The organism is Pseudomonas sp. CNPSo 3701, assembly GCF_028674975.1.
In the GTDB taxonomy this organism is placed as follows: Bacteria; Pseudomonadota; Gammaproteobacteria; order Pseudomonadales; family Pseudomonadaceae; genus Aquipseudomonas; species Aquipseudomonas straminea.
Genome location: NZ_JAQZSI010000001.1, coordinates 397,297 through 454,967, shown reverse-complemented (window position 1 = coordinate 454,967; position 57,671 = coordinate 397,297). Strand labels below are relative to the sequence as shown.

The window sequence follows — 57,671 nt, the reverse complement described above, 5'->3', positions numbered from 1 at the left end:
GGGCCGAGCTGCACAGGCTCGGCCAGCTCGCCCTGCCAGTCCTGTAGCGCGCCATAAGGGCCGTCGACCCACAGGTTCCATAGCCGCACCTTGAGCCCCTGGAACTGCACCGGCGTATCGGTGGTTTCCAGCTGCCAGCGGCTCTCGCCGACCGCATGCACGATCATCGGCTCCGGCCAGGTAATGCCGGCCACCTGGCTGCCGGCCGCCAGCGTGCAGCTTTCCAGTTGCCATTGACGGACCTCGAAGCGCGCACCGGACGGATAGCCGAAGGTTACCGGCGCCTGCGCCGAGCACTGCCAGCCGCCGAGTTTGGCATCATCGACCAGCCGGGCCTCGGCCAGCTGGTCGCCGAGATCCAGACGGCGCACCGCGGCGCCCTGCAGCATAAGCGGCTGACTGTCGAATTCGGCGCGTTGCAGGCTCTGCAAACCGTAGGGCAGGTTATCGCCACTGAGGTTCTTGCCCGCCTCCAGACGCTCCAGCCACACCCGCGTGCCGGCGGGCAGCATCAGCTCACCGAGCACCTGCTCGCTGTCCAGACGCGGACTTAGCGCGCGCTGCTCGGCCAACTGTTTAGCCTCCCAGCGCAGAAACTCGACGGTAGGCAGGCTGCCAGCGATCAGGAATACGGCCAGCAGTCCGAACCACCAGGGGTGCAAGCGGATAAAGCGCCGGGAACGGCGATTAAGCAAGGCGACCAGCAGTGCCGCCAGGGCCGCGACGCACACCAGAGACACCAGCAGGAACAACGATCCGAGCATCATGGCCAGTGGGTTGATGGGGATCATGGGCGTCCTTGTGAGCTCGATGGGGCGTTTTCGTGGCAGAGCTTAAGAGTCGCCTTCGGGCGAATCAACACTTGGTTACACTTCAATAAAAAAGCCAGCATTGCGCTGGCTTTTTCTGCGATTAGGCGAGGATTACTTGATCAATCTCAGGCAGAACGGGTAGCGGTAATGCTTACCCTCACCGGCCTTGATGCCGCCGATAATGGTCAGTACCACGGTGCCGATGCACAGCAGCCCCATCAGCAGAAAACCGATGAGTACCAGCATCAGCAGCAGGCAGACGATGCCGGCAATGGCTACCGTCAGCTGGAAGTTGAGCGCTTCCTTGCCCTGTTCATCGATAAAGCCGTGCTGATCCTTTTTCACCTGCCAGACCACCAGCGGGCCGATCAGGTTGCCGAAGGGAAACACGAAGCCGAGGGCGGCCGCGAAGTGGCAGATCATCGCCCACTGGCGCGCATCCCGATCGGGCTCGTCAGCAGGCGTTACGGCGCTATGCTCATCCATCACGACTCTCCTCGGTCAGCGAAACATCACTCGGCCAGCGCAGCCTGCTGCAGGGCGAACAACTCGCCCATGCCCTGCTGCGCCAGGGCCAGCATGGCATTCAGCTCGGCAGGCTGGAACGGCGCGCCTTCGGCGGTACCCTGCACCTCGATGAAGCCACCGGTGCTGGTCATCACCACGTTCAGATCGGTTTCGGCGGCGGAATCTTCCAGGTAATCCAGATCCAGCACCGGCTCGCCCTGGTAGATCCCGACGGACACCGCCGCGATCATCTGCTTGAGCGGGTCGCCGCCTTTCAGGCCGCCACGCTTCTTCATCACCTTCAGGGCATCCACCAGTGCAACCATGGCGCCGGTAATAGACGCGGTGCGGGTGCCGCCGTCGGCCTGGATCACGTCGCAGTCGACGTACAGGGTGTTCTCGCCCAGTTTGCTCATGTCCAGTGCGGCGCGCAGCGAGCGGCCGATCAGGCGCTGGATCTCAAGGGTACGGCCGCCCTGCTTGCCCTTGCTGGCTTCACGCTGGTTACGGTCGCCAGTAGCGCGCGGCAGCATGCCGTACTCGGCTGTCACCCAGCCCTGGCCCTGGCCTTTCAGAAAGCGCGGTACGCCCTGCTCGACGCTGACGGTGCAGATCACCTTGGTGTCGCCGAACTCGACCAGCACCGAACCTTCGGCGTGCTTGGTGTAGTTGCGGGTGATGCGAATAGGGCGCAACTGATCGGCGGCGCGGCCACTGGGACGTTTCATCAACAAATACCTGCTCTCAAGTAGAATCTGCCGCGCATTATAGGGGCTGTTGCCACCGGGCCGCGACCGCGCCTGCCCGATGGCACCGCACCGGGTTTGGGAGCCACCGGCGCTGTGCGCTACAATCGCCGCCTTTGCCCTACAGCAAGCCGAGGTAAGCAGCATGATCCACAGCATGACGGCCTTCGCCCGCACCGAGCAGGCAGGTGCCAACGGCACCCTGAGCTGGGAGCTGCGCTCGGTCAACCACCGCTACCTCGAACCCCACCTGCGCCTGCCGGAAGCCTTCCGCGATCTAGAAGGCGCGGTGCGCGAAGCGCTGCGTCAGGGTTTGTCGCGCGGCAAGGTGGAATGCACCCTGCGCTACACCGAAGAAAACACCGGCAAGCCGCTGCAGGTCGACCGCGAGCGGGCTACCCAACTGATCGCTGCCGCCGAAAGCGTCGCCGCACTGATCAAGCAACCCGCGCCGCTGAACCCTCTGGAAGTGCTCGGCTGGCCCGGCGTGTTGGTTGCCGATAGCAGCGACCCACAAGCGCTGAATAAAGCCGCCTTGGAGCTGTTCGGCAATGCTCTCGACGAGCTGAAGAGTGGCCGCGGCCGCGAAGGCGCCGAGCTGGCCAAGCTGCTCAACGAACGCCTCGACAGCATGCTCAAGGAAGTCGCCGCCCTGCGCGAGCTGGTACCGCAGATGCTCGAGGCCCAGCGCCAGAAGATCATCGAGCGCTGCCGCGAAATGCAGGCCGAGCTCGACCCACAGCGCCTGGAGCAGGAGCTGGTGATGCTCGCCCAGAAGAGCGATGTCGCCGAAGAACTGGATCGCCTGAGCACCCACGTCATCGAAGTGCGCCGCGTACTCAAGGCCGGCGGCGCGGCCGGCCGCCGCCTGGACTTCCTGATGCAGGAACTCAACCGCGAAGCCAACACCCTCGGCTCCAAGGCATTCGACCCGCGCAGCACCCAGGCGGCGGTCAACCTCAAGGTATTGATCGAGCAAATGCGCGAGCAGGTGCAGAACATCGAATAACGGCGCCCAGGCGCCTTCCGACCCCAACCGTTTCAGGACTGATCCATGAGCACCACCAGCGGCACGCTGTACATCATTTCCGCCCCCTCGGGCGCTGGCAAGAGCAGCCTGGTGAACGCGCTGATCGACAGCGAGCCGCACATTCGCGTGTCTGTGTCGCACACCACTCGTGCCATGCGCCCAGGTGAAGTCGACGGCGTGCACTACCACTTCGTGGATCACGCACAGTTCACCGCCATGCTCGAGCAGGGCGAATTCCTCGAGCACGCTCAGGTATTCGACAATTTCTACGGCACCTCACAGCGCGCACTGGAAAAGACCCTGGCCGAGGGCATCGACCTGATCTTGGAGATCGACTGGCAAGGCGCCCAGCAGGTGCGCAAGCTGATGCCCCTGGCCAAGTCGATCTTCATCCTGCCGCCGACCCGCGAAGCGCTCCGCCACCGCCTGACCAATCGCGGCCAGGACAGCGGCGAGATCATCGAACGCCGCATGCGCGACGCCGTCAGTGAGATGAGCCACTACGTCGAATACGACTACCTGGTGATCAACGATGATTTCAGCCATGCGCTCAGCGACCTGAAGGCGGTGTTTCGCGCCAACCAGCTGCTGCAGACCGCCCAACATCAGCGCCATGCCGGCCTGCTGAGCGAGTTGCTGGCCTGAGCCGAAGCCGAAGGGCGGTGCAAAACCGCCCATTCAGGTCGCCAAAATCTCGCCCGGCGTTGCGAACGCGTGCATCTCAGCGAGTTTCGCTTCCCTTAATGCTGGCGTTTTTCTAGACTATTCAGTCCGCTCGCCCATTCGGGCCCAGCCAATTTTGCATTCGCTACGAGGAACACCATGGCTCGCGTTACCGTTGAAGACTGCCTGGACAACGTCGATAACCGCTTCGAGCTGGTCATGCTTGCCACCAAGCGCGCTCGTCAAATCGCCACTGGCGGCAAAGAGCCGAAAGTAGCCTGGGAAAACGACAAGCCGACCGTAGTCGCCCTGCGCGAAATCGCCAGCGGCCTGGTTGACGCCGAAATCGTCGCCCAGGAAGACATCATCGAAGAAGAACCGCTGTTCGCAGCCTTCGAGGAAGAGGCGAACGAGCCTCTGTAAGCCTATGCCGGGTCGAAAGCGTACGTCGCAGGTGCACAATGCACGGCAGGGGAGCCTCCCATGCCGAGCATAGACGCCCTCGCGGACAGGCTTTCGGGCTACCTGGGCGACGAACAGGTCAACCTCGTTCGTCGCGCCTACTTCTACGCCGAACAAGCGCACGACGGGCAACGCCGCCGCAGCGGTGAAGCCTACGTGACCCATCCGCTGGCCGTGGCCAGCATCCTCGCCGACATGCACATGGACCATCAGAGCCTGATGGCCGCCATGCTGCACGACGTGATCGAAGACACCGGCATCGCCAAGGAAGCCCTGCACGCGCAGTTCGGCGAATCCGTGGCGGAGCTGGTGGATGGGGTCAGCAAGCTGACCCAGATGAACTTCGAAACCAAGGCTGAGGCGCAGGCCGAGAACTTCCAGAAGATGGCCATGGCCATGGCGCGCGACATCCGCGTGATCCTGGTCAAGCTGGCCGACCGCCTGCACAACATGCGCACCCTGGAAGTGCTGTCCGGCGAGAAGCGCCGGCGCATCGCCAAGGAAACCCTGGAAATCTACGCACCCATCGCCAACCGGCTGGGCATGCACAGCATGCGCGTGGAGTTCGAGGACCTGGGCTTCAAGGCCATGCACCCGATGCGTTCCGAGCGCATCCGTGCCGCGGTACGCCGCGCCCGGGGCAACCGCAAGGAAATCGTCACCCGCATCGAGGAGTCGCTGCTGCACTGCCTCGAGCGCGAAGGCCTGAGCGGCGAAGTGGTGGGCCGCGAGAAGCACCTGTACAGCATCTACCAGAAGATGCGCGGCAAGCGTAAGTCGTTCAACGAGATCATGGACGTCTACGCCTTCCGTATCGTGGTCGACAAGGTCGACACCTGCTACCGCGTGCTCGGCGCCGTGCACAACCTCTACAAGCCGCTGCCAGGGCGCTTCAAGGATTACATCGCGATCCCCAAGGCCAACGGCTACCAGTCGCTGCACACCACGCTGTTCGGCATGCACGGCGTGCCCATCGAGATCCAGATCCGCACCCGCGAGATGGAAGAGATGGCCAACAACGGCATCGCCGCGCACTGGCTGTACAAGTCCAACGAGGACGAGCTGCCCAAGGGCAACCACGCCCGCGCACGCCAATGGGTCAAGGGCGTGCTGGAGCTGCAGCAGCGCGCGGGCAACTCGCTGGAATTCATCGAGAGCGTGAAGATCGACTTGTTCCCGGATGAGGTCTACGTCTTCACGCCCAAAGGCCGCATCATGGAGCTGCCGAAGGGCTCCACGGCCGTGGACTTCGCCTACGCGGTGCACACCGACGTCGGCAACACTTGCATCGCCTGCCGCATCAACCGCCGCCTGGCGCCGCTGTCCCAGGCGCTGGAAAGCGGCTCCACCGTGGAAATCGTCAGCGCGCCGGGGGCGCGGCCGAATCCGGCCTGGCTGAATTTCGTGGTCACCGGCAAGGCGCGCACCCATATCCGTCACGCGCTGAAACTGCAGCGCCGCTCGGAGTCGGTGAGCCTGGGCGAGCGCCTGCTCAACAAGGTGCTGGCCAGCTTCGAAACCCATCTGGACAAGGTGCCCGCCGAGCGCCAGCTGGCCGTGCTCAACGAATACCGCATGGAAACCTTCGACGACCTGCTCGAAGACATCGGCCTGGGCAACCGCATGGCCTACGTGGTGGCGCGCCGCCTGCTGGCCAGCGAGGGCGAGGAGCTGCCAAACGCCGAAGGCCCCCTGGCGATCCGTGGCACCGAGGGCCTGGTGCTCAGCTACGCCAAGTGCTGTACGCCGATTCCGGGCGACCCGATCGTTGGCCACCTCTCGGCCGGCAAGGGCATGGTGGTGCACATGGACACCTGCCGGAACATCAGCGAAGTGCGCCACAACCCGGAAAAATGCATCCAGCTGGCCTGGGCCAAGGATGTGACCGGCGAATTCAACGTCGAACTGCGCGTCGAGCTGGAACACCAGCGCGGTCTGATCGCACTACTGGCGAGCAGCGTCAACGCCGCCGACGGCAACATCGAGAAAATCAGCATGGACGAGCGCGACGGCCGCGTCAGCGTGGTTCAGCTGGTAGTCAGCGTGCATGACCGCGTACACCTGGCCCGGGTGATCAAGAAGCTGCGCACTCTGCCCGGCGTCATGCGCATCACCCGCACCAAGGCGTGACCTGTCGCACCATTGCTGCTCTGAAGAGAAGCGCCCTACTCAGCAGTGTTGCTGCCTGGAAGCGTCACCGCTTATCCCAAAGTCGCAACCATGCCTGCCGCGGCTTGAGGCCGAGAACGCCAGCCTGTAGCCTGCCTGCGTCCATCTTGCAGCCTGAGGCTGCCCTATCCAGGAGTTCTCCATGAGCAAGAGCGTCATCAACAGCGACAATGCCCCGGCCGCCATCGGCACTTACTCCCAGGCCATCAAGGCCGGCAACACCGTCTACCTGTCCGGGCAGATCCCGCTGGATCCCAAGACCATGGAGCTGGTGGAAGGCTTCGAAGCCCAGACCGTGCAGGTCTTCGAGAACCTCAAGTCGGTGATCGAGGCCGCCGGTGGCTCGTTCAAGGATGTGGTCAAGCTGAACATCTTCCTCACCGACCTCTCCCACTTCGCCACCGTCAACGAAGTGATGGGCCGTTACTTCCAGCAGCCCTACCCGGCGCGCGCCGCGATTGGCGTGGCCGCCCTGCCGAAAGGCGCTCAGGTGGAAATGGACGGCATCCTGGTCATCGACTGACCTGCCGCAGGCCCGGAGCCTCGCCTCCGGGCTTTCCCTTCAGCGTTCCCGCAACACCGCGGCATAACCCTCGCGATAGCTTGGATATTGCGGCACCCAGCCCAGCGCCCGGGCGCGGGCATTGCTGCAGCGCTTGCTGCCGGAGCGGCGCACCGCCGCATCCTCTGCCCAATGCTCGACACCCAGCTGCTCACGCAACCAGCCGACTACCTGATGCAGCGGCGCCGGCTCGTCGTCCACGCCGAGATAGCAATTATCCAGCGCCTTGCCGGCCAGATCGGCCTGCAGCAGAAAAGCCAGCAGGCCGGCCGCGTCATCGGCATGAATACGGTTGCCATACAAAGGCGGCTCGACCGCCACTCGATAGCCCATGCGCACCTGCTTTAGCAGCCACTCACGGCCAGGCCCGTAGATGCCCGTCAGGCGCACCACGGTGGCTGGTACGCCGCTGCTCCAGGCCACCTGCTCGGCTTCACGCATGATGCGCCCGGAATAGCTCTGCGCCTCGGCTGGTGAGCTTTCGTCGACCCACTCGCCACTCGCCTGGCCATAGACGCCACTACTGGAAACGAAGAGCAGCCGCTTCGGCCGCTGTCCATGTGCCTGCAACCAGCTCAGCACGTGACGCAGCCCGTCGACGTAGGCCTGGCGATAGCCCGCTTCGTCATGCTGGCTGGCCGCCGCGCTGTACACCAGATAATCAAGCTCGCTCTCCGGCCACTGGGCCGGGCACTCCGCCTGATGCAGATCACCGGCGACCGGCAGGATGCCCGCGGGCAGTTCCGACACACTGCGGCGCAGGCCATGAACCTGCCACCCCGCCTCGTGCAGCCGCACGGCCAGGCGGCCGCCTACATCGCCACAACCAGCGATCAGCACACTTGCACCTTTAGTCATCGATCCTCTCTCAAGCTGTCCAGCGTTCAAAAAATACCCATGAACGTAATAGAGTTACGCCACCCCTTTCACGAACAAGAATTACTTGCAATAATGTTTAGCCTTTTTTTCCGTGCGCCTCTTTTGGCCGCGCAGATAACCGCCCTCCACATTTAGGTCCGGCAAGCATGAACTCTATCGCCCATAGCGCCAAGCCAACCACCGTCGCCGCTCGGCCGCAACGCCTCGGCGCCGCTCTCGCCCTGCTGCTCAGCCTGACACTGGCCCCGGTCGCGGGCTTTGCTGACCAGTCGGCGCCGGCACAACCTGCCGCGCAACCGAACAACGAACAGCCTGCCACCGCCCAACAGCAAGTCCCGCAACTGTCGCCAGAGGCCGCTGCCCAGGTCGACGCGCTGGGTGAAAAGCTAGAAGCGCTTGGCCCGCAGGCCACGCCAGAGCAGCAGAACCAGGCGCGCCAACAGTTCTTCAGCGAGAACAACATCGCCCCGCAGGATGCGGAAAAGCTGAGCCAGGCGCTGGCTGCCCAGGAGAGCGCCGACGCTCAGGCGCTGAACAACGAAGCCGCCGTCGAAGCCGAACAAGCCTTCCACGACCTGTCGCCGTGGGGTATGTACCAGAGCGCCGACGTGGTGGTGAAAAGCGTGATGATCGGCCTGGTGCTGGCATCGATCCTCACCTGGACCATCTGGATCGCCAAGACCATCGAGCTGGTCACCGCACGCCGCCGCCTGCGCCGCGAGATCGTCGAGCTCAAGGGTGCCCGCAACCTGGCCCAGGCCAGCGAACAGGCCCGCGCCAAGCACAGCTTCAGCGAAGTCCTCATCGAAGACGCTCGCGAAGAACTGAAACTCTCGGCCACCAGCCGTGAGAAGGAAGGCATCAAGGAGCGCGTCAGCTTCCGTCTCGAGCGCCTGGTCGGCGCCTGCGGCCGCGACATGAGCAAGGGCACCGGCGTGCTCGCCACCATCGGCTCCACCGCGCCCTTCATCGGTCTGTTCGGTACCGTGTGGGGCATCATGAACAGCTTCATCGGCATCGCCAAAACCCAGACCACCAACCTCGCCGTGGTGGCCCCTGGCATCGCCGAAGCCCTGCTGGCAACCGCTCTGGGCCTGGTCGCGGCGATTCCGGCGGTGATCATTTACAACGCCTTCTCGCGCTCGATCAGCGCCTACAAGGCTCAGGTCGCCGATGCTTCGGCTCAGGTGCTGCTGCTGGTCAGCCGCGACCTGGACATGCAGCCACCGGCTCATGACCGCGCCCAGCAACCTCACGTGGTCAAGGTGGGCTAAGACCATGGGGCTTCATCTCAACGAAAACGGCGGCGACGATCTCCAGGAAAACCACGAGATCAACGTCACGCCCTTCATCGACGTGATGCTGGTGCTGCTGATCATCTTCATGGTCGCCGCGCCGCTGGCCACCGTCGACGTGAAGATCGACCTGCCCGCCTCCAGCGCCAAGCCAGCGCCGCGGCCAGACAAGCCGATCTACCTGAGCATCAAAGAAGACAAGAAGCTGTACCTCGACAATGACGAGGTGCAGCCGGCGATGCTCGGCGCGGCGCTGGACAAGCTGACCAAGAACGACAAGGACAAGACCATCTTTGTGCGTGGTGACAAGGGCGTCGAATATGGCGACCTGATGGAGGTGATGGACAACCTGCGCGGCACGGGTTACCTGAAGATTGGCCTAGTGGGCCTGGAGACGGTCGGCGCGCAATGAAGAAATCCAGCCGCACGTTTTCCTGGGCTGCCAGCCTGGCCATCGTGGTCGGCCTGCACGTCGGCCTGTTTCTCTGGGCGATGTACTGGCAGCCCCAGGCGACACCGATCGAACTGCCGCCACCTGCGGCGATGATCGTCGAGCTGGAGCCCTTGCCGCCAGCCGCGCCCAAGCCTGCACCGCCACCACCACCGGAAGTGGTGCCGGAAGAGCCCGAGCCGCAGCCGAAGATCGCCGAAGCGCCGAAGCCGACGCTGGCGGTCACGCCGCCCAAGCCAAAGCCGAAACCCAAGCCGAAGCCGCCGAAACCCAAGCCGCCCGAGCCCAAGCCTCCGGAGCCCCAGGAGCCGCCGTCAGAAAAGGCGCCACCTGCCCCGCCGGCGCCGACCGAAGCCAAGCCGGCCGCACCGCAGCAGGCACCGGTTAGCGCGCCGAGCAAGGCCGAGAAAACCTGGCAGGGCGAGTTGCTCGCGCACCTGGCGAAGTACAAGAAGTACCCGGAAGATGCACGCCGCCGCGGCCTCGAAGGGCTCAACCGCTTGCGCTTCGTGGTCGACGCCAACGGCAAGGTGCTGTCCTACGAACTGGTGGGCAAATCCAGCAGCGCCTCGCTGGATCGCGCCACGCTGCAGATGATCCGCCGCGCCCAACCGCTGCCCAAGCCGCCAGCGGAAATGCTCAAGAACGGCAGCGTGGAAATCGTCGCGCCCTTTATCTATTCGCTGGAGCGCGGCGGGCGACGCTGACCCCAGCATCACAAAGGCCCCGGCAATCGCCGGGGCCTTTGTATTTGGGTCCCTTCAACGAACACACATTTGGCCATCGTGAATGGTTGGTTCCATTGAAGACAGCGGCTATGCTTGGCGCCATCTCAATGGATAAAGACTATGACCCTCACCGAACTGCGCTATATCGTGACGCTCGCTCAGGAACAGCACTTCGGCCGCGCCGCGGAGCGCTGCCATGTCAGCCAGCCCACGCTGTCGGTCGGGGTCAAGAAGCTCGAGGACGAGCTGGGCGTGCTGATCTTCGAGCGCAGCAAGAGCGCGGTGCGCCTGACGCCCGTCGGTGAAGGCATCGTCACCCAGGCGCAAAAGGTACTGGAGCAGGCCCAGGGCATTCGCGAACTGGCCCAGGTCGGCAAGAACCAGCTGGCCGCGCCACTGAAGATCGGCGCCATCTACACCGTCGGCCCTTACCTGTTTCCTCATCTGATCCCGCAGCTGCACCGCGTGGCCACGCAGATGCCTCTGTATATCGAAGAAAACTTCACTCACGTGCTGCGCGACAAGCTGCGCACCGGCGAGCTGGACGCGATCATCGTCGCCCTGCCGTTCCAGGAAGCCGATGTGCTGACCCTGCCGCTCTACGACGAACCCTTCTATGCGCTGCTGCCGGCGGATCACCCATGGACGGCCATGCAGACCATCGACACCAAGCTGCTCAACGACAAGAGCCTGCTGCTGCTCGGCGAAGGCCACTGCTTCCGTGATCAGGTGCTGGAAGCCTGCCCGACGCTGCGCAAGGGCGAGGAGCACGCCAAGCACACCACGGTGGAGTCCAGCTCGCTGGAAACCATTCGCCACATGGTCGCCTCGGGCCTGGGCGTATCGATCCTGCCGTTCTCGGCCGTCGATAGCCACCACTACGCGCCCGGCGTGATCGAGGTTCGCCCGCTCAGCCCGCCGGCGCCGTTCCGCACCGTGGCCATCGCCTGGCGTGCCAGCTTCCCGCGGCCCAAGGCCATCGAAGTGCTGGCCGACTCCATTCGCCTGTGCTCGGTCGCCAAGCCACTGCCACGTAACGCCTGAGGACCGCGATGAGCGAGCTGTCGACGGTTTCCGTTACCGACCTCAAAGGCGTCGGCGCGGCCCTGGCGGAAAAGCTCGCCAAGGTCGGCCTGGAAACCCTGCAGGACATCCTCTTCCACCTGCCGCTGCGCTACCAGGACCGTACCCGCATCATACCCATCGGCGCGCTGCGTCCCGGTCAGGATGCGGTGGTCGAAGGCACGGTTGCCGGCGCCGATGTGGTGATGGGCCGGCGCCGCAGCCTGCTGGTGCGCCTGAGTGACGGTAGCGGCACCCTGAGCCTGCGCTTCTACCACTTCAGCAACGCCCAGAAGGAAGGCCTCAAGCGCGGCACCCAGGTGCGCTGCTACGGGGAAATCCGACCTGGCTCGTCCGGCCTGGAAATCTATCATCCCGAGTACCGCGCGCTGACCGGTGACGAGCCGCCAGCCGTCGAACAGACCCTGACGCCGATCTATCCAACCACCGAAGGCCTGACCCAGCAGCGCCTGCGCCAGCTCAGCGAACAGGCCCTGGCGCGCCTCGGCCCGCACAGCCTGCCGGACTGGCTGCCACGTGAGCTGGCCAAAGAGTACGACCTGGCGTCGCTGGATCAGGCGATTCGCTACCTACACCGCCCGCCACCGGACGCTGACCTCGAAGAACTCGCCGAAGGCCGCCACTGGGCCCAGCACCGGCTGGCCTTCGAGGAATTGCTCACCCACCAGCTGTCGATGCAGCGCCTGCGCGAAAGCGCCCGGGTGCAGCAGGCGCCGTGCCTGCCGGTGGCCAAGCGCCTGCCCCAGCAGTTTCTCGACAACCTCGGTTTCAAGCCCACCGGTGCGCAGCAACGCGTCGGCGCTGAGATCGCCTACGATCTCAGCCAGCACAAGCCGATGCTGCGCTTGGTGCAGGGCGACGTCGGCGCTGGCAAGACGGTGGTCGCTGCCTTCGCAGCGCTGCAAGCCATAGAGGCCGGTTACCAGGTAGCGCTGATGGCGCCGACTGAAATTCTCGCCGAGCAGCACTTCATCAACTTCACCCGCTGGCTACAGCCCCTGGGCCTGGAAACTGCCTGGCTGGCTGGCAAGCTCAAGGGCAAGGCGCGGGCCACTGCCCTGGAGCAGATTGCCGCCGGCGTGCCCATGGTGGTCGGCACCCACGCGCTGTTCCAGGACGAGGTGCGCTTTCGCAACCTAGCCCTGGCGATCATCGACGAACAGCACCGCTTCGGTGTGCAGCAGCGCCTGGCCCTGCGCCAGAAAGGCGTGGGCGGTCGGCTCAGTCCGCACCAGCTGATCATGACCGCCACACCGATCCCGCGCACCCTGGCGATGAGCGCCTACGCCGACCTGGATACCTCGATCCTCGACGAACTGCCGCCCGGCCGCACGCCCGTAAACACCGTGCTGGTCGCCGACAGCCGCCGTTTCGAAGTGGTCGAGCGCGTGCGCTCGGCCTGCAACGAAGGCCGCCAGGCGTATTGGGTGTGCACGCTGATCGAGGAATCCGAGGAGCTGACCTGCCAGGCCGCGCAGACCACCTACGAGGATCTGGCCGCTGCTTTGGTCGGCCAGCAGGTCGGGTTGATCCACGGGCGCATGAAGCCGGCCGAGAAAGCGGCGGTGATGGATCAGTTCAAGCAGGGCCACCTACAGTTGCTGGTGGCCACCACGGTGATCGAAGTGGGCGTCGACGTGCCGAACGCCAGCCTGATGATCATCGAGAACCCCGAACGCCTCGGCCTGGCACAGCTGCACCAGTTGCGCGGGCGGGTAGGCCGGGGCAGCGCCGCCAGCCACTGCGTGCTGCTCTACCACCCGCCACTTTCGCAGATCGGCCGTGAACGGTTGGGCATCATGCGTGAAACCTGTGACGGCTTCGTCATTGCGGAGAAGGATCTGGAGTTGCGCGGCCCCGGGGAAATGCTCGGCACTCGACAAACTGGTCTGCTGCAGTTCAAGGTAGCTGACCTGATGCGTGACGCCGACCTGCTGCCGGCGGTACGCGACGCCGCCCAGGCCTTGCAGGAGCAATGGCCACAACACGTCAGCCCACTGCTCGAACGCTGGCTGCGCCACGGACAACAATATGGGCAAGTGTGAGTGGACACATGACGATGGTCGACTTGAACGCTCGCCTAGTCAGCTTGCTGGTTATACTTGGGACATTGCGCTCCCCTCGAAGACGGAATAGGTCATGACTGAATTAGCCATTGCCGACACATCACCCCAACCGCCCCATGTAATCCGTCAGCTGCTGGAGAAACTCGGTTTGACTTATCAGGCTCGCCACGACCAACCCGGCATCCCGGCTGCACAGCGTGTGCAGACCGTGCTGCTCGAAGACACCGTGGGTGCCCTGCTGGTGCTGTTCCCGCAAAATCAGCTGCTCGACCTCAACCGTCTGGCCGAATTGACCGGCCGCAAGCTCACGGCAGTGAAGCCCGAGCGCCTCAATCGCATGCTGGGCAAGCATGACCTGGCCCTGCTGCCGGGCATTCCTGCCCTGACCAGCTCGCCCTGCCTGTATGACGAGCGCCTGCTCGATGTGCCGAGCCTGTACATCCAGTCCGGCCAGGCCGGCGTGCTGCTGGAGTTCGGCACTGAAGCCTTCAAGGGGCTGCTGACCAAGGCCAGCGCCGCCCGTTTCGGCGAGCCGGCAAGCAAGGTGCGGCCCAACTTCAGCCGTCCTGAAGACGACCGCCAAGAGATCAGCCACGCGGTGCAGGCCTTTACCGCGCGGCGCATCCAGCAGCGCCTGGAAGAAACCATCGAGATTCCGCCACTGGCGGAAACCGCGCAGAAGATCATCAAGCTGCGAGTCGACCCCAATGCTACGGTCGACGACATCACCGGTGTGGTGGAAACCGACCCGGCGTTGGCCGCTCAGGTGGTGAGCTGGGCCGCTTCGCCCTATTACGCCGCGCCCGGTAAAATCCGCTCGGTCGAAGATGCCATCGTGCGCGTGCTGGGCTTCGATCTGGTGGTCAATCTGGCCCTCGGCCTGGCCCTGGGCAAAACCCTCAGCCTGCCCAAGGACCAGCCGCAGCAGGCCACGCCCTACTGGCAGCAGGCGATCTACACCGCCGCCGTCATCGAGGGTCTGACCCGTGCCATGCCCCGCGCCCAGCGCCCGGAAGCCGGCCTTACCTACCTGGCCGGCCTGCTGCACAACTTTGGCAACCTGGTGCTGGCCCACGTGTTCCCGCCGCACTTCTCACTGATCTGCCGTCATCTGGAGGTCAACCCGCACCTGCCGCACAGCTACATCGAGCAGCACCTGCTGGGCATCAGCCGCGAACAGATCGGTTCCTGGCTGATGCGTTACTGGGACATGCCCGAAGAGCTCGCCGTGGCCCTGCGCTTCCAGCACGACCCGACCTACACCGGTAACCACGCCACCTATCCGAACCTCGTCTACCTGGCGGTCAGCCTGCTGCACAACCACGGCATCGGCAACGGCCCGACGCGCGAGATCCCGCAGAGCCTGCTGGACAACCTGGGTATCACCTGGGAAAAAGCCGAAGAAGCGCTCAACAAGGTGCTGGCTGCCGAAGTCGCCCTGCGCGATCTCGCCGCGCAATTTCCGCAGAACTGATTCACGCCTGCTGCGCCACGGCCCGCATTTAACGCGGGCCGTGGCGTTTTTTCAGGCGGCTTTCTTGTCGGCCGAGCGCTTTTTCGGGCGCAGGTACTTGGTCAGGCCCTGGAACCAGATCACCAGCGCAGGGTTGCCCTGAATCTGGATGTCCTTGTTCTGAATGCCCTGCATGAACGCCAGCTGCTTGTTCTGGGCGGTCAGCGTGGCGTAGCCGTAAGCAGCATCCTTGAAGCCGATGGCGAAAGCCGACGCATTGGCTGCGCCGCGCTTGCTGGTGATGCGCTGATTCTCAACGATGAAGTGACGGGCGATCTTGCCGTCCAGGGTGTGCAGCTGGAATACCAGGTCACGGCCTTCGAGCTGCTGGCGGAACGCCGGATTGTCGCGGCTGGCCTTGGCCATCAGACGGCCGAGCATCCACAGAAGAAAACGAAATTTCATGGCATGGCCTGTTCGCAGAGGTAGGAGAGCCACGCATTGTAGCGACCCGTCCGACGCCTGACAGCTGGGTGCGCCGGACGTGCTGGCGAGGGATGAAGGTCTGCTGAGACTTCAACGCCGCGGCCGGGCGGAAATCTCAGCAGACCCGCAGACTCAGTTGATCGAGTCCTTGAGGGCCTTGCCCGGTTTGAAGGCAACGGTGTTGCTGGCCTTGATCTTCACCGGCTGACCGGTCTGCGGGTTTTTGCCGGTACGGGCGCCGCGGTGGCGCTGCACGAAGGTGCCGAAGCCGACCAGCGTGACGCTGTCCTTGCGGTTCAATGCCCCAGTGATTTCTTCGAGAACGGCGTTGAGTACACGATTGGCCTGATCCTTGGTCAGATCAGCTTTTTCCGCGATAGCGGCGGCGAGTTCCGGTTTACGCATGATTGCCTCATTTACGGTTTGTTGTTGTTGTGTTCCGCGCCCTGGCGCCGATGCGCGCCGACAGCTCTACGCTGCGGCCAGGCCTGGTGAGAATGGCACGCTCTGGGGGCCTTCGCCAGCCCCGCACCAGGCTAAATCGGCCATTTTTGTCGAATGGATGGCAGATCGCTACGCCAGCAGCGCTGGGAGCTCACGGTTGAGTGCCAGCCGTTCCTGCACCGCGGAGCCGGTCAGCGCATAACCGAGCAGCGCGCCGCTGGCGTCGTGGCACAGCGCGCGGATATCGGCGCCGCTGCCTTCGACCGTCCACTTGCCCTGGCTGCCGCGTGGAGGCGGTGACACCACCAGCGGGCAGGCCGGGGTCTTCACGGTGACCGGCATGGCGCCGTAGGCCACCTCGCTCGGCGCGCCGCCCAGGGTCTTGGCCAGCGCCCGGGCACAGGCCATCAGCGGCATGACGTAGAGCAGGTTGAGGCCGTCGACCTCGGCGCAATCGCCCAGGGCGTAGATATGCTCGTGGGACGTACGCAGCAGACGGTCGACCACGATGCCACGGTTCACCGCCAGGCCAGCGGCGGCGGCGAGCTCGGTACGCGGGCGCAGGCCGACGGCGGAGATCACTGCATCGCAGGCAATAGTGCGGCCATCGGATAGATGCGCTTCGAGCCCACTGGCCGCGTGCTGCAGGCGACTGACCACCGGCCCGAGGTGAAAGCGCACGCCCAGTGCTTCGAGGCCACTTTGCACCGCGGCGGCGGCTTCGGCCGGCAGCAAGGCAGGCATCAGCTGCTCGCAGGGCGCCACCAGATCGACCTCATAGCCGCCCAGGGACAGATCGTTGGCGAATTCACAACCAATCAGCCCGGCGCCGAGAATCAGCACCTTGCGCTTGCCCTCGACGGCCTGGCGAAACCGCCCATAGCCCTGCAGGTCATTGACCGTGAACAGCTGATCCGCCGCGTCGCCCTCGATAGGCACGCTGAGCACCTCGGCGCCCCAGGCCAGCACCAGGTCGCGGTAGGCCACCGCCTCCTCGCCGATCCACAGGCGGCGATCGCCCGGATCGATCCCGGTCACCCGCGTATGCGTCCACACCTGGGCATTGAGCTGCTCGGCCATGGCACCTGGCTCGGCCATGCTCAGGCCGTCGGCGTCCTTGTTCTTGCCGAAGCCGGTGGACAGCATCGGCTTGGAATACGAGCGCCCGTCGTCGGCGGTGATCAGCAGCAGCGGCGTTTCGCTGTCCAGCTTGCGAAACTCGCGGGCCAGGTTGTAGCCGGCCAGGCCGGTGCCGATGATGACGACGGGATCACTCATTGTTTGCTCCTGTTACGACGCTCGATGGGCGGTGCTGCCCACTCAGTTGATTTCGATCATCTCGAAATCCATCTTGCCCACACCGCAATCCGGGCACAGCCAGTCATCCGGCACATCTTCCCAGCGGGTGCCGGGGGCGATGCCGTCATCGGGCCAGCCTTCGCGTTCGTCATAGATCAGTCCGCAGACCACACATTGCCACTTCTTCATACAGGCTCTCCGGCGCTAGTCACGGTTATTGCGCGGGCACGCTACCGCAATTGCACGGATGCGCCAAGCCGGCCAGCGGCAAACGCCGCCGGCCGGTGACCTCAGCAACGAGCCCTGCGATAGCCGGTCGCGTCGGGGTTCAGCGAGCGGCCATCAGCGGATCGCTCAGCGCCATGCCATACATCGCCACCAGGGCGATCACGCCGGCGGCGGTCAAGTAATACAGGGTAGGCAGAATGGTCTTGCGCAAGGTGATGCCTTCACGCCCGAGCAGACCGACCGTGGCCGAGGCGGCCACCACATTGTGGATGGCGATCATGTTGCCCGCCGCCGCGCCAACCGATTGCACCGCCACCATCATGGCTCCGGACACGCCGATCAGCTCGGCAGCATTGAGCTGGAACTGCGACAGCATCAGGTTGGAGACCGTGTTGGAGCCGGCGATAAAGGCGCCCAGTGCGCCCACGGCCGGGGCAAAGAACGGATACACGCCACCAACGCTGTCGGCCACCAGCTGCGCCATGGCCACCGGCATCGACACCAGGTCGCTGCCGTTGACCCCGGAGTTGATCAGGATGCGCACCATGGGGATGGTGAAGATCAGCACGAAGCCGGCGCCGAGCAGGGTCTTGCTCGACTCGCCCACCGCCGCCTTGAGTTCGGGCAAGCGCATGCGATGCAGGAAGAAAGTCACCAGCACCACCATGCACAGGATGCCGCCCGGCAGGTACAGCGGCTCGATGGTGCCGGACACGCCGGCCTCACCGAGGATGTCCTTCCAGCCAAAGGTAAAGCTCATCAGTGCCGCTTTCACTTCGGGGAAGGTACGCGAGATGACCAGGAAGACTGCCAGTAGCAGGTACGGCGCCCAGGCCATGGGTACCGAGATCGGCGCCTTGCCAGCCACCTCATCGAGCTTCATCTCGATCTTGCCCATCCACTCGGCCGGCCACTCCTTGGCATCGGCGAAGTCCCAGGTGTCCTTGGGCAACAGGAAACCGGCTTTGGCCGCCGGTACCACGATGGCCAGGCCGACCAGGGCGCCGATCATCGAAGGAAATTCCGGGCCGAGGAATACGCCGGCAGCCATGTACGGCAGGGAGAAGGCGAAAGCGGTGAAGATGGCGAACGGCGCGATGGCCAGGCCTTCCTTCCAGCTCTGATTCTTGCCGAAGAAGCGCGTCATGATCATCACCATGATCAGCGGCATCAGCAGGCCGATCAGGCCGTGGGTGATGGCCACGCGCGAATAGATCAGGTGGAAGAAGGCTTCCCAGGTGCTGCCATTGGCCACCAGTTGCTCGGTGATGCCGGTCTTGTCCAGGCCGGAACCGACGCCCACCAGAATCGGCGTGCCCACCGCACCGAACGAAACCGGCGTGGATTGCACCATCATCCCCAGCACCACGGCGGCCAGCGCCGGGAAGCCCAGGGCCACCAGCAAGGGCGCAGCCACCGCAGCCGGCGTGCCGAACCCGGAGGCGCCTTCGATGAAGCAGCCGAACAGCCAGGCGACGATCAGCGCCTGCACCCGGCGGTCCGGGCTGATATTGGAGAAGCCCCGGCGAATCGCGGCGATGCCACCGGAGTGCTTGAGGGTATTGAGCAGCAGGATGGCGCCGAAGATGATCCACAGGATTGCGGCGGTGAGTATCAGCCCCTGCAAGCTGGAGGCAATGACCCGGTTGAGGGTCATGTCCCAGGCCAGCAGACCGATCAGGGCGGTGAGGACGAACACCAGCGGCATCGCGTACTTGGCCGGCCAGCGAAAGCCGATCAGCAGCACACCCGCCAGCACCAGCGGCACGAAGGCCAGGATGGACAGCAGCGTTTGACTCATGGGTTGGTTCCTTCTTGTTCTTGTGAACCACAGTTTCCGGGGGATAACCCGGCGCCATGCATCTGAAAGGGCCGGGTGCCACGGCACCGACCTTTCCGTGAGCCGCGACGGCTGGGATCCCCAGCGCCGCGCTCATGCCCGAAAGCCCCGACGGTCAGCAACCGTCAGGGCTTGGTACTGCTCCGTGGAGTTAGTCCACGGTTGTGAGTTGCTTTTATGGGAGCGGCTGGGCGGCATTACGCTTTAGCCGCGACAAGCAAACTACAAACAGCTCACGGCTGAAGCCCTCTCACAGTCGTTCAAACCTCCTCTTTGAAGCGCAGCCGCCAGACGTGCAGCAGCGGCTCGGTATAACCGGATGGCTGCTCGCGGCCCTTTAACACCAGCTCGCTGGCAGCGCGGAAGGCATGGGACTGCTCGAAATTCGGTGCCATCGGCCAGTAGGCCGGATCGCCGGCGTTCTGACCGTCGACCACCTGGGCCATGCGCTGCAGCGTTTCGCGCACCTGGGTTTCGCTGACCACGCCGTGGTGCAGCCAGTTGGCGATGTGCTGGGCCGAGATGCGCAGGGTGGCGCGGTCTTCCATCAGGCCGACGTTGTGGATGTCCGGCACCTTGGAGCAGCCGACGCCCTGCTCGACCCAGCGCACCACGTAACCGAGGATGCCCTGGCAGTTGTTGTCCAGCTCCTGCTGGATGTCTTCGGCGCTCCAGGGGCGCTCGGCGCTGACCGGCACGCTGAGCAGATCGTTCAGCAGGCTGTCGCGCTGACTGGCCAGGTCGATCAGCTCCAGCTCGCTCTGCACCGCCTGCACGTCGACCTGGTGGTAGTGCAGGGCGTGCAGCACGGCGGCGGTCGGCGACGGCACCCAGGCGGTGTTGGCGCCGGCTTTCGGGTGGCCGATCTTCTGTTCGAGCATGGCCGCCATCAGATCCGGCATGGCCCACATGCCCTTGCCGATCTGCGCCTTGCCGCGTAGCCCGCAGGCCAGGCCGACCAGCACGTTATTGCGCTCGTAGGCCTGGATCCAGGCGCTGGACTTCATGTCGCCCTTGCGCAGCATGGCGCCGGCTTCCATGGCCGTGTGCATCTCGTCGCCGGTGCGGTCGAGAAAGCCGGTATTGATGAAGGCCACCCGCGCGCTGGCGGCCTCGATGCAGGCCTTGAGGTTGACGCTGGTGCGCCGTTCCTCGTCCATGATGCCCATTTTCAGGGTATTGGCCGGCATGCCCAGCAACTGCTCGACGCGGCCGAACAGCTCGTCGGCGAAGGCCACCTCGGCCGGGCCATGCATCTTCGGCTTGACGATATAGACGCTGCCGGTGCGCGAGTTGCCGCGGCGCTTGAGGTCGTACAGGGCGACCAGGCTGGTGACCACCGCATCGAGGATGCCTTCGGGAATCTCATGGCCTTCGCCATCGAGAATCGCCGGGTTGCTCATCAGGTGGCCGACATTGCGCACGAACAGCAGCGAACGACCGTGCAGGGTCAGTTCACTACCATCGGCGGCGGTGTAAACGCGATCCGGGTTGAGGCGGCGGGTGATACGCTTGCCACCCTTGTCCAGCTCCTCGGCCAGATCGCCCTTCATCAGGCCCAGCCAGTTGCGGTAGATCAGCACCTTGTCGGCGGCGTCGACGGCGGCCACCGAGTCCTCGCAGTCCATGATGGTAGACAGCGCCGCTTCCATCAGCACGTCCTTCACACCGGCGGCGTCGGTGCGGCCAATGGGGCTGCTGGCGTCGATCTGGATTTCGAGGTGCATGCCGTTGTTCTTCAGCAGCACGGCGCTCGGCGTGGCAGCCTCACCCTGATAGCCGATGAATTTTTCCGGCTGCGCCAGGCTGGTCTGTGCACCGCTGCTCAGGGTCACCTGCAACTGACCGGCGACCACGGCGTATGCACTGGCCTCGGCGTGGGAGCCTTTCGCCAAGGGCGCGGCCTGGTCGAGGAAGGCGCGGGCGAAGGCGATTACCCTGGCGCCGCGCACCTCGTTATAGCCCGGCCCCTTGCTGGCGCCGCCTTCCTCGCTGATCGCATCGGTGCCGTACAGGGCGTCGTACAGCGAGCCCCAGCGGGCGTTGGCGGCGTTCAGCGCGTAACGCGCGTTCATCACCGGCACCACCAGCTGCGGGCCAGCCTGGCTGGTGATTTCACTGTCGACGTTAGAAGTGCTCGCCTTGACGGTCTGCGGCTGCGGCAGCAGATAGCCGATGGAGCCGAGGAAGGTGCGGTAAGCGTTCATGTCGCGGATCGGCCCGGGGTTGGCGCGGTGCCAGGCATCCAGCTCGCTCTGCAGGCGGTCACGCTCGGCCAGCAGGGCGCGGTTGCGCGGCGCCAGGTCATGCACCAGCGCGTCGAAGCCGCTCCAGAAGGCGCTGGCCTCGATACCGCTGTCGGGCAGCACTTCGCTTTCGATGAACTGCTTGAGCTCGGCGGCTACCTGCAGGCGCTGACATTGCACGCGTTCGGTCATTTTCCTGTTCTCCTGTCTGCAGCCGCCCATGGCGGCGCTGGTCAATCAATCTGTTGTAGGAGCCCCGCCCCGGGGCGAAGCGCTTGATGTTTTGTTCGCCGCGAGGCGCGGCTCCTACAGGCTGTCGTCAGTCTTTACAGCGCTGCTATCCCCGCCTTGGCCACCTGCGCATCCTGTTCGGCCTTGACCCCGGATACACCGACGGCACCGACCACCTGGCCATCTACCAGCACCGGCACGCCACCTTCCAATGACGTCACCAGCGGTGCGCTGAGGAAGGCGCTGCGACCGCCGTTGACCATGTTCTCGTAGCCCTTGGTTTCGCGGCGACCGATGGCGGCGCTGCGAGCCTTCTCGGTAGCGATGTAGGCACCGATCGGCGCGCAACCGTCGAGACGTTCCAGGGCCAGTGGGTGGCCGCCGTCATCGACCACGGCGATGGCCACGGCCCAGCCCTGTTGCTGCGCTTCGCTGCGGGCCGCCTGGAGGATCTGGGCGACTTCGTTCTGGCTGAGTACGGCTTTGTGGTGCATGGCATACCTCGTATTCGTGGCTTTATCCCCTCTCCCGAGGGTTCAGTTGTAGGGTGGATGTCGCTTTTTACATCCACCGCTTTGGTGGATCGGTGAAGCGTGATCCACCCTACGGTTGGTCGCGTAGCCCGGATGCAATCCGGGGTTTACGGTGTCGGATTTCATCCGGGCTACGTTTGCTGTGATGGTCAGCTCATTGCCTCTTCGACGATCTCGATCCAGTGCCTAACCGGCGTCCGGCCGGCGCCGTCCAGGTGGGTCTGGCAGCCGATGTTGGCGGTGACGATGGCGTCGGGCTTGCCGCTTTCCAGAGCCTTCAACTTGTTGTCACGCAGCTGCCGCGACAGCTCGGGCTGGGTCAGCGAATAGGTGCCGGCCGAGCCGCAGCAGAGGTGGCCGTCCGGCACCGCTGTCAGGCCGAAGCCGAGGCGCGTCAGTACGCCTTCAACCGCGCCGCCGAGCTTCTGCGCATGCTGCAGGGTGCAGGGGCAATGGAAGGCCAGGCGTTGTTCGGCACGTACCTGCAACTGTTCCAGCGCCTCGCCCTGCAGCACCTCGACCAGATCCTTGGCCAGGGCGCTGACCCGCGCCGCCTTGGCCGCGTAGGCCGGGTCGCTGGCGAGCAGGTGACCATAGTCCTTGACGAAGGCACCACAGCCGCTGGCGGTCTGCACGATGGCTTCGGCACCGGCTTCGATTACAGGCCACCAGGCGTCGATGTTCTGTCGGGCGCGTTGCAGCCCTGCTTCCTGGGCGTTGAGGTGATAGTCCACAGCGCCGCAGCAGCCGGCTTCGTGGATCGGCGTGACGCTGATGCCGAGGCGATCCAGCACGCGTGCGGTGGCAGCATTGGTATTGGGCGACAGCCCCGGCTGCACACAGCCTTCGAGCATCAGCACGCGGCGCGCATGTTGCTCGGTCGGTCGCGGTTTGGCCGGGCGAATCTCGCGCGGCAGCTTGGCTTTGAGCGCGGCCGGCAGCAGCGGACGCAGGGCCAGACCGGCCTGGGTCAGCGTCTTGAATAGCGCTGGTCGCGGTACCACGGCGCGCAGGCCCTGGCGCAACAGGCGTTCATTCAGCGGCCGTGGCACCGCTTGCTCGGCCACTTCGCGGCCAATATCCAGCAGGTTGTGGTATTGCACGCCGGATGGGCAGGTGGTTTCGCAGTTGCGGCAGGTCAGGCAGCGATCCAGATGCTGCTGGGTCTTGGCCGTGACTTCATTGCCTTCGAGCATCTGCTTGATCAGATAGATGCGCCCGCGCGGGCCGTCCAGCTCGTCGCCGAGTAGCTGATAGGTCGGGCAGGTGGCGTTGCAGAAGCCGCAATGCACGCAGGAGCGCAGGATGCGTTCGGCTTCCTCGGCGCGCGGTAGGCGTTTGGCCTGTTCACTCAAATTGGTCTGCACGTCTTATACCTCGGCGTACATGCGGCCAGGGTTGAAGATGCCCTGGGGGTCGAGCTGGTTCTTCAACTGGCGCTGGTAGCGCAGCAGCGGTGCCACCAGCGGTTGGAAGGGCTGAACGTGACCGGCGTCGAAGCAGGTAGCATGGCCGCCGAGCTTGGCCGCCACGCGCTGGATCAGCTCGCCATCGGCATCGGTCTTCAACCAGCGCTGCGCGCCGCCCCAGTCGATCAACTGCTGGCCAGGCAGATCGAGCAGGCCGCTATTGGCCGGCAGCGACAGGCGCCAGAGGGTGCCGCTGGCGGTGAAGAACGGCAGGCGCTGTTCGCGTAGCTCATGCCAGTAGCCGTTGTCGATCTCTTCGCCTCCGAGGCGCTGGCGCGCGGCCTGCACCGAGCCTTCGCCCCCTTCCAGGCGCAAATGCAGCGCGGCACCGTCATGGCTGGCGGCGCTGATCGGCAGCGGCTGCTGGCCCCATTCGGCGAGCTTGTTCAGTGCATGCAGGGCGTCCACTTCCAGGCGCAAGCTGAGCACCTGGCGCGGCTTGGGCAGCACCTTGATCGACACCTCGGTGAGCAGGCCGAGGCAACCGAAGCTGCCAGCCATCAGGCGCGACAGGTCGTAGCCGGCGACGTTCTTCATCACCTCGCCGCCGAAACGCAGCAGCTTGCCCTGACCGGTGATCACGCGGGTGCCGAGGACTTGGTCGCGCACCGAACCGGCCCAGGGCCGGCGCGGGCCGGACAACCCCGCAGCGACCATGCCGCCCAATGTGGCGCCCTCGCCCAGGTGCGGCGGCTCGCACGGCAGCATCTGGTTATTGGCCTCCAGTGCAGCCTCGATCTCGGCCAGCGGCGTGCCGGCGCGGGCGCTGAGCACCAGCTCGGTGGGGTCGTAGCTGACGATGCCACGATGCTGACGGGTATCGAGCACCTCGCCGCTGGTGGCGCGGCCCAGATGAGCCTTGCTGCCGCTGCCCTGGATGCGCAGCGGAGTGGCGCTGTTCAGCGCGTGGTTGACCTGTTCCAGCAGTGCGGCGCTGGCGTCGAAATCTTGCGACATCAGAAACGCTCCAGTTCCGGGAAGGGCAGTTGGCCGTGGTGCACGTGCATGGCGCCGAACTCGGCGCAGCGGTGCAGGGTGGGGATGTTCTTGCCCGGGTTGAGTAGGCCGCTGGGGTCGAACGCCGCCTTCACCGCGTGGAACAGGGTGATCTCGTCGCTGTTGAACTGCGCGCACATCTGGTTGATCTTCTCGCGGCCGACGCCGTGCTCGCCGGTGATGCTGCCGCCGACCTTGACGCAGAGTTCGAGGATCTTGCCGCCGATGGCCTCGGCGCGCTCCAGCTCGCCGGGTACGTTGGCATCGAAGAGGATCAGCGGGTGCATGTTGCCGTCGCCGGCATGGAACACATTGGCCACGCGCAGGCCGTATTCCTCGGACAGCTCGGCGATGCCGCGTAGCACGCCGGGTAGCTCGCGACGCGGGATGGTGCCGTCCATGCAGTAGTAATCCGGTGAGATGCGCCCGACTGCGGGGAAGGCGTTCTTGCGCCCGGCCCAGAATTTCACCCGCTCGGCCTCGTCGCGAGCCAGGCGCACTTCGGTGGCGCCGGCTTTCTCCAGCACCTCACGGACGCGCTCGCAGTCGTCGGCGACGTCGGCCTCCACGCCATCCAGTTCGCAGAGCAGGATGGCTTCGGCCTCCACCGGGTAACCGGCGTGAATGAAATCTTCGGCGGCGCGAATGGCGAGGTTGTCCATCATCTCCAGGCCGCCGGGGATGATGCCGGCGGCAATGATGTCGCCCACGGCGCGACCGGCCTTTTCCACCGAGTCGAAGGCGGCCAGCAGCACCTTGGCCACCTGCGGCTTGGGCAGCAGCTTGACCGTCACCTCCGTGACAATACCGAGCATGCCTTCGGAGCCGGTGAACAGCGCCAGCAGGTCGAAGCCGGGGGCGTCCAGGGCGTCGCTACCGAGGGTCATGAACTCGCCTTCGACGGTGAGGATGTCCACCTTGAGCAGGTTGTGCAAGGTCAGGCCGTATTTCAGGCAGTGCACGCCGCCGGCGTTTTCGGCGACGTTGCCACCGATGGAGCAGGCGATCTGCGAGGACGGGTCGGGAGCGTAATACAGGTCGAAGGGCGCCGCAGCCTGGGAAATCGCCAGGTTGCGCACACCGGGCTGCACCCGGGCATAACGGGCCTCGCGGTTGATCTCGAGAATCTGGTTGAAGCGCGCCATCACCAGCAGGATGCCTTTCTCCAGCGGCAGCGCACCGCCGGACAACCCCGTGCCGGCGCCGCGCGCCACAACCGGCACGCCACGGGCGTGGCAGAGCTTGAGCAACTGCTGCACCTGCTCGATACGCTCGGGCAGCACCACCAGCATGGGCGTGCTGCGGTAGGCGGACAGGCCATCGCACTCGTAAGGCTTGAGGTCTTCCTCGGTGTGCAGGATGTCGAGGTCGGGAAGGCGCTGGCGCAACTCGGCCAGCAGGGCGGTCTTGTCGACCTCGGGTAGCGCGCCGTCGACGCGCTCGTCGTACAGAATGCTCATGGCAGGCTCAATCTTGGACGTTGTTGTTATTGGTGGTCATGCCACGACCTGGGTTGCAGGTTTAGGCGCCTCGGCGCCAGGTGTCCATTAACCGATAAGCTGGTAGGACCAGTTTCTTTCGCCTGGCTTTCAGGCGTATTGGCTCGGACGGCCTATCCTCAAAGGCCTTGAACATGAATGCCACTCTTTATAAAAAGTGATAGCCAACTGGTACGACCAGTTGCTGGAGGCCTGATTTGGATATCAACCTGAACACTCCACGCCGCCAGGTCAGCGACGTGGTGGCCGAGCGCATCGAACGGCTAATCGTCGATGGCGTACTCAAAGTGGGCCAGCCGCTCCCCTCGGAAAGACGTCTGTGCGAGAAGCTGGGCATCTCTCGCTCGGCATTGCGCGAGGGGCTCAAAGTGCTGCGTGGGCGCGGCATCATCGAGACGGCCCAGGGCCGTGATTCACGGGTGGCCAAGCTCAGCGGCGAGCGCGATGCCAGCCCGCTGATGCATTTGTTCGGCTCACAGCCGCGTACCCTGTACGACCTACTGGAGGTGCGCGGCCTGCTCGAAGGCGAGTCGGCGCGCCTGGCGGCGCTGCGCGGTACCGATGCGGACTTCGTGCTGCTGACCCGGCGTTACGAGGAGATGCTGGCGGCCCATGCCCAGGAGAACCCAGTCGACCCGCGCGAACATGCGCGCCGCGATCACGCTTTTCACCTGGCGATCTGCGAGGCCTCGCACAACCCGGTGCTGGTACACACCCTGCAATCGCTCACCGACCTGATGCTCAGCACCGTGTTCGCCTCGGTGAACAACCTCTATCACCGCCCGGCGCAGAAACGGCAGATCGACCGCCAGCACTCACGGTTGTATCACGCGGTGATCGAACGCCTGCCGGAACAGGCCCAGCGCGCCGCGCGCGACCATATCCACAGCATCCGCGACAACCTGCAGGAGATCGAACAGGAAGAGCAGCGCCTGGTGCGCGCGACCATGCGCCTTGAAGGCTGGTCGTGAGCAGGCCGGCCAGCGCTGCCCCACAGACGCCGTGGTAGACTCGCGCCCATAGCCCACAACGAATCCAAGCCGTGTCACTCGCCTCCCCCACCCCTCATTGGCTGAGCGCCGACCAGCTATCGCCCGCAGCGGCCAGCTCGGTGCGCGATTGGCTATTCAACCAAGACTCCCTGACCCGCCGACTGACCGCACTCTCCGCTGGCAGCTTCAGCGTCACGCCACTGCGCGAAGGCTGGCTGAGTATGCGTGACGACGAGTGCACAGCACTGGACGTACCACCAGGCAGCATGGGCTGGGTGCGCGAGGTGTACCTGCGCGGCAACGGCCAACCCTGGGTGTTCGCCCGCAGCGTGGCTGCCCGGCAGGTGCTGGAAGGCTCGGGCCTGGACCTTCAGCAACTGGGCAGCCGCTCCCTGGGCGAGCTGCTGTTCAGCGATCAGGCCTTTGCTCGCGGCGAACTGCAGGTCTGCCGCTACCCAGGCGCCTGGCTACCGGCAGAAGCCGTGCAGGACGGCTTGTGGGCGCGGCGTTCGTGCTTTCGCCGCGAACAGCTGGCCGTGCTAGTCGCCGAAGTATTCCTGCCGGCTTTCTGGCCCGCGGCGAGCCGCTGACCCGCGGCCGGCGCGCCGCCGTATAATCCGCGCACCGCGCCAGGAGAACCGCCCGATGTACATCCGCATGCTGCAATCGCTCAATCGCCTGCATCCGCGCACCTGGGATTTCCTGCAGCTGATGCGTATGGACAAACCCATCGGCATCTACCTGCTGCTGTGGCCGACGCTATGGGCGCTGTGGATTGCCGCCGAGGGCGTGCCGAGCCTCAAGAACCTGGTGATCTTCGTGGTTGGCGTGGTGCTGATGCGCGCCGCCGGCTGCGTGATCAACGACTACGCTGACCGCAACTTCGACGGCCACGTCAGCCGCACCAAAGCGCGCCCGCTGGCCAGCGGAAAGGTCACCGCGCGCGAGGCGCTGATCCTCTTCGCCGTGCTGATCGCCCTGAGCTTCGCCCTGGTGCTGCTGACCAACGCCACCACCGTGTGGCTGTCGTTCGGCGCTCTGGGCGTGGCAGCGCTATACCCGTTCATGAAGCGCTACACCTATTACCCCCAGGTGGTGCTCGGCACGGCATTCTCCTGGGGCATGCCGATGGCCTTCACCGCCGAGACCGGCGAGCTGCCGGCAGCGGCTTGGTTGCTGCTGCTGGCCAACGTGATCTGGACCGTCGCCTACGACACCTACTACGCCATGGCCGACCGTGAGGACGACCTGAAGATCGGCGTGAAATCCACCGCCATCCTCTTTGGCGATGCCGACCGGGTGATCATCTTCGGCCTGCAGGGCCTGGCATTACTCTGCCTGGTGCTGGCCGGTGCACGTTTCGAGCTGGGCCTGTACTTCCATCTCGGCCTGCTGGTGGCCGCCGGCTGCTTCGCCTGGGAATTTCACATGACCCGCCAGCGCGAACCGATGGTCTGCTTCCGGGCCTTTCTGCACAACCACTGGGCCGGGCTGGCGATCTTCGTCGGCATCGTGCTGGATTACGCGTTGCGCTGAGCGCCGCGCGGGAGGCCTGCCGCACAGCTGTCATATCACTGCAATAATTCCGTTATCTAATGCGCCGCATGACAGTTGAATGAACAGAGGCTCAACCCATGGTTGGCAAGAACATCCTGATCGTCGATGACGAAGCGCCGATCCGCGAAATGATCGTGGTGGCGCTGGAAATGGCCGGCTACGAGTGCCTGGAAGCGGAAAGCACTGCCCAGGCCCACGCCATCATCGTCGACCGCAAACCCGACCTGATTCTGCTCGACTGGATGCTGCCCGGCACCAGCGGTATCGAGCTGGCGCGGCGCCTGAAGCGTGACGAGCTGACCGGCGACATTCCGATCATCATGCTCACCGCCAAGGGCGAAGAGGACAACAAGATCCAGGGCCTGGAAGTCGGCGCCGACGACTACATCACCAAGCCCTTCTCGCCCCGCGAGCTGGTCGCCCGCCTCAAGGCCGTGCTGCGCCGTGCCGGCCCCGGCGACAACGAAGGGCCGATCGAAGTGGGCGGCCTGCTGCTCGACCCGATCAGCCACCGCGTGACCATCGACGGCAAGCCCGCCGAAATGGGCCCGACCGAATACCGCCTGCTGCAGTTCTTCATGACTCATCAGGAGCGCGCCTACACCCGCGGCCAGTTGCTTGACCAGGTGTGGGGCGGCAACGTCTACGTGGAAGAGCGCACCGTGGACGTGCACATACGCCGCCTGCGCAAGGCGCTGGGCGAGGCCTACGAAAATCTGGTGCAGACGGTACGCGGCACCGGGTATCGTTTTTCCACCAAGGGCTGAGCGATAGCCTGCAACTGACCATCACAGGGACCCGCCGGCGGATGAGCGAAACGTGACGAGTAACTGGCGTGGCGCCATAACCCGCCGTTTAGTGCTGCTGATCGCGGCCTGCCTGGCCGCTGGTGTGATCACCGGCGAATATGCCTGGGCCATCGCCATCGGCCTGGCTGCTCATCTGTTGTGGAACCTTGGCCAGCTGCTGCGCCTGCATGCCTGGCTCAAGGATCATCAACCCGATGAACCACCGCCCGACGGTTACGGCCTGTGGGGCGAAGTTTTCGACAGCATCTACCACCTGCAGCGCCGCAACCAGCGCGCCCGCGGGCGCCTGCAGGCGGTGATCGACCGCGTACAGGAATCCACCGCAGCATTGCGCGATGCGGTGATCATGCTCGACAGCCACGGCAACCTGGAATGGTGGAACAAGGCCTCGGAAACCCTCTTGGGCCTGAAAACGCCCCAGGACAGCGGCCAGTCGATCACCAACCTGGTGCGCGACCCACGCTTCAAGGAGTACTTCGAGCGTGGCAATTTCCTCGAGCCCCTCGAACTGCCCTCACCGGTCAACCCGCGCAAGCAGCTGCAACTTAACGTCACCCGTTACGGCAACCAGGAACACCTGATGCTGGTGCGCGACGTCACCCGCCTCCATCAGCTGGAGCAGATGCGCAAGGACTTCGTCGCCAACGTCTCCCATGAACTGCGCACACCGCTGACGGTGATTTCCGGTTACCTGGAAACCCTCCACGACAACGTCGACGACATCAACCCACGCTGGCGCCGCGCCCTGCAGCAGATGCAGCAGCAAGGGGCCCGCATGCAGGGCCTGCTCAACGATCTGCTGCTGGCCAAGCTGGAAGCCACCGATTATCCCTCCGACAACCAGCCGGTGGCGGTCGACACCCTGCTGCAAGCGATCAGAAATGACGCCCTGGCGTTGTCCGCCGAGCGCAACCACCGTATCAGCCTGGAGGCCGACGCCGCCCTCAAGCTCAAGGGTAGCGAGTCGGAGCTGCGCAGCGCATTCTCCAACCTGGTGTTCAACGCCGTGAAGTACACCCAGGCTGGCGGGGAAATCCGCATTCGCTGGTGGCAGGACGGCCAGGGCGCACACCTGTCGGTGCAGGACACCGGCCCCGGCATCGAAGCCAAGCACCTGCCGCGCCTGACCGAACGCTTCTACCGGGTCGACTCCAGCCGTGCCAGCCATACCGGCGGTACCGGCCTGGGCCTGGCCATCGTCAAGCATGTGCTGTTGCGCCACCGCGGCCACTTGGAGATCACCAGCGTGCTGGGCAAGGGCAGCCTCTTCACCTGCCATTTCCAGCCAGCGCAGATCGCCGCGTCAGCCCACTGACCGCGGCCCTCTTGCAAAGCGCCCTTCCAGGCCCCACCCTTTAGCAATATCCGGTCACACGAACCCCTTATGGATCCCTCTACGAGCGTCTCCTTCTCCAGTTATTTCGCTGACATGGGCCTCGTGCTGTTTGCCCTCTTTCTGGTGCTGCTCAACGGCTTCTTCGTCGCCGCCGAGTTCGCCATGGTCAAGCTGCGGGCCACCAAGGTCGAGTCACTGGCCAAGAAAAACGGCTGGCGCGGCCACATTCTGCGCACCGTGCACAGCCAGCTCGATGCCTACCTCTCCGCCTGCCAGCTGGGTATCACCCTGGCCTCCCTGGGTCTGGGCTGGGTCGGTGAGCCGGCGTTCGCGCACCTGCTCGAACCACTGCTGACCTCGGTCGGCATCGAGTCGCAGAAGCTGATCCACGGCATCGCCTTCTTCACCGCGTTCTTCATCATCTCCTATCTGCACATCGTGATCGGCGAGCTGGCGCCCAAGTCCTGGGCGATCCGCAAGCCGGAGCTGCTGTCGCTGTGGACGGCCGCGCCGCTGTACCTGTTCTACTGGGCCATGTACCCGGCGATCTTCCTGCTCAACGCCAGCGCCAACGCCATCCTGCGCATCGCCGGTCAGGATCAGCCGGCCGGCCACCATGAGCACCACTACAGCCGCGACGAACTCAAGCTGATCCTGCACTCCAGCCGTGCCAGCGACCCGACCGACCAGGACATGCGCGTGCTCGCCTCCGCCGTGGAGCTGGGTGAGCTAGAAGTGGTCGACTGGGCCAACTCCCGCGAAGATCTGGTCTACCTGGAGCTTAACGCCACGCTCGACGAAGTGTTCAGCCTGTTCCGCCGGCATAAGTACAGCCGCTTCCCGATCTTTGATGAAGCCGCGGGCGAGTTCGTCGGCGTGCTGCACATCAAGGACCTGCTGCTGCACCTGTCGCTGTTGGAGATGCTGCCCTCGACCCTGCGCCTGGCCGAGCTGATGCGCCCCATCGAAAAGGTCAGCCGCAATCTGCCGCTGTCCGATCTACTAGAGCAGTTCCGCAAGGGCAGCGCGCACTTCGCCTTGGTCGAGGAAGCCGATGGGAAGGTGATCGGCTACCTGACCATGGAAGACGTGCTCGAAGCCCTGGTCGGCGACATCCAGGACGAACACCGCAAGACCGAGCGCGGCATCCTCGCCTACCAGCCCGGCAAATTGCTGGTGCGCGGTGACACGCCGCTGTTCAAGCTCGAGCGCCTGCTGGGCATCGACCTGGACCATATCGAGGCGGAAACCCTCGCCGGGCTGATCTACGAAACCTTGAAACGCGTGCCCGAAGAAGAGGAATCCCTGGAGGTCGCCGGCCTGCGCCTGATCGTCAAGAAGATGAAAGGCCCGAAGATCGTCCTGGCCAAGGTCATCAAGCTCGACTGAAGGCACGCTGCCTCAGGCATGCACGCGCCCGGGAATGTGCCGCCGCAAAACCTTCCCGCAAGTTGACCAAGCGGTCATCTATCGCTTATTTCCGCCATGACTCCGGCCTTCTGAAACAATCACTTACGACCGTTCGTCGGCATATTCGAATACCGCGCAAAGCCGGGCAGTCCACCGCGGGCACCGATTGGATCGGTGTACGCCATCACATGAACAGACTGCCAAGGATTCAGCCATGCGACTCAATGGAATTACCTCGAAAACCGCCCTCGCCCTCTGCCTGGCCGGCGCGTCCCAGGCTTACGCCGACTCCATCACCGACCCGATCTCGACCATCGGCGTAATCGGCTCCCACAACCAGTACAAGCTCACCGTGGATGACGACAGCGACAAGGAGCGCCTGAACCAGGGCGGCCTGTTCTACACCTTCGGCAACAAGCTGACCGGCCAGGAAGGCTTCATCTACCAGGCCGGCATCGAAGGCCAATACCGCGACAAGGACGACGTGGAATACAAGTCGGCCCGTGCCGATCTCGACCTGGGCCTGCGCGCGGCGCTGAGCAGCAACCAGTACGTCGACGTGCTGGTCGGTGGCGGTTACGACTGGGGTCGTATCGAGCAGGACGACGTCGGTCCGCTGGACAGCAACGTCAAACTGACCAGCAAATCGCCGTTCGCCAAGGCCGGCCTGGGCTACAACTACCTGACCAACGACTACACCGTGCGCCTGGAAGTCGGCGCCCGCTACTCGGTGGATTCCGAAGCACGCCTGAAGGTCGATGGCGACAGCGATTCGGTGGACCTGAAGAACAAGGTCAACCCGTATGGTGAACTGAGCGTGCTGTGGAACAAGGGCATCAACAACCTGCCGATCAGCACCAGCCTGTACTACACCCAGACTCGCTACGAGCTGGACAGCAACTCCGAGCTGGCCGAGCGCAGCAAGCTCAAGCAGGAGCAGGTCGGCCTGAAGGTCGGTCTGGCGTTCTGATCACGCTGTTATAAACAAATCGCCCGGCTCGCCGGGCGATTTGCGTTGGGGCCGGCGCATGTCGGCCATGGCCGTCGGGTATACTGCGCGGCTGATCACGCCCCCTCTTCGCACCTGCTGATTCCATGTCCCTGAACATCGCCTCCATCAATATCGAACGTTCCCGCCATCTGGGTCGCGTCGAAGCCTTTATCGACCGTGAACGCCCGGATCTGCTCTGCCTGCAGGAAGTCTGCGAGCGCGACATTGCGTTCTTCGAGGCGCTGATGCGCGCGCCCATGGCTTTCGCCCCGATGGCCCGCTACCCGGACGAAGGCCCGGCCAACGTGGTGGGCGTCGGCATGCTGGCCCGTGGCGAGGCGCTACTCGATGTCACGGCCGAGTACTACTCGGGCAGCCCAGAGCGCATTCAGGAGATGACTTTCTTTGTGGCCGAGGGCCGACGCGTGGCCGACCCGCTGAGCATCGCCGAAGTGCTGCTCAGCGCCACGCTTGGCGGCTTTCGTGTCGCCACTACCCACCTCAACGTCACCCCGCTCGGCAGCTCCACGCCGTACCAGCGCGAAAGCGCCGGCAAGCTGATCAACTTGGCTCAGGCGCAAGCTCAGGCAGCGGGCGGCCTGCTGCTGACCGGCGACTTCAATGCACCGCGCGGTCGCCCCACATTCGACCTGATCGCCGAGCACTTCATCGACGGCGTACCCGCGCACTACACCAGCAGCATCGACGGTTCGCTGCACCGCGCCGGCGAAATTCCGTTCATGGTCGATGGGGTGTTTCACACGCCGGGCTATCGGCTGGAAAACGCCAGACTGAGCACTGGCGTATCCGATCACTGCGCGCTGAGCTGTCGCCTGGGCAAGGCCTGATCGCGAGGCGGATGCGTCAGTCACCGCCCACGGCGAAGTTGGGCAGGCTGTCCACCGGCTGGGCGAATTCGAAAGGGATCGACTCCAGCGCCATGCCGACGTTGCGCTGCACCACGAAGTGCAAGTGCGGGCCGGTACTATTGCCGGTGTTGCCGGAACGGCCGATCGGCGCACCGACTGGCACACGCTGCCCCTCACGCACGCTAACCGATCCCTGCATCAGGTGCAGATAGACGCCCATGGTGCCGTCGTCATGCAGGATGCGTACGAAATTTCCGGATGGGTTGGTGCCGCGCCCGCTCTGGTCGTTCTCGGTCTTGACCACCATACCAGCGCGCGCGGCGATGATCGGCGTGCCCTCGGGCATGGCGATATCCAGAGCGTAACGGCCCTTGGGCGTGAAGTGGCTGTACTGGCCGTTGGCGCCCTGGGTCAGGCGAAACGGGCCGCCGCGCCAGGGCAGCGGATAGGCCTGTTTGATGGGCAGCAACCGCGGGTCGCCCAGGGCGTAGCTGAGTTTCGGGGTGTAGCGCAGCGGCTTGGCCGGGTCCAGCGGCGCCAGGGTGGCCAGGCGAATTTCGCTGCGCGGCGGCAATACCCAGTTGATCGGCTTGCCCGGCGCGCCACTGACGTTGCTCAGTTGCTCCAGCTTGAGCTCCACCTGCACCGGCGCGAACAGGTCGTTGCGCACCAGCAGGGTTTCGCCGGCGGCGTGCTTGCGGGTTTCCAGCTTCACCTGATTGTCGAGCTTCTCGACCATGCGATCGCTGAACACGAACACCTTCGCACCGGGCGCAGCCTGGTCACTGTAGGTGACCACACCATTGGCATCGGTGTATTTGTAGACGGTCAGCGCACTCGCCTGGCAGGCGAACGCGGCGAGCCCCAGCAGCAGTGAGAGGCGCCCTAGCATAAGAAGTCGATCTGGTTATCAAGTGTTCGGCAGGGCAAGACTAGCAGCGCTGTGATGGCCAGGCGACTGCCGGCGCTGCGCTTTGCGACAACCGGCACACGCCGGGCGTGCCTGATGCACAGAAGGGATGAATGGCGGCAAGGTCAGGCCTCGGATGAGGCTCAACCCACCTCGATGCGGTTACGCCCGCCACGCTTGGCGCGGTACAGGGCCTGGTCGGCGCGCTCGAACACCTGCTCGCTACGCTCGGCGCTGCTGAACGCGCTGATGCCGCCGGACAGGGTGATGGTCACCCGCTCGCCCTTGAAGTGGAACGGGCAGTTCTCGATGGCCGCGCGCAGCGTGTCGAGCAGCTTCAGGCCGCCGTCCATAGGCGTGGACGGAATCAGCAGCACGAACTCCTCGCCGCCGAAGCGGGCGATGAAGTCGGTCTTGCGCAGCCGCTTGAACAGCTCGCCAGCGATGATCTTCAACACCTTGTCGCCGGCCAAGTGGCCATAGTCGTCGTTGATGCGCTTGAAGTGGTCGATATCCAGTACCGCCAGCAGCAAGTCGCCGCCGTAACGCTGCAGGCGCGCCAGTTCCAGATCCAGGCGCTCGGTCCAGGCAGCCCGGTTGGGCAGCCCGGTAAGCGGATCGAGCAGCGCCTTCTGGCGCTGCTCTTCGAGGTGATCGCGAAACCCCTTGGCTTCCACCTCCATGCTGGCCACCCGGTCGACCAGAATCTGCAGGCGCTCACCGACTTGCAGCTCGCGGGCATCGCGCTGCTGCTGGTACTGGCTCATCGTGCCAAGCAAACCGCTGAGGCGGCTTTCCACCAGCTCCTTTAGGTTGTTCAGATCGGTGGCCTCTTGCACACTGCTGTGCAAGCCGTCGACCTGCTGGCGCAGCTCACTGTCCAGACTACGCGCCGCCTCAGCGGATTCGGTGTAGTCGGTATGGACGTCTTGCAAGCTGCCCTGGAAGGAGGCCAAGCGCTCGTTAAGCTGCTTGAGGTAGCCCTCGAACTCGCGCTGGCCAACATCGGCGATCGCCAGCATCAGCACGGCCAGGTCATCGAGTACCGGCACCAGCTCGTACATGTTCAGGCCAGCGGTGATGCGCTGGCGCAATGCATCGGCCTGGCCCTGATGGCGCTCGGGCAGCGGCAACTCCTCAAGCAACTTGAGCAGGCTGCCTTCCACATGGCTGGCGATGGCGCTGTAGCCCGGCTCGGGCGCCGGCGGCAAAGCATATTCAGGATCAGCCGTGACAACGATGTCGGTAGCGACGGCAGCTTCGGCTGTCGTCTCCTGGGCCTGCTGCGCTACTGGAATCTGCTCTGCCGTAACCTCTGTAGAAGCTTCGGCCTCAGGCGACGGCATCAGCAAGGCGGACGACAGCGGCAGGCTGTCCAGCATCACACGGCTGACCACAGCAGGCGCGCTGGCAGAGACGGGGGCTGGGCGAATGGCAGGCTGCGGGAAAGCTTCCAGCGATGGCGATGGCGATGGCGATGGCGAGACAGTTTCGGCGGTAACCGCAGGTACGTTCTCCGCTTTGGCAGTTACGGCTTGCGCTTGCGGCTCAGCCATCACTCGCCCAGTCACTGACTGCTCGACAGATTCGTCGTCGGCAGTCGTCGCCGCCTGCTCGCCCACTGCCACCGGCGCAGCAGACGCGTCCGGCTCGGCGTTGGCCGCCGGGCTGGCATTGTCGCGGCTACCGAAAAGCCGCTCGATAAAACCCGGACGTTCGACCTGCTCGCCGCCCAGCGCCTGCAAGGCCTGCTGCTGTAGTTGGCCGAGCTCGGCCAGCAGCGCCGGCATTTCCCGCGACTGCCGGGCGCGCTGCTCGACCTGTTTGGCAAAGCGCTTGAGCGGCTTGCGTACATCGCTCGGCAAATCCGTCTTCAACAGCTGCGCCACCAGGCTCGCCATGCCGCTGGCGACCTGCTCGATGCGCTGCTGACGGCGTTGCTCGGAATCCAGAACGGTCTTTTCCAGGCGCGGAATCAGTGCGCTGAGGCCGGCGTCCATGTCATCACGACGCAGCAATTCGCGCAGCTCCTGCATGCACTGGTCAACCGATTTGTCAGAGCCCTCGGCCGCCAGACTGCTGCGCACCAGGCCACGCCGCAGCAGGTCGACACGCATGTCCCAGCGGCGCTCGAGCTTTTCCTGCTGCTCGATATTGGCAAGGTACTTCTCGCGCCAGCGTTTGGCGTCGTCGGCCATGCTCAGGGCTCCTGCACACGGGGCGTCAACGAAGGCGTGAGGGCATTGGGCAGGCGAATCTCCACAGCCACCGGCAGGTGGTCGGAGATCGGCTGGGCCAAGACCTGGAAGCGCTCGAGCTCAAGGCCCGGGCTGAGCAGAATATGGTCGAGGCAGCGCTGCGGGCGCCAGCTCGGAAAGGTCGCCTCGACCTGGGGTGCGAGCAGGCCGAGATCGCGCAGCGGCGAATGCTCAAGCAGGTCGATGGCGTGGGTGTTCATGTCGCCCATAAGGATCTGGTGTCGATAGCCGCCGATCAGCTCACGGATATAGGCCAACTGCCGGGTGCGGGTACGCGCGCCCAGCGCTAGGTGCATCATGACCACGGCGATGGCATCGTCGCCCTCGCCGATACGCAGCAGGATCGCCCCGCGACCGGCCGGGCCGGGCAGCGGGTGATCTTCCAGCAGGGTCGGTCGCAAGCGACTGAGCAGACCATTGCTATGCTGGGCGAAACGCCCCAGGTTGCGGTTGAGCTGCTGGTACCAGTAGGGAAACTCGCCCATGCGCGCCAGGTGTTCAACCTGGTTGATGAAGCCGGAGCGCACGCTGCCACCGTCGGCTTCCTGCAGGGCGACGATGTCGTAATCGCCAAGCAGCTCGCCGATGCGCTGCAGGTTACCGGCACGGCCCTGATGCGGCAGCAGGTGCTGCCAGCCGCGGGTCAGGTAATGATGGTAGCGCTCGGTGCTGATGCCGACCTGGATGTTGAAACTGAGCAACCGCAAGCGTCCGTCCTGCGGCCACTCGCTGTCAGGCGTGCAGTCCGGGTTGACCTGTGGATCGCACAGGCCAGCCTGACGGGGCATCGAGCGGCGACGCAGCATGGCAGGCGCTCCGGAGGTCGATTACTTGGCGGCGCGCTCTTTGGCGATCAGGAAGTCGGCGACCTGCAGGGTCTGCTCCGGGCCGCCCGAGCTGGAGATATCGAAACGGTACTTGCCGTTGACGATCATCACCGGCACGCCGTTGATCTGGTAGGCCATGGCCAGTTTCTTGGCCTTCTCCATCTGGCTCTTCACGCCAAAGGAGTTGAAGGCCTTGAGGAAGGCGTCACGATCGATACCCTGGGTGACCAGGAAATCAGCCATTTCTTCCGGAGTAGCCAGTTTGCGGCCTTCCTTATGGATGGCGCGGAACACGGCGTCGTGAACCTGGTGCTCGACCTTCATGCTTTCCAGGGTGATGAACAGCTGACCGTGAACGTTCCACAGGCCGCCGAACAGGGCAGGAATGCGCACGAAGTTGACGTCGGACGGCAGCTTCTCGATCCAGGGATTGAGAGTCGGCTCGAACTGGTAGCAGTGCGGGCAGCCGTACCAGAACAGCTCGACGACTTCGATCTTGCCGGGTTTGGAGATTGGGACCGGGTTGCTCAGCTCGACGTACTGTTTGCCAGCCTCGATATCGGCGGCGTGGGCGGTAACACCGAACAGGCTGGCAGTGGCCAGAAGCGCGGAGAGGATCAGATTACGCATGCATGACTCCTAACGATGAAGGTGCTGCGGACAGCTCTGGTTCGACTGGTCGCCACCCGGCAGGTTCCTGACATTGTAGCGGGCTCACCAACGAAAAAGGGTGGCCTTCGCCACCCTTTTTTTCACCGTCTGGCAAATGCCGATCAGCGCCTCAATGCAGGCCTTGAATGTAGCTCGACAGGGCCTCGATATCCTTGTTGCTGAGCTTGGCGGCGATGTCGCGCATGATCATCGCGTCACCGTCGTTGCTGCGCTCGCCCTCGCGGAAGGCGCTCAGTTGCTTGGCGATGTAACCGGCGTGTTGGCCGCCCAGGTGTGGATAACCCGCCGTGGCGATACCGGCGCCGTCGGGCGCGTGGCACCCGGTACAGGCCGGCATGCCTTCGGCCAGCTTGCCGCCGCGAAACAGCGCCTGGCCGCGCTCGACCTGGGCCGGATCGGCCGCCCCCACGCTGATCTTCTGACTGGCGAAGTAGGCGGCGACGTCGGCCATGTCCTGCTCGCTCAGCGGCTCGAGCATGCCGGTCATTTCCACCACTGGCCGGGCGCCGGATTTGATGTCCTGCATCTGCTTGAGCAGGTAGCGCTCACCCTGGCCGGCCAGTTTGGGGAAATTGACCAGCGCGCTGTTGCCATCGACGCCATGACAGGCCCCGCACACCACCGCCTTGGTCTGCCCTGCGGCCGGGTCACCCGCCGCCTGGGCAGCCCCGACCAGGCCCAGCGCCAGCAGCAGACTCACTATTGTCTTGTTCATCAGCTCATCCAAACGGCTAAGAGAAGTGTTTTGAACCGGGGCGTTCCGCCCGCTGCGTCAGGCACGGCGGTGCGGAAATACTCAAGCCGCGCGTTTCTGCACGAACCTTGGGGCGGTATGGGCGGATGCAAACGCGACGATTAGCACGTTACTCCAGCCCGGCACCCTAACAGCCTGGTTACCCACTCGGCACCCGCCATGATTGCCCAGCAAGGCAGGCGCGATAATGACCGGCATCAATCCCCCGTGCAGATTACCGTTCAATTCGCCCGCCCAACTGACAACAAAATAGAAATGCCAGGCATAAAAAAACCGCGCCAGGCGCGGTTTCTTCGATGGGACGTGGATCAGGCCTTGCAGCTGGCCGGTGCCCAGTCGCCCATGTCCGGGTTGTTGCACACGTCGCTGACCAGCGTACGGCCACGGCTGGCCACCTGCTGGCTTTCCTTCTGCTTGGCCTGGGCCTTCTGCAGCGATTGCTCGGTGGTGATCACTTCCTTGGTGACCTTGGCAGTTGGCTTCGGCTGCTTGGCAGTGGCCACCTTGGTCACTTCCTTGCGCTCGACGCCCACGGTCTGCAGGTCTTTCTCGTAGGCCTGGGTGTAGGTGTTGACGTTCTCGCCGGTGCGGCCGTCGACCTTGGCCAGCAGCGCGTTGGTCTCGCTCAGGCCGCTGACGATCTCGGCCAGGCGCTTGCGGCCATCGGCGTCGCTGATCTTGTTGGCCTTGCGATCAGCGCGCAGCTGGGTAAACGCCTGCTGATAGCAGCTCTGCGCAGCGCTGGCGTAGCGGATGTTGCGGTCGATGTTCTGGTTGTTGGTGTCGATGTCGGTAGCGTAGGAGGCCAGGCGTGCATTGTCGTCGCTGATCTGCTGCTGACGCTGGTTGTAGTACGCCAGGGCGCCACCGGCCAGGGCGCCACCGGCAGCACCGATGGCGGCATTGCGGCCACGCTTCTCGTCATCGACCAGGGCACCACCGATGGCGCCCATCAGGCCGCCGGTAACGGCGCCGATGGCCACGCTGCGGCTCATCGCTTCGTCGGAGCTGCGCAGCTGGGTGACCGGCTCGTAGCACTGCGGGAAGTATTCGGCCTTGGTGGTCGAGGCGACCTGGGAACTTGGCGAACCGGCGCAGCCGACCAGCAACACGCTGGTGCAGGTGACGGCAGAAAGCAGCGCAGTGCGTATCGAGGAAAAAGCGGGAGCCTTGTTGAAAGTTTGCATCGTCGTCGATCTCGTACTTGAGTGAGCGTTTATTCCATTCAGGCGGGGCCGGGTGACACCACCTGCGTTGTCACGGCTAACGCCGTTGATTTGCACAATCGGCACCGGCCGCTCGCCAGTGCCTTTATCCGTAACGGCTGGCAACCCGATCAGGGTGCCAGCAATTGCTTGAGAATCACATCCGCATCCGCCTTGCGGTTCTTGCGGTATTCGCCCACGTGACGCACGAACAAGGTGGCACGGGTGACCAGGCTCTTGCCCAGTACCGGTTTGCGCGCCAGCTCTTCCTTGGTGCGCTGGAACTGCGCCTGGATCACCGCATCGCTGTAGCGCGTGCCGTTGGCCAGGTTGTCGATGTAAATCGCCAGAGCACCGTCCAGAGCGCTCTGCCCATTGGCCATGGCCGCTTCGAACAGTTTCGCCGAGGCTTCGTCCTTGGCGCTGCGAGCCTCGTCACGGCTCTTGCGAAGATTGGTCAGGCGAATGTTGTAGTTGTTGATCGTTTCGGCCACCAGGGCTGCCGACTGAATCAGGTTGCCGGCGGCATCCTCACGCTGCTTGGCGATCAGCGAGACGCTGCGCTTGAGCTCCTCGTTGACGATCCCCAGGCGATCACGCAGCTGCGGATCGTCGCTGTTGGCGATCAGCCCATCGAGCAGTTTGGTGGCGTCCTGGTCTTCGTCGATCTCATCGGTAAGCGTGCTGACTCGTCCTTCGTCCTTCCATTGTGCAAACAGTTCCTTGTATCGCGAACGCGGCGCAGAAAGCGCGCCGATGGCCACCCGAAAACCGGTGGTCTCGTTGCGCTGCTCGGTACCATCGGCGGCGAACAGCGGGTACTCTCGGCGCATGCCGGTGAACAGGGTCATCTCGCCTTCCAGGTAGTTGCCGCCCTTGACCACGAAGCCGCCGTAGGTGCCCTGGCGGCGCCCGGCGTGTACCAGCTGGAAGGATTCCTGAACCATTTCCGCGGCGTTGCCGATGACGTCAAACAGGCCGACCGGGTTGGGCTTCTTCAGGCCGATGGGCAGCAGTCGCGCATTCTGTCCGGTGCCGCCGGCGACCTGGTTGAAGACTGCCCAGTCGCCCAGCGGGCCGTCACTCTCGCTGCCCTCCACCGGGCGCGGGAACAGCCGCGCTTCCAGCTGCTGCCGGCTTACCGCGTGACCACCGCGGGCCGCGTATTCCCATTCCACTTCGGTGGGCAGGCGCACGAAGGCCTGACCGCCATCTTCACCCTTACCAGTGCGCCCGCTGATCGGCAGCAGGTCGCGATGGTGTTTCAGCAGCCAGGCGCTATACACCGCGGCGAAACGCTCGGCGTCGAAGCGCGACAGGTTGACCTTGGGCAGCCGCGCCGCCATCCCGGAAGCCGCCTCGCAGGCCGGCGGTTCGCCCTCGCCTGCCAGCGACGGCGCCTGGGCCATCACCAGGTCGTACTGGCGCTGGGTTACTTCGTATTTGCCGATGAAGTACAGCATTGGCTTGAGTGGCGTCACGCCGTCGGCCTTGGGCAGCTCGCCGCGCACTTTGGCCTGCCAGTCCTTGGACAGATCGCTGAGGGTGAACTGGCCATTGATGTAGTCGCGCCGGTAACCGGAAATGAAGGATTGCTGATAGCCGGGCTCACCCTCGCTGAACGGGTAACCGAGGGTCACTTCGTGATCGTCCAGCGCGCCTTTGGCCAGCACGTAGACGTAACGGAACACCATTTGCCCGTCGCAAGGCAGCGGCAGGCTGACGTCACCGGCCAGCGGCTTGGGGTTGTAGAGCGGATCGGCATCGGGCTCGGCCCAGGCAGCGCCGGCCAGGCACGAGAGAACCAGGGTGGCGCTGAGCACCTTATACATGACGCAATCCTTCCGAGGCTTCCAGGTGAGCCGCCCGCCAGCCACCGGCAGCGGCGGCGAGCACGCAGCACAGCAGAGTAGCCATCGCTGCGAGCAGATAATGGGAGAGCAACAGTCGGCAAGCATATTCGCCCGGCGCCGACTGGAACAACAGGTTCAGCCCGCTGGCGGCCAAGCCGTATAGCAGCGCCGAGAGCGCCAGGGCGGCGATGCCGGTATACAGCGCCTGCAGCACCACGAACGCGACCAGCGCCACGGCCGGGAAACCCAGCAGCCGCAGCACCGCCAGCTCATGGCGTTTGCGCGCCACCGCGCCAAGGGTGCCGGCGGCCAACGCGGCGAAGGCGCCGGTCAGGGACAGGCAGGCCACCGACCAGAACACCCACGCCAGATTACGGCTCAACGCCCGCACCTGAGCGACCGCCTCAGCCTGGGTAGCTACCGCCTGGTGCGACTGCTGGAAGTACTGGCGCAGGCTTTCCACGCCATCCAGATCCCGGGCGTACAGGCGGAAACTCGGGTAGATGCGCTCGCGCTGCGCGCCCGGTTGCTCGCCCGGCCAGCCAAATGCCGGAACCGCCAGGCCGTCACGATAATCCTCGGCGGCCTCCAGCAGGCTCAGGGAGGCAAACAGCGCATCCCGGGAAAAGGCCGTTACCGGCAGCACGGCCTGCACCCGCAGGCTGACCTGGGCCACTTGCGGCTGACCGGCCACGCTTCGTCCGAAATTGGCCGGCAGGTCATCACCTGCTGCCACGCCGAGCTTTTCCGCTGCGCTCTGGCTGAGCAGCACGGCATGTTCATCTGCAGGCGCCGGCCGGCCATCGAGCAGCGGATCGCCGTTCGCAGTTGGCAGCATTTCCACGGTGAGTATCTGCGCCGGGCCCTGCAGGTCGGCGGTCGCGGCGATCTGCCGGGTACGCGGAATCACGAAACCGACATCCTTGCGCAAAGCCAGTGCCTCAATGCTCTGCAAATTGAAGCGGGCGCCGCCCAGAGGGATGATTTCGCGCACCGCCGGGTCGCGTTCCAGGCGCTCGGTCAGGGTGGTGACCAGGCCGAACTTGAGGCCGAACAGCACCAGCAGCGGCGCAATGACCGCGACCAGAGCGAGTATCGCGCACCAGGATAGCCGCGCGTCGCAACGATAGTCCTGCCAGGCCAGGCGGGCGAACAGCGCCAGGCGCATCAGCCGCACTCCGCCAGCCGCGCGACCACCAGCCCGTCGCCCTGGGGCTCGACCTGCAGTTGCATCGGCGTCAGGCCGTAGCGTGCGGCCAGCGCCTGATCGTGAGTGGAAATCACCAGGCACAGGTCTCGGGCAGCGGCCTGCTCGACCAGCAACTGCATGACCCGCTCGGCGTTCAGTGGATCGAGCGATGCTGTCGGCTCGTCAGCGAGCACGATGGCCGGCTGATGGGCCAGCGCCCGGGCGATGCTCACGCGCTGGCGCTGGCCGACCGACAGGCGCCCCGGCTGGCGGTCGAGCAGATCGGCGATGCCCAATTGCTCGGCCAGTTGCTCGACGGCGTCGCCCAGCGGCAGGCCGAGCAGCTCGCGGGGCAGCTGGATATTGCCACGCACGCTGAGAAAGCCCAGCAACCCGCCGGTCTGCAGCACATAGCCAAAGGCCCGGGCGCGCAGTGCGGCCAGTTGGTCATGCCGGCCCTGGCGCCATAGCTCGGCGAGGTCGAGCGACTGCGCGCCGTCGTTCCAGCACTGGACGCCGCCCGGGTCGGGCGATAGCACCAGGGCCAGCAGGTCGAGCAACGTGCTCTTGCCACTGCCGCTGGTGCCGATCAAGGCGATGCGTCGTCCGGCGCGCAGCTGCAGCACCGGGATTTCCAGGCGATAGCGCTGCCCGTCGACACCGCGGGTCTTGCTTATCGCCTCGAGGCTGAGCATCAGGGCAACGTCGACAACGGCACGCGATACAGCGCGTCGCCAGGTGCGGCATCGCCGAAACGAACCCAGTTGGCCGTGTCGTTGTGGAAGGTTTCGTAGAGGCGGATCTTGGAATCCAGCTCGTCGATGAAATCTTCCTGCTCGGCGACGCTGAGCGACAGCCACAGGTCCTGGCTCATGTTCAGCACCTTGCTGCGGTACGGCAGGCCGTCCAGGTATTCGCCGAGCACGCCGCTCTGCGCTAGGTTGCCGCCCTTGACCAGGGCCGAGGGGTCGCGGCTCATGTGCGCGCTGGCGCTGGCGATTTCCTGGAAGAAGTCCTTGGGTGAACTCTGCGTACGCCGCGCCGCGTCGACCACCATGCGCAGCGACTGCTGCAGATCGTTGAGCTGCAGCTTGGTGAGCAGCACGCAGACCTGGAAGGCCGGCAGCGCCGGGTCGGTAATGTCGCGATCGCTGGTCCAGGCGGTGACCACCCGAGGCGCGCGGGCCTGGCTCTGGTGGCCGAGGAAATCCATGTGCATGGCGTAACCGACCGCCGCCGACTTGTCAGCGATGCTCGAACCACCTTTGGGTTCGGGCAGGCTGCTGTCGGTGCGCACCTTGTGCACCAGGTCGGCGAAGGCGTTGCCGATCTGCGACACGCTCTGCCCGAAAGCGTTGACGTCGCCGCCAGCTACCGGCACGTACAGGTCGCCGATGCGCGGGTTGGGGTCGGCGGTCAGGCTGCGGTATTGCTGCTCGGCGAAGCCATGGTTGCGCTTGCCGGCCGGGGTTTTCAGGTGCAGGGCGTAGATCTTGATCTGCTTGCGCAGGGCGGCCTCGCGCACTTCGGCCTCGTTCATCTGGGTCAGGCCCAGCGGGTCGCTCTTGCGCAGCGCGCCGGCATCGCTGACCAGCAGGATCAGACGGCCGCCGTAGCCATTCCAGTCCATGCCGTCGACCGCCTGCATGACGCCGGCGAAGGCGTCTTCGTTGAAGTCGTGGCTGGACACGTCGGTGGCCTTGATCTGCTGCGCCAGTTGCAGGAAGCGCTCGGGATCGCGGCCCTGCTCCAGGCTGACCAGGGTCTTGGCGGTGTACTCCAGGCCCGGGGTCTTGCTGGTGTTGCTGCGGAAGCCGACCATGCCGAAGCTGACGCTGTCCAGGTCGCCGCGCTTGGCGATCTGCCCCTGCAGCTCGTGCACCACGTCGCGCACGCGGTCGATGTAGGGCTGCATCGACACCGAAGTGTCGACCACCAGCACGATGGCCGTCCTGAAGCCTTCCGGCATCGCCGCTGGCGTGCTGTCGGCCGCGCCTTGCGGGGCGCTGCCCGGGTCGATGGAGGCGACGTTGAGCAGTTGCAGCGGCTGGCCGTTGGCGTCGAAGGTTTCCTCGGAGTCGAAGATCGGCAGCAGGTAGAACTGATCCTGGGGCACGGCGCTACCGCCCGGCTCGACCGCCACCACGTTGTGGCCGGTACCCTTGAGCGCCTCGCGCAGCGCTTCGCGAGCCCGCGCCGGCTCGGCCAGCAGTTGCTCCAGGGCCGAGGCATCGCGCACGAACATCACCGGCGAACGGCCGGAGCGTTCGGTGAACTTGAGCACCAGGCTCTGCTTCCAGTCGCTGACCGCATTGGCCGGCAGCCAACCGTCACGTCGGCCATCGGTGGACGCGCCGATCTGCAGCCAGGGTTGGCCGTCTATGTCCTGGCGGGCGTAGACGTAGAACACCGAGAACGCCGGCATGTCCTTGCCACCGCTGCTGCCAGCCGCATCGGCCAGCTTGGCGCCCGGCTTAGTCAGCACGCGCTGGAATAAGGTCTTCTTGCCGGGCATCAGCAGCGGGCGATCACCGCCGTCGCTGTCGGCCACCGCCGAGATCGGCCCGGCCTCGCCGCTGGGCTGGGCCAGTGCCTGGGACTGGCTCTGGGCCGGCTGGTCGGCCACCGGCGGCGCAGCAGGCCCCGCTACATCCGAGCCGAACAGCCAGTAGCCGCAACCGGCCAGCAACAGCACGCCCGCCAGGGAGGCGCCGAGAATCAGCGGTTTCCTGCTGACGCCGGCATTGCCCTGGCGCACCGAAGAGGCCAGCGGCGAAGGCTGCGGGCGCGGCGCTGCCGTGGGCTCGGCGGCGGGTGCATGGGTGGGGATGTCCACGGTCACCGGCGCCAAGGGCGGCTGGCTGATGTCGCTGGTTTTTTCGGCCCCTGGCAGCACCAGCGGCTGGAACAGCGTGGCATCGTCAGCGGGCGACTCCAGGCGATCCAGGGCAACGATCAGCTCGGCGGCGTCGGCGAAACGTGCACTGGGATCCTTGGCCAGCAGGCGCTCGAGGATCGGCTGATAGCGGCCATGCACCATGGGCAGCGCCGGCAGCGGCTCGGTCAGGTGCGCCAGGGCCGTGGACAGTGAATCGCTGCCGGTATAGGGCAGCTTGCCGGTGAGAATTTCATAGAGCACCACGCCCAGGGCGTAGAGGTCGGCACGGCCATCGATGTCCAGGCCGCGGGCCTGCTCGGGGCTCATGTAGCTGGGCGTGCCAACGGCGAAGCCGGCCTGGGTGAACTGGGTGCGATCGTCCAGCGCCTTGGCGATGCCGAAGTCGCTGAGCACCGCGGTGCCGTCGGCGCGGAACAGGATGTTGGCCGGCTTAACGTCGCGGTGCACCATGCCCTGGGCATGGGCATACCCCAGGGCCGAGGCGATCTGACGGATCCACACCAGCCCCTGGTCGATGCTCAGCCCCGCGGCGATGCGCTCCTTGAGCGTGCCGTTGGGCAAGTATTCCATGGCCATGTAATAGAGGCTGCCGACATTGCCAATGTCGTGGATGGTCACGGTATTGGGGTGCGACAGCCGCGCCAGGGTCCTGCCCTCGCGCAGGAAGCGCTCGCAGAAGGTCGGGTCGGCGGCCAGCGAGGCGGCCATCACCTTGAGCGCCACCTTGCGGTCGAGGGAGCGCTGGGTCGCCAGGTAGACCACGGCCATCGCGCCATCGCCCAGCTCGCGTTCGATGTCGTAACCCGGTATTTGCATGTCCATGCTGTCTGGTCTTCCGAGGCCACCCCGGGAGCCCCGGGTGCGGCGGATGTCTGGATGGTGAGTGGAGCAGGCGCCGTGGCGGCCTATGCGGCCTTGATCACCACGGCGGTAATATTATCCGGCGCGCCCCGGGTCAAGCCAAGGTGCACCAGGCTGCGTACCACCTGGTAGGGGTCTTCGTGGCCCAGCACTTCGCGCAGTTCATGATCCTCGACCGTCTTGTTCAGGCCGTCGCTGCACAGCAGGAAGGTATCGCCGGGGCGCACCTCCAGCGTCGCGGTTTCCAGCTCCAGTTCGTCCTGCACGCCGAGGGCGCGGGTGACGATGTTGCCCATGGGGTGGCTGCGTGCGGCTTCTTCGTCGAGCAGGCCGCTGTCGACCAGTTCCTGCACGTAACTGTGGTCGCGGCTGATCGGCTGCAGGTCGCCGTTGCGCAGCCGGTACAGGCGACTGTCACCGGCCCACAGGCAGAGCGCTTCCGCGCCCCGGGCGGCGAGCACCACCACGGTGCTGCCCATGGTCGCGCCACCGCGTTTCTCGGCTTCGGCGCGCACCTGCCCGTTGACGTGATCCAGGGTGTCGATGATCGCCCCGCGATAGGTGTCGAGCACCGCGCTGGGCGGTAGGGCGCGCAGGCTGTCGATGATCAGGCTGCTGACGAAATCGCCGCTGGCGTGCCCGCCCATGCCGTCGGCGACGGCCCACAGGCCATTGTCCGGGGCGTCCAGGCAGGCGTCCTCGTTGATCTTGCGCACCATGCCGACATGGGTATGGCTGGATGAGTGGTAGCGGGTCACGCTCGACGGGATCACGGCTGACCTCCCGCGGACTCGCTGAGCAGGCGACAGAACGCATTGGCCGGCGGCAACCCGGCGAAGCGGACCAGCCCCGGCGCCACGCGCTCGGAGCCATTGCCCCACCACAGGCTGGCGCCGTTCCAGGTCTGCTGCATCAGGGCCAGGCCGCGATCCTGGGGGTTATCCACCGACCAGATCGTCGCGCCGCTGGCATCCCGGCGCTGTTCGCTGCAGGTTGTCGGCAGCGGACTGCCGAGGGCCTCGACGCTGCGCTCGAAGGCCTCGGCATCGGCGCCCTCCTCCAGCGTCGACAGCAACAGCCCTTCGGCGCGCTCGAACCAGTCGTCATGGCTGCTGACCAGTTGGCCGATATCGGCATCGGCCGGCAGCGGCAGGGCGATGGTCAGCGGAAAATAACGGCCGACCCGGTCGACGCTGGGCATCATCACCCCACATACCGCGTCCGGGCCGAGCAGGCCGGGCGCCACGGCGAAGCGCCACAGCGGGCTGACCAGGTAGGCGTCCAGCCAGGCTTCGCCGAGAGTCTGCCGGCTGGCTGCCAGCCCCGCTGCCAGCCAGGCATCCCAGGCCTCGATGAACGCCGGGCTCAGGCCGCGATGAATGAAATCTCCCCGTACGGCCAACTTGCCGTAGAAACCTGGTGTACTCACAAACGCTCCGGCAGGCTGAAACCGCTGACCACCTGGCGGCGGAATGGATTGAACGCGCTGCTGGCGCGCAGCTCGCTGGAAATGCTGGCGTTGTCCACGCGCATGCGCAGGGTGAAGCGATCCGGCGAATTACCCTGGGCCAGGTCCGACTGGTCGAGCAGGCGGAACCACGCCCACGGCCCTTCCAGGGTAATGCCCGAGCGACCGGTGACCGAGGCCGGCGAGATGTTCAGGCGCACCACGCCGGTGCCGTTGGCGCTCGGCCACTGCATGGCCACCGGGCGTGCCGGGCCATGGTCGTAGCTGAACTGCTGGCCGTCGAGGTCGAGCTGGAACTGCTCGATGGCGGAGTCCATGGCCACCGGGCGCAGTTCGAAACGCACCATCGGCTGGGTACCCCCGGAGCGGAAGAACGCCTCACGAATGCTCGCTGCGCGCTGAAAGGTCTGCAGTACACCACTGCCGATGCCGAGCTTCTGCGCGGCGCCGGGCTGCCAGCGCCAGGTGCTGGCCGAGGTATCGACATAGGGTTGCAGGTAGCGACGGAAATAGCTGTCGAGCACCCCGCCCTGGCCGAAGAAGTGACCGAAGTCGTCCAGGGTCGCGTCCCGGCTGCTGCCGCGGTCCAGCGGGTAACGCCCAGCCAGGGACTGGCGGTAGACGCTGACCACTTCGCTCATCCAGGCGGCATTGAGCTGGTTGCGGATGCCACCCATCATGGTGCCGGTGGTGGAGCCCACGACCGACTTCAGGAAGCCCTGCACCACCGGCGGCTGACGCTCGGCACTCAGGCGTACCTGATCGGCGGCGGCGGTGGTCTGGTTGCGCGACTCGCCCAGCAGCGCATCGCCACTGGCACCGCTCATGGCGCTGACCTGCACGTACAGCGCATTGAGGTCCTGCAGCAGTGCATCGATGGCCGGCGGCTGGCCGTCGGCATCCTCGACCAGGCCGTTGAGCTCGGCGAAGTGCGCGGTGATCGGGTCCATCTCGGTGGCCAGCACCTGGGCCGCGCCCTCTTCCGACTGCCCGACCAGCGAGCCGAGCTGCTGCTTGAGACGGTCGACGGTATCACCGCCACGCTCCTTGAGCTTCTCGGCGACCAGGCGTTCTTCCTTCTGCAGGTCGGTTTCCTTGGCCACCGCCTGCAGCAGCTTCTTGAGCGGCGAAGTCGGGCCGGACAGCACGCGCAGCACGTCGGCGGCCTGGGCGACGCTGGTTACCGGCACGAAGTCGAGGTCGGCGAGCAGCGCATCCCACTGGCGCATGTAGTCCTGCACATAGAGGCGGCGCACTTCGAGGGCCAGGGCGGCGGCATTCTGGCCATCGTCCAGGCTGCGGCCAAGCACCCACTGCTCCTCGGCCAGCGTACCGGCCTGGCTGACGCTGCCGACCAGGAAGGCTTCACGGTAACCGCGCTGGGTGTAGAAGCCGCTGAGCGGCTCGTTCAGCGGCTTGCCGCTCTTGCGGGTGAAGACCAGCGCGGCGTCACGCCCGGCCGCTTCGCTGATGCGAAAGTCGGGGATGCCATCGGGTAGTTTCTGGCGTTTGACCCGATCGTAGGCGCGCTGGGCGACGGACAGGCGCTGCAGTTGGCGGCGCACGTCCTCGATCAGGTGCTCGTCGAGGCGCACCACCGGCGGCTGGCGGTCATACAGCGCCGCCAGGTGCGCGTTGAGCGCGTCACGCTGCTCGGGCAGCAGGTCGCGTGGCAGGCTGCGGTCCCAGTCCAGGGCGATCCAGGCCTTGATGAAATCGGCATCGTAGCGCTCGGCTTCACCCAGCATCAGGTAGGCCTTGAGCCCCTCGTAGAGGAAGTCCGAATTGCCGCCTGCACGCAGTTGCTCTTCCAGACGCGCCAGCACCCGCGGCGCCATGACCGCGATGAGCAGCTTGCGGTAGACGCTGGAGGCTTCGCTGTCGAGCATGTCGCCCTGGTACAGGCCGAAGCCCTCGGCCCAACTCGGCGCATCGCCACTGACGTTGCGGATGGCATCGAGCAGCGGCTGCACCGCCAGTACCTCGCGTTGCGCCGGGCTGAGCGCCTGCAGCTCGCCCCGCAGCGGCTGCACGCGAGCATCCACGGCGGCGATGTAGGCCTGGTTGGCGCGGAAGCTGGCGAACCAGACGGCGGCGGTACCGAGCACCAACACCACGGTCGCGGCGATCACCCCGCGGGCCAGCCAGCGCTTCTGCCGCTCGACCTTGGGGTTGGCGCCGACCAGCCCACGCTCGCCGAACACCACGTCACGCAGCAGGCGTTCGATGAAGTAGCTGCGCCCGGTGCCGGTCTGGCGCGCCAGGTGCTGGCGATCCAGGCTCATGCTCTGTGCCATGGCGCCGATCAGCCGGTCGATGGGGCTGCCTTCCTGAGTACCGCTGGTCAGGTATACACCGCGCAGCAGCACCCGCTCCTCGTACGGGTTGGGTTTGAACACCCCATCGAGGAAGCCGGCCAGCGCTTCGCGCAGCGCCGCGAACTGCTGAGGGAAGCCGTAGATCAGGTCGCGCCGCGCCGGGTCGCGCTCCTGCTGCAGGCGCTCGACCAGCCGCTCGTTGAGGCGCGCTTCCAGCGCATCGAACTCGCTGCGGAATACCTGCAGCGGGCCGTCGGCACTCTTGCCGTCGTCCAGGGTGAAGGTCATGCCCCAGACCTGGGCGCGTTCTTCCTTGCTCAGGCCCTCGAAGAACTCCATGAAGCCGGGCACCAGGTCCAGCTTGGTGAGCATCACGTAGACCGGGAAACGTACGCCGAGCTGGGTATACAGCTCCTGCACCCGGGAACGGATGGCCACGGCGTGGGCCGCGCGCTCGCTCTCGCTGCCGAGCAGCAGATCGGACAGGCTGATGGCCACGAAGGCGCCATCGATGGGCCGGCGCGAACGCTGCTTCTTCAGCAGGCCGAGAAAGCCCAGCCAGGCGGCCTTGTCGACCGCGGCGTGGCTGTCCTGGGTGGTATAGCGCCCGGCGGTGTCGAGCAAGACGGCCTCGTCGGCGAACCACCAATCGCAATTGCGGGTGCCGCCCACGCCGCGTACGGCGCCGGCGCCCATTTGCTCGGCAAGCGGGAAACGCAGCCCGGAATTGGCCAGGGCGGTGGTCTTGCCGGAACCGGGCGGGCCGATGATCACGTACCACGGCAGTTCGTAGAGATTGCGCCGCTCGCCGCCGCCCAGCTTGGCGCGCTTGAGCAGGCCCAGGGCCTCGTCCATGCGCTGGCGCAGGGTGGCCAGCTCCTCGGCGGTGGCCACGCTGGTGGGGTCTGGCGCGACGTCGACCAGCCCCTGCATGACCTTGGCAGCATTGCGCCGCGCCTGGACGATGCGCATCACCCGCCAGGCCGCCCAGGCGGCGAACAGCAGGATGATCAGCGTCCAGCGCGCGGTGGTGCTCGCCAGTGGCTCGAAACCGCCGATGGCGATCAAGGGGCCGATGAACCAGATCACCAGTGCCAGCGCGACCAGGCCCAGCACCGGCATGACCCAACGGGCCATGAAACCGAAAAACGCCTTCACTCGACGCCCTCCGCAAAAACTGTGATTTCCACCCGGCGGTTGCGCGCGCGGCCCTCTGCCGTGTCGTTGGAGGCCACCGCCTCGGTATCGCTGCGCCCTTCGGCGCGGAAGCGCGCGGGCTGGCCGGTCTTGGCCACCAGCACGTCCATCACCTGCTGGGCGCGGTCCTGCGATAGCTTCCAGTTGGACGGGTAACGCAGCGTGGCGATGGGCCGGTTGTCGCTGTGGCCGGTGACCAGCACCTGGCCGTTGACCTTGCGGATCGCCTCGGCGATGCGCAGCAGCAGCGGCTGGAAGTCATCGGCGATGGTCGCACTGCCGGAGGCGAACAGCTGGTCGCCGCGGATGGTCACCACCGAGCGGTCGACGGCATCTTCCACCGCCACCTTCTGGGCGCGAATCTCCTCGGCCAGGAAACCGGCCAGGCGTGGTCGCTCGACGATGCGCGGTTGTTGCGCCGGGCGGTCGATGGTCTGCACCGGCACGTCGCCCAGGGCATGCAGGTTGCGGAACACCGGCTCGGCCTCGGCGGCCAGTTTCATGCGCAGGCCGAACAGCAGCACCAGCAGGATTGCCAGGCCGATGGCCACCGCCACCCAGGGTGGCAGGAACTGGCGCAGACGATCACGGGCGACCACCAGGCCGCGCCAGTGCGGCGACAGCTCGCGCTCGATCTCGCCACGGGTGCTGCGGATGGTCGCCGCCACTCGCTCGCGCAAGGCGTCGAGCTGGCTGCGGCCGTCCTGCATGACCCGATAGCGACCTTCCATGCCAAGGCTGATGCACAGGTACAGAAGCTCCAGCAGGTTTAGGCGTTGGCGGGGGTTCTGCAGGCAGTGGTCGAGCAGCTGGAACACTTTCTCGCCGCCCCACGCCTCGTTGTGCAGGGTGATCAGCAGGCTCTGCTTGCTCCACTCGCTGCTGCTGCCCCAGGGCGTGCTCATTACCGCTTCGTCCAGGGCGGTGCACAGCACGTAGCGCGCCAGCATCACTTCGTCCTGGGCCACGCCGGCGGCGCGGGCCTTGTCCTCGAATTGGCGCAGGTAGCCGAGCAGCTGGGCGCGCAGGCTGGCCGGCGCGGGATGGGAAATGGTGCTGCGCAGGCGCGTCAGCAGCGCCAGCATGGGGCCGGCCGCCGCTTCGATAGGGTTAAGGCCCAGGCCACGGGCGGCCAGCGGCGGCGCGCTGGGCATCTGTGGCGGCGGCGAACCGGCGGGAGCCGGGCGCGCCGGCTCAGCCGCGCGGCCACCAGGGCGTGGCATGATCATGGTGCGGTCGTTAGCCGGGTCGCTGCCCTTGCCGGGCTGGCCGGGCAAGGCGCCAAATGGATCGTCGATGGTCATCGCGCGTCAGCCTCGGATGGCCCAGAAGGCCAGATTCAGGCCCGGGAACTGGCCTGCGATATGGAAAGCGAAACCGCCGGAGTGGATCAGCTGTTTCCAGTGATCGCTGCCCCGGTCCAGTTCGAAGTAGTTGGAACCCGCGTGGTACGGCAGTTGGCGCGGCGCCACCGGCAGCGGCAGCAGGCCGATACCCGGCAGCTGCAGGTTGACCAGATCGCGGATGTGCTCCACCGAGCCAATCTTCGCCTGCTGCGGGAAATGCCCGCGCAGGCTTTCGCCCGGCACATCGGCGCGCACCACGAGGATGAAGCTGGCCGAGTCGAGCAGCGACTTGTCGGCGAGCATCGCTACGTGCACGCCGTAGGATTTCTCGATGATCGGAATCGGGATCGCGCGGCTGTCGATGACCATCGACAGTGCTTGACGCAGCGCCAGCATCACCGGAGCGAAGGTGGTGGTCAGGTCGTCGTGTTCGTATACCGGGTACTCACCCGGCCGGCGCTCGGCGGCGGTGAAGGTCGAGAACTCACCGGCCAGCGCCACCAGTTCGCGGTACAGCACTTCCGGGTGCAGTGGGGCGATGCGCGCCAGGTGGGCAACCAGCGGCTGGGCGCGGTTGACCAGTTGCAGCAGCAGGAAATCGGCGATCTCCGAGGCACCGCCTGCACCGGAGGCGACCACCCGCCCGGCCAGGGCTTCGCCGCGCTGATGCAGCAGGCCGAGCAGTTCGTTGCGAAAGCCGGACAGCGGCCGCGAGGCACTGACGTCGAGCAGCGGCGGGATGTAGCTGTCGTCGAGCAGCAGGCTGCGATCCTCGCGCTTCTCCACCACGCGCACCACGCCGACGGCGGCATGCTCGTCGAGGCCGTCACGCTCGGTGATCAGGCGCAGCGCCAGGGAACCGATGGCCACCGGCGCGCGGCTTTCCAGCGAGGAATTGTCGTCACGCACCTCGTGCACGCTGCTCAGGTAGCGCGCCGAGCCGAGCGGCTCGCCAGCCTCCACGGTGTCGCGCAGGCCGGCACGGCGCAGCGGCAGGGCCAGGTAGACAATGCCGTCGCGCAGGTTCTCATCGATGTTCAAGGGCGCTGGCGCAGCGTCGTTCTCGGGAATGTTGAACGGCGTGCCGTCCGGCAGCAGGCCGCGCGCAGAGAGGATCGCCAGCTTGCCCTGGGCAAGCAGGGCGCTGTCGATCAGCAATTGGGAAAAGCCCCAGGCGCCGGGCTGCACGGCATGATTGCGGCTTTCGACCAGGGTTTCGATGTAGCGATCCTGCTGCTGGAAGTGCTGCGGCCGCAGGAACATCCCCTCCGACCAAACCACACGATTGTTCCAGGACATGAACGGGTCTCCAGTCACTCAAGAGGGGTCAGCGGCGCGGCGCTGATGGCATAGGCGTCCAGCTGCAGGCGCAGGGCGCTGGCCTGATGGGCAGGAATTTCGATGACCTGGCGCCAGATCGAACGGTCGAGGGCGCGGTAGGCCACCACCACGCCGAGGTGGCGGGTGGCATCGTCGAGGGTCAGTGACTTGCGCTGGGTTTCGCCAGGGCGCACCACGAAACGCTCGGTCTCGATCAGCTCGCTCGCCAGGGTGGCGTCGGCACGGTCGACCAGCGAGAAGAAGTCGGCACGGGAAAAGGTCGAGGCATTGCGCAGCTGGTAGATCTGCACCCAGACCGGCGAGGCCGCGCTGTCGAGCGCCGGGTTGAGGTCGCGGCTGGCCTGTAGCTGCAGCTCGACGGTGGTGGGCGCTGGCTCCTTCGGCCCCGACGCGCAGGCGCCGAGCAGCAGAAAGACCAGCAGAGTCAGAATCCTTGGCATAACGCTTCCTCGATGGTTATCGCTGGCCCGCCACGACGTGGCGGGCCACAGGGCCTCAACGGCCTCGCAATCTCGCAATATGTTCTTCGTAGGCACGGCTGAATTCACGACCGAACAGTTCCTGAAAACCGTCCTCGGCCTCCTGGGAGATGGTCGCGTACAGCTCGGTGAACAACTCCCAGTAATGCGCCCGCCGGCCATTGGGCAGCAGTGCCGAGAGCCCGCTCGGCTTGTTCAGACGCCCTTCCAGCTCACGCGGTTCAAAGCGCGCGAGCAAATATTTGATGGCTGCCTGCACGCCCGCCATCAGCGCCAGCTGGTGGGCGCGCAGGTCGTCGAAGCTCTCGCCCACCGCCTGGTCCGGCGCCATGAACGCCTGGTTGTCGTGGCGCAGCAACATGAGCAGCGCTTCGTCGACGTTGGGCGCAAATTTCAGCGGGTTGTTCTGCACCGGCTGGATCATGGTCTGCGCCATGCGGAACTCGCCCTTGAGGCTGGCACGGGCGCGCAGCACATCGATCAGCCCCTCGACCATCAGCCGATAGCTGCGGCCGATGGCCTCCATCTGCGCCGCGGCCGCCGCGCGGTCCAGACGCAGGTGCTGCAGGCCGGCGCCGCGCAGAAAGGCTTCCATCAGCTCGCCATCGTCAACGGCACTCGGCGGTGCAGGTGCAGGTGCAGGTGCAGGTGCAGGTGCAGGTGCAGGTGCAGGTGCAGGCTGGGGTGTCGCCACCGGCTCGGCAACCGGCGGCGGTTGAACCGGCTCAACCGGCGGTTGCTCCACGGTGAACGCCTGGATTTCCACGGCCGGCAGCGGCGCCAGATCGGCAAACGGATCCGGGATCGGCGGCGCCTCGGCTTGCAGCGGTTCGGCGAAAGGGTCCGGAATCTGCAACGCGTCCACCCTGGGCGGCGCGGCAAAGGGATCGGCAATCGGCTGGGGCTTCGCCGCGGCCTGCAAGTCAGCGAACGGGTCCCAGTCTGCCGGGATCACCGAGGACGGCGCTGCTTCAGGCACCACGGCAGGCGCCGGCTGCGTCGGGCGCGGCGGTCGGAAGTCATGCTGCTGGGCCGGCACGTGATCGGACACCGACGGCGCCACGGCCGGCGGCGGGCTGAGAAAATCGAACAGATCCGGCTTGGTATCGAATGGCGAATCGCGGCGCGGCGCCGGGGCGGTCGGCGCAGGATTTACCGGTGGCATTTCCAGCGGCTGGGCAGTGCGACCGAGCAGCGCCTCAAAGCTGTTGAACGGATCGTCAGCCATGCCGGATGCCGGTGGCGCAGCAGGCGCGACGCTGATCCCACTGATCTGCACGCGGATCTCGTACTCGCCGATCTTCAGCACTTCGCCGTCTTCCAGCGGCTCGCTGCTGCCGCGGCGCAGGCGCGTACCAGCGTTCTGCAGAATCACGCCGTTGGTGCTGGTATCGGTGATGTAGTAGGTACCGTCGCGGTACTGGATCACGCAGTGCTGGCTGGAGACCAGGCGTTCGGGATCGGGCAGCACCCAGTCGTTGCCGGCGCTGCGCCCGATCTTCAGCTCACCGCGATCGAGCTCGACCTCCGCCCGTTGCCCGGGGGTCAGCTTGTGGTACGTGGTGATGAACAAGCGCAACGGCATTGCGACTCCTTGCAGTGCGGCCGGAAAAACAGAAACGCCATTGACGAGGACAATCGTCAATAGCCAAAGCGCTCTATTTTTTTCCCTTAATCAAGACGGTTCAATGGTCAGACGGGAATAAATTCGAGGCGGTTGTGAGTCACCGCACAGAAGACCGAAATACTGTGCATCACTACAGTTTCTAACGCATTGCCCTCGCTTGACAATGCTCAAAGGCCGCTCAGAGAATGGCGCCGATCTGCACCGAACCCCGCCTGAATAGTGGCATTTCGCCGCTTTTCGTCATGAGCACGGGCCGCCAGGCTGTTAGGCGGCGAGCGCTCATTCGACCCCTGGGCCTGACATGGAGAGCACCTACGTGGTGGATG

At 65.4% G+C, this 57,671-nt stretch carries 51 protein-coding genes (2 of these 51 only partly in view); 20 read left to right on the top strand and 31 right to left on the bottom strand.

All coding sequences use genetic code 11. From position 1 onward, the window contains the following. The 3 genes from PVA39_RS02050 to rph all read right to left on the bottom strand — a co-directional run. Positions 1–791, bottom strand: the 5' portion of a protein-coding gene (locus PVA39_RS02050; RefSeq protein ID WP_274122574.1) for a hypothetical protein. It extends 208 nt beyond the left edge of the window; only the first 791 of its 999 coding nucleotides appear in the window; the start codon lies at positions 789–791; the stop codon falls past the left edge of the window. 132 nt (positions 792–923) lie between these two features. Further along, positions 924–1,298, bottom strand: coding sequence for a DUF4870 domain-containing protein (locus PVA39_RS02045; protein WP_274122573.1), 375 nt, complete (start codon positions 1,296–1,298; stop codon positions 924–926). Positions 1,299–1,324: 26 nt separating this feature from the next. After that, the gene (gene rph, locus PVA39_RS02040) at positions 1,325–2,047 is read right to left on the bottom strand and encodes a ribonuclease PH (RefSeq protein WP_013789421.1); all 723 of its coding nucleotides are present in this window, start codon (positions 2,045–2,047) and stop codon (positions 1,325–1,327) included. A 163-nt stretch (positions 2,048–2,210) separates the two neighbouring features. Between rph and PVA39_RS02035 the strand changes: the two genes are divergently transcribed. The 5 genes from PVA39_RS02035 to PVA39_RS02015 all read left to right on the top strand — a co-directional run bounded on the left by PVA39_RS02035 (position 2,211) and on the right by PVA39_RS02015 (position 6,912). Next, positions 2,211–3,074 (top strand): YicC/YloC family endoribonuclease, encoded by an 864-nt coding sequence (locus PVA39_RS02035; protein ID WP_274122572.1) that lies wholly within the window; start codon positions 2,211–2,213, stop codon positions 3,072–3,074. Between the two features lie 45 nt (positions 3,075–3,119). Beyond that, positions 3,120–3,740 carry a guanylate kinase gene (gene gmk / locus PVA39_RS02030; protein WP_274122571.1) on the top strand — a complete coding sequence of 207 codons (621 nt, stop codon included), beginning with the start codon at positions 3,120–3,122 and terminating at the stop codon, positions 3,738–3,740. Positions 3,741–3,917: 177 nt separating this feature from the next. Then, entirely contained in the window at positions 3,918–4,181 is a 264-nt protein-coding gene (rpoZ, locus tag PVA39_RS02025) for a DNA-directed RNA polymerase subunit omega (RefSeq protein WP_013789418.1), read from the top strand. Positions 4,182–4,241: 60 nt separating this feature from the next. Next, positions 4,242–6,350 (top strand): bifunctional GTP diphosphokinase/guanosine-3',5'-bis pyrophosphate 3'-pyrophosphohydrolase, encoded by a 2,109-nt coding sequence (gene spoT, locus PVA39_RS02020; RefSeq protein WP_093500558.1) that lies wholly within the window; start codon positions 4,242–4,244, stop codon positions 6,348–6,350. Between the two features lie 181 nt (positions 6,351–6,531). Next, entirely contained in the window at positions 6,532–6,912 is a 381-nt protein-coding gene (locus PVA39_RS02015) for a RidA family protein (protein ID WP_274122570.1), read from the top strand. A gap of 39 nt (positions 6,913–6,951) precedes the next feature. Here PVA39_RS02015 and PVA39_RS02010 read toward each other — a convergent pair whose 3' ends face one another. After that, the gene (locus tag PVA39_RS02010; RefSeq protein ID WP_274122569.1) at positions 6,952–7,809 is read right to left on the bottom strand and encodes an SDR family oxidoreductase; all 858 of its coding nucleotides are present in this window, start codon (positions 7,807–7,809) and stop codon (positions 6,952–6,954) included. Positions 7,810–7,976: 167 nt separating this feature from the next. Here PVA39_RS02010 and exbB point away from each other — a divergent pair, with 167 nt between their 5' ends. The 6 genes from exbB (at position 7,977) to PVA39_RS01980 (ending at position 14,927) form a co-directional block, all read left to right on the top strand. Beyond that, the gene (exbB, locus tag PVA39_RS02005; protein ID WP_274122568.1) at positions 7,977–9,104 is read left to right on the top strand and encodes a tonB-system energizer ExbB; all 1,128 of its coding nucleotides are present in this window, start codon (positions 7,977–7,979) and stop codon (positions 9,102–9,104) included. A gap of 4 nt (positions 9,105–9,108) precedes the next feature. Then, positions 9,109–9,537: a TonB system transport protein ExbD gene (gene exbD / locus PVA39_RS02000; RefSeq protein ID WP_274122567.1), complete on the top strand. Its 429-nt coding sequence runs from the start codon at positions 9,109–9,111 to the stop codon at positions 9,535–9,537. Then, positions 9,534–10,283 (top strand): energy transducer TonB, encoded by a 750-nt coding sequence (locus PVA39_RS01995; RefSeq protein ID WP_274122566.1) that lies wholly within the window; start codon positions 9,534–9,536, stop codon positions 10,281–10,283. The genes exbD and PVA39_RS01995 overlap by 4 nt, the downstream gene beginning before the upstream one ends. Positions 10,284–10,424: 141 nt before the next feature. Beyond that, positions 10,425–11,348: a hydrogen peroxide-inducible genes activator gene (locus PVA39_RS01990; RefSeq protein WP_013789411.1), complete on the top strand. Its 924-nt coding sequence runs from the start codon at positions 10,425–10,427 to the stop codon at positions 11,346–11,348. Positions 11,349–11,356: 8 nt separating this feature from the next. Continuing rightward, the gene (gene recG, locus PVA39_RS01985) at positions 11,357–13,432 is read left to right on the top strand and encodes an ATP-dependent DNA helicase RecG (protein WP_274122565.1); all 2,076 of its coding nucleotides are present in this window, start codon (positions 11,357–11,359) and stop codon (positions 13,430–13,432) included. Between the two features lie 94 nt (positions 13,433–13,526). Further along, entirely contained in the window at positions 13,527–14,927 is a 1,401-nt protein-coding gene (locus PVA39_RS01980) for an aminoacyl-tRNA deacylase and HDOD domain-containing protein (RefSeq protein WP_093500572.1), read from the top strand. 51 nt (positions 14,928–14,978) lie between these two features. Here the strand turns inward: PVA39_RS01980 and PVA39_RS01975 are convergent, their stop codons facing one another. The 10 genes from PVA39_RS01975 to glcD form a co-directional block, all read right to left on the bottom strand. After that, positions 14,979–15,371: a helicase gene (locus PVA39_RS01975; RefSeq protein WP_274122564.1), complete on the bottom strand. Its 393-nt coding sequence runs from the start codon at positions 15,369–15,371 to the stop codon at positions 14,979–14,981. 153 nt (positions 15,372–15,524) lie between these two features. Further along, on the bottom strand, positions 15,525–15,797 hold the full coding sequence (locus tag PVA39_RS01970) for an HU family DNA-binding protein (protein WP_013789407.1): 273 nt from the start codon (positions 15,795–15,797) through the stop codon (positions 15,525–15,527). A gap of 168 nt (positions 15,798–15,965) precedes the next feature. Then, positions 15,966–17,114 carry an FAD-dependent oxidoreductase gene (locus PVA39_RS01965; RefSeq protein ID WP_274122563.1) on the bottom strand — a complete coding sequence of 383 codons (1,149 nt, stop codon included), beginning with the start codon at positions 17,112–17,114 and terminating at the stop codon, positions 15,966–15,968. A gap of 42 nt (positions 17,115–17,156) precedes the next feature. Next, positions 17,157–17,324 carry a rubredoxin gene (locus PVA39_RS01960; RefSeq protein ID WP_093500578.1) on the bottom strand — a complete coding sequence of 56 codons (168 nt, stop codon included), beginning with the start codon at positions 17,322–17,324 and terminating at the stop codon, positions 17,157–17,159. Between the two features lie 139 nt (positions 17,325–17,463). Continuing rightward, complete coding sequence (locus PVA39_RS01955) at positions 17,464–19,164, bottom strand: L-lactate permease (protein ID WP_274122562.1); 1,701 nt, start codon at positions 19,162–19,164, stop codon at positions 17,464–17,466. 299 nt (positions 19,165–19,463) lie between these two features. Next, on the bottom strand, positions 19,464–21,641 hold the full coding sequence (locus PVA39_RS01950) for a malate synthase G (RefSeq protein WP_274122561.1): 2,178 nt from the start codon (positions 21,639–21,641) through the stop codon (positions 19,464–19,466). Positions 21,642–21,775: 134 nt separating this feature from the next. Beyond that, positions 21,776–22,174: a heme-binding protein gene (locus PVA39_RS01945; RefSeq protein ID WP_274122560.1), complete on the bottom strand. Its 399-nt coding sequence runs from the start codon at positions 22,172–22,174 to the stop codon at positions 21,776–21,778. Positions 22,175–22,362: 188 nt separating this feature from the next. Further along, on the bottom strand, positions 22,363–23,580 hold the full coding sequence (glcF, locus tag PVA39_RS01940) for a glycolate oxidase subunit GlcF (protein WP_274122559.1): 1,218 nt from the start codon (positions 23,578–23,580) through the stop codon (positions 22,363–22,365). Between the two features lie 3 nt (positions 23,581–23,583). Beyond that, entirely contained in the window at positions 23,584–24,639 is a 1,056-nt protein-coding gene (gene glcE / locus PVA39_RS01935) for a glycolate oxidase subunit GlcE (RefSeq protein WP_274122558.1), read from the bottom strand. Beyond that, a complete protein-coding gene (gene glcD, locus PVA39_RS01930) occupies positions 24,639–26,138 on the bottom strand; it encodes a glycolate oxidase subunit GlcD (protein ID WP_274122557.1) in 1,500 nt (499 codons plus the stop codon). Before glcD ends, glcE begins: the two co-directional genes overlap by 1 nt. 248 nt (positions 26,139–26,386) lie before the next feature. On the opposite strand from glcD, the gene glcC reads away from it, so the two are divergent. From glcC to PVA39_RS01890, 8 genes are all read left to right on the top strand, one after another. Beyond that, positions 26,387–27,148 carry a transcriptional regulator GlcC gene (gene glcC / locus PVA39_RS01925; protein WP_274123408.1) on the top strand — a complete coding sequence of 254 codons (762 nt, stop codon included), beginning with the start codon at positions 26,387–26,389 and terminating at the stop codon, positions 27,146–27,148. Between the two features lie 71 nt (positions 27,149–27,219). Further along, a complete protein-coding gene (locus tag PVA39_RS01920; protein ID WP_443200930.1) occupies positions 27,220–27,759 on the top strand; it encodes a chorismate--pyruvate lyase family protein in 540 nt (179 codons plus the stop codon). Positions 27,760–27,814: 55 nt separating this feature from the next. Continuing rightward, a complete protein-coding gene (gene ubiA / locus PVA39_RS01915) occupies positions 27,815–28,705 on the top strand; it encodes a 4-hydroxybenzoate octaprenyltransferase (protein ID WP_274122556.1) in 891 nt (296 codons plus the stop codon). A 98-nt stretch (positions 28,706–28,803) separates the two neighbouring features. Continuing rightward, entirely contained in the window at positions 28,804–29,493 is a 690-nt protein-coding gene (gene phoB, locus PVA39_RS01910; protein ID WP_013789402.1) for a phosphate regulon transcriptional regulator PhoB, read from the top strand. A 52-nt stretch (positions 29,494–29,545) separates the two neighbouring features. Then, complete coding sequence (gene phoR, locus PVA39_RS01905) at positions 29,546–30,850, top strand: phosphate regulon sensor histidine kinase PhoR (protein ID WP_274122555.1); 1,305 nt, start codon at positions 29,546–29,548, stop codon at positions 30,848–30,850. Between the two features lie 69 nt (positions 30,851–30,919). Continuing rightward, positions 30,920–32,260: a hemolysin family protein gene (locus PVA39_RS01900; protein WP_274122553.1), complete on the top strand. Its 1,341-nt coding sequence runs from the start codon at positions 30,920–30,922 to the stop codon at positions 32,258–32,260. A gap of 235 nt (positions 32,261–32,495) precedes the next feature. Next, positions 32,496–33,251, top strand: a complete 756-nt coding sequence (locus tag PVA39_RS01895; RefSeq protein WP_027904001.1) for an outer membrane beta-barrel protein — start codon at positions 32,496–32,498, stop codon at positions 33,249–33,251. A gap of 125 nt (positions 33,252–33,376) precedes the next feature. Beyond that, complete coding sequence (locus PVA39_RS01890; protein WP_274122552.1) at positions 33,377–34,120, top strand: endonuclease/exonuclease/phosphatase family protein; 744 nt, start codon at positions 33,377–33,379, stop codon at positions 34,118–34,120. A 16-nt stretch (positions 34,121–34,136) separates the two neighbouring features. On the opposite strand, the gene PVA39_RS01885 is transcribed toward PVA39_RS01890, so the two are convergent. The 17 genes from PVA39_RS01885 to tagH form a co-directional block, all read right to left on the bottom strand. Continuing rightward, complete coding sequence (locus PVA39_RS01885) at positions 34,137–35,033, bottom strand: peptidoglycan DD-metalloendopeptidase family protein (protein ID WP_093500592.1); 897 nt, start codon at positions 35,031–35,033, stop codon at positions 34,137–34,139. Between the two features lie 161 nt (positions 35,034–35,194). Next, positions 35,195–37,249: a GGDEF domain-containing protein gene (locus PVA39_RS01880; RefSeq protein ID WP_274122551.1), complete on the bottom strand. Its 2,055-nt coding sequence runs from the start codon at positions 37,247–37,249 to the stop codon at positions 35,195–35,197. A gap of 2 nt (positions 37,250–37,251) precedes the next feature. Further along, positions 37,252–38,115 carry an endonuclease/exonuclease/phosphatase family protein gene (locus tag PVA39_RS01875; protein WP_167363082.1) on the bottom strand — a complete coding sequence of 288 codons (864 nt, stop codon included), beginning with the start codon at positions 38,113–38,115 and terminating at the stop codon, positions 37,252–37,254. A 21-nt stretch (positions 38,116–38,136) separates the two neighbouring features. Continuing rightward, a complete protein-coding gene (locus tag PVA39_RS01870) occupies positions 38,137–38,766 on the bottom strand; it encodes a thiol:disulfide interchange protein DsbA/DsbL (RefSeq protein WP_093500596.1) in 630 nt (209 codons plus the stop codon). A gap of 151 nt (positions 38,767–38,917) precedes the next feature. Further along, a complete protein-coding gene (locus PVA39_RS01865; protein ID WP_274122550.1) occupies positions 38,918–39,523 on the bottom strand; it encodes a c-type cytochrome in 606 nt (201 codons plus the stop codon). A 347-nt stretch (positions 39,524–39,870) separates the two neighbouring features. Continuing rightward, positions 39,871–40,749 (bottom strand): type VI secretion system-associated lipoprotein TagQ, encoded by an 879-nt coding sequence (gene tagQ, locus PVA39_RS01860; RefSeq protein WP_093500600.1) that lies wholly within the window; start codon positions 40,747–40,749, stop codon positions 39,871–39,873. Positions 40,750–40,898: 149 nt separating this feature from the next. After that, complete coding sequence (locus tag PVA39_RS01855) at positions 40,899–42,599, bottom strand: formylglycine-generating enzyme family protein (RefSeq protein WP_147175353.1); 1,701 nt, start codon at positions 42,597–42,599, stop codon at positions 40,899–40,901. Continuing rightward, positions 42,592–43,788, bottom strand: a complete 1,197-nt coding sequence (locus PVA39_RS01850) for an FtsX-like permease family protein (RefSeq protein ID WP_274122549.1) — start codon at positions 43,786–43,788, stop codon at positions 42,592–42,594. Before PVA39_RS01850 ends, PVA39_RS01855 begins: the two co-directional genes overlap by 8 nt. After that, positions 43,788–44,504: an ABC transporter ATP-binding protein gene (locus PVA39_RS01845; protein ID WP_274122548.1), complete on the bottom strand. Its 717-nt coding sequence runs from the start codon at positions 44,502–44,504 to the stop codon at positions 43,788–43,790. Before PVA39_RS01845 ends, PVA39_RS01850 begins: the two co-directional genes overlap by 1 nt. Further along, a complete protein-coding gene (locus PVA39_RS01840; RefSeq protein ID WP_274122546.1) occupies positions 44,504–47,530 on the bottom strand; it encodes a serine/threonine-protein kinase in 3,027 nt (1,008 codons plus the stop codon). Before PVA39_RS01840 ends, PVA39_RS01845 begins: the two co-directional genes overlap by 1 nt. 83 nt (positions 47,531–47,613) lie before the next feature. Next, positions 47,614–48,342: a PP2C family protein-serine/threonine phosphatase gene (locus tag PVA39_RS01835; protein WP_274122545.1), complete on the bottom strand. Its 729-nt coding sequence runs from the start codon at positions 48,340–48,342 to the stop codon at positions 47,614–47,616. Beyond that, a complete protein-coding gene (gene tagF / locus PVA39_RS01830; RefSeq protein ID WP_274122544.1) occupies positions 48,339–48,998 on the bottom strand; it encodes a type VI secretion system-associated protein TagF in 660 nt (219 codons plus the stop codon). Before tagF ends, PVA39_RS01835 begins: the two co-directional genes overlap by 4 nt. Then, entirely contained in the window at positions 48,995–52,513 is a 3,519-nt protein-coding gene (tssM, locus tag PVA39_RS01825) for a type VI secretion system membrane subunit TssM (protein ID WP_274122542.1), read from the bottom strand. Before tssM ends, tagF begins: the two co-directional genes overlap by 4 nt. After that, entirely contained in the window at positions 52,510–53,856 is a 1,347-nt protein-coding gene (locus tag PVA39_RS01820; protein WP_147175343.1) for a DotU family type VI secretion system protein, read from the bottom strand. Before PVA39_RS01820 ends, tssM begins: the two co-directional genes overlap by 4 nt. A 6-nt stretch (positions 53,857–53,862) precedes the next feature. Next, a complete protein-coding gene (gene tssK, locus PVA39_RS01815) occupies positions 53,863–55,197 on the bottom strand; it encodes a type VI secretion system baseplate subunit TssK (protein WP_147175341.1) in 1,335 nt (444 codons plus the stop codon). Positions 55,198–55,211: 14 nt separating this feature from the next. Beyond that, complete coding sequence (gene tssJ / locus PVA39_RS01810; RefSeq protein WP_093500617.1) at positions 55,212–55,679, bottom strand: type VI secretion system lipoprotein TssJ; 468 nt, start codon at positions 55,677–55,679, stop codon at positions 55,212–55,214. A gap of 55 nt (positions 55,680–55,734) precedes the next feature. Then, positions 55,735–57,303 carry a type VI secretion system-associated FHA domain protein TagH gene (gene tagH / locus PVA39_RS01805; RefSeq protein WP_274122541.1) on the bottom strand — a complete coding sequence of 523 codons (1,569 nt, stop codon included), beginning with the start codon at positions 57,301–57,303 and terminating at the stop codon, positions 55,735–55,737. A gap of 358 nt (positions 57,304–57,661) precedes the next feature. On the opposite strand from tagH, the gene tssA reads away from it, so the two are divergent. Next, positions 57,662–57,671, top strand: partial view of a type VI secretion system protein TssA gene (gene tssA / locus PVA39_RS01800; protein WP_274123406.1) — the 5' portion only. It continues 1,028 nt past the right edge of the window; 10 of the gene's 1,038 nt are visible here — the first part of the coding sequence; it begins with the start codon at positions 57,662–57,664; the stop codon falls past the right edge of the window.

Bases quoted from the DNA above. Each gene is read 5' to 3' on its own strand.
- PVA39_RS02045 (WP_274122573.1), bottom strand. From the start codon at position 1,298: ATGGATGAGCATAGCGCCGTAACGCCTGCTGACGAGCCCGATCGGGAT.
- rph (WP_013789421.1), bottom strand. From the start codon at position 2,047: ATGAAACGTCCCAGTGGCCGCGCCGCCGATCAGTTGCGCCCTATTCGC.
- PVA39_RS02035 (WP_274122572.1), top strand. From the start codon at position 2,211: ATGATCCACAGCATGACGGCCTTCGCCCGCACCGAGCAGGCAGGTGCC.
- gmk (WP_274122571.1), top strand. From the start codon at position 3,120: ATGAGCACCACCAGCGGCACGCTGTACATCATTTCCGCCCCCTCGGGC.
- rpoZ (WP_013789418.1), top strand. From the start codon at position 3,918: ATGGCTCGCGTTACCGTTGAAGACTGCCTGGACAACGTCGATAACCGC.
- spoT (WP_093500558.1), top strand. From the start codon at position 4,242: ATGCCGAGCATAGACGCCCTCGCGGACAGGCTTTCGGGCTACCTGGGC.
- PVA39_RS02015 (WP_274122570.1), top strand. From the start codon at position 6,532: ATGAGCAAGAGCGTCATCAACAGCGACAATGCCCCGGCCGCCATCGGC.
- PVA39_RS02010 (WP_274122569.1), bottom strand. From the start codon at position 7,809: ATGACTAAAGGTGCAAGTGTGCTGATCGCTGGTTGTGGCGATGTAGGC.
- exbB (WP_274122568.1), top strand. From the start codon at position 7,977: ATGAACTCTATCGCCCATAGCGCCAAGCCAACCACCGTCGCCGCTCGG.
- exbD (WP_274122567.1), top strand. From the start codon at position 9,109: ATGGGGCTTCATCTCAACGAAAACGGCGGCGACGATCTCCAGGAAAAC.
- PVA39_RS01995 (WP_274122566.1), top strand. From the start codon at position 9,534: ATGAAGAAATCCAGCCGCACGTTTTCCTGGGCTGCCAGCCTGGCCATC.
- PVA39_RS01990 (WP_013789411.1), top strand. From the start codon at position 10,425: ATGACCCTCACCGAACTGCGCTATATCGTGACGCTCGCTCAGGAACAG.
- recG (WP_274122565.1), top strand. From the start codon at position 11,357: ATGAGCGAGCTGTCGACGGTTTCCGTTACCGACCTCAAAGGCGTCGGC.
- PVA39_RS01980 (WP_093500572.1), top strand. From the start codon at position 13,527: ATGACTGAATTAGCCATTGCCGACACATCACCCCAACCGCCCCATGTA.
- PVA39_RS01975 (WP_274122564.1), bottom strand. From the start codon at position 15,371: ATGAAATTTCGTTTTCTTCTGTGGATGCTCGGCCGTCTGATGGCCAAG.
- PVA39_RS01970 (WP_013789407.1), bottom strand. From the start codon at position 15,797: ATGCGTAAACCGGAACTCGCCGCCGCTATCGCGGAAAAAGCTGATCTG.
- PVA39_RS01965 (WP_274122563.1), bottom strand. From the start codon at position 17,114: ATGAGTGATCCCGTCGTCATCATCGGCACCGGCCTGGCCGGCTACAAC.
- PVA39_RS01960 (WP_093500578.1), bottom strand. From the start codon at position 17,324: ATGAAGAAGTGGCAATGTGTGGTCTGCGGACTGATCTATGACGAACGC.
- PVA39_RS01955 (WP_274122562.1), bottom strand. From the start codon at position 19,164: ATGAGTCAAACGCTGCTGTCCATCCTGGCCTTCGTGCCGCTGGTGCTG.
- PVA39_RS01950 (WP_274122561.1), bottom strand. From the start codon at position 21,641: ATGACCGAACGCGTGCAATGTCAGCGCCTGCAGGTAGCCGCCGAGCTC.
- PVA39_RS01945 (WP_274122560.1), bottom strand. From the start codon at position 22,174: ATGCACCACAAAGCCGTACTCAGCCAGAACGAAGTCGCCCAGATCCTC.
- glcE (WP_274122558.1), bottom strand. From the start codon at position 24,639: ATGTCGCAAGATTTCGACGCCAGCGCCGCACTGCTGGAACAGGTCAAC.
- glcD (WP_274122557.1), bottom strand. From the start codon at position 26,138: ATGAGCATTCTGTACGACGAGCGCGTCGACGGCGCGCTACCCGAGGTC.
- ubiA (WP_274122556.1), top strand. From the start codon at position 27,815: ATGTACATCCGCATGCTGCAATCGCTCAATCGCCTGCATCCGCGCACC.
- phoB (WP_013789402.1), top strand. From the start codon at position 28,804: ATGGTTGGCAAGAACATCCTGATCGTCGATGACGAAGCGCCGATCCGC.
- PVA39_RS01900 (WP_274122553.1), top strand. From the start codon at position 30,920: ATGGATCCCTCTACGAGCGTCTCCTTCTCCAGTTATTTCGCTGACATG.
- PVA39_RS01895 (WP_027904001.1), top strand. From the start codon at position 32,496: ATGCGACTCAATGGAATTACCTCGAAAACCGCCCTCGCCCTCTGCCTG.
- PVA39_RS01890 (WP_274122552.1), top strand. From the start codon at position 33,377: ATGTCCCTGAACATCGCCTCCATCAATATCGAACGTTCCCGCCATCTG.
- PVA39_RS01885 (WP_093500592.1), bottom strand. From the start codon at position 35,033: ATGCTAGGGCGCCTCTCACTGCTGCTGGGGCTCGCCGCGTTCGCCTGC.
- PVA39_RS01880 (WP_274122551.1), bottom strand. From the start codon at position 37,249: ATGGCCGACGACGCCAAACGCTGGCGCGAGAAGTACCTTGCCAATATC.
- PVA39_RS01875 (WP_167363082.1), bottom strand. From the start codon at position 38,115: ATGCTGCGTCGCCGCTCGATGCCCCGTCAGGCTGGCCTGTGCGATCCA.
- PVA39_RS01870 (WP_093500596.1), bottom strand. From the start codon at position 38,766: ATGCGTAATCTGATCCTCTCCGCGCTTCTGGCCACTGCCAGCCTGTTC.
- PVA39_RS01865 (WP_274122550.1), bottom strand. From the start codon at position 39,523: ATGAACAAGACAATAGTGAGTCTGCTGCTGGCGCTGGGCCTGGTCGGG.
- tagQ (WP_093500600.1), bottom strand. From the start codon at position 40,749: ATGCAAACTTTCAACAAGGCTCCCGCTTTTTCCTCGATACGCACTGCG.
- PVA39_RS01855 (WP_147175353.1), bottom strand. From the start codon at position 42,599: ATGTATAAGGTGCTCAGCGCCACCCTGGTTCTCTCGTGCCTGGCCGGC.
- PVA39_RS01850 (WP_274122549.1), bottom strand. From the start codon at position 43,788: ATGCGCCTGGCGCTGTTCGCCCGCCTGGCCTGGCAGGACTATCGTTGC.
- PVA39_RS01845 (WP_274122548.1), bottom strand. From the start codon at position 44,504: ATGCTCAGCCTCGAGGCGATAAGCAAGACCCGCGGTGTCGACGGGCAG.
- PVA39_RS01840 (WP_274122546.1), bottom strand. From the start codon at position 47,530: ATGGACATGCAAATACCGGGTTACGACATCGAACGCGAGCTGGGCGAT.
- PVA39_RS01820 (WP_147175343.1), bottom strand. From the start codon at position 53,856: ATGACCATCGACGATCCATTTGGCGCCTTGCCCGGCCAGCCCGGCAAG.
- tssK (WP_147175341.1), bottom strand. From the start codon at position 55,197: ATGTCCTGGAACAATCGTGTGGTTTGGTCGGAGGGGATGTTCCTGCGG.
- tssJ (WP_093500617.1), bottom strand. From the start codon at position 55,679: ATGCCAAGGATTCTGACTCTGCTGGTCTTTCTGCTGCTCGGCGCCTGC.
- tagH (WP_274122541.1), bottom strand. From the start codon at position 57,303: ATGCCGTTGCGCTTGTTCATCACCACGTACCACAAGCTGACCCCCGGG.